We start from the raw sequence: 57671 nt of genomic DNA on the forward strand, positions 1-57671 counted from the left end.
TGAACCTACTTGAAGTTGTGTTCAGGTTCAAGTGTGGCGAAAGGGTGACAAATCCCCGGTCCGTGTCGCCGCCGGACTAGGCTGACCGAACAGGCACTTGCAGCAGCGTCGAGTGCGTGTTGGTCTATCGCAAGGAGACACACGTGATCATTCTCGGCATCGTCCTGCTGGTTCTGGGGTTCATCTTCAGTATCCCGATCCTCTGGACGATCGGCATCATCCTGATCGTGATCGGCGCGATTCTCGCCGTTCTCGGTGCGACCGGCCGCGCGGTCGGCGGGCGGGCGCACTACTACTGACGATCAGGTCGAGAACTCGACCCGGCAACACCACGCAAACGCCGCGGCCGGCGGACACAGCTGTCATGTGTCCGCCGGCCGCGGCGTTTGTCAGATGAGGTCAGGCACTCACGCGGCGAAGACCTCGAGACGGTTGGGCTGTTCGACCCCCGAGTAGTGCGAGGCATCGCCCTGCAACACCTGGCTGCGCTCGCCGCGCACGTCGACCGGGACATCGCCTGCGAGGGTGATGCGGTGCAGTTCGCGCTTCTGGTTCCCGTAGTCGGCGATGCCGTAATGCTGGGTGGCCCGGTTGTCCCAGATCGCCACGTCGCCCAAGCGCCAGTTCCAGCGGAAGGTGTTCTCGAGCTTGGTGATCCGCGCCTGCAGCAGTTGGTAGAGTTCGGCGAACTCGGCCGACTTGAGTCCCCGGAACTCCTTCGCGAAGTGGCCGAGCAACAGGCTCCGCTCACCGGTCTCCGGATGGACCCGGACCACTGGGTGCAGCGTCTGGTACTCGGTGCTGGTGAACTCCTGGTAGTGATCTGCCTTCTTGGAGATGTCCACACCACCCGACGGTTCCTTCAGCCCGACATAGTCGTAGAGGTTGCTGTGGGTTGCCCAGAGCTCTTCGGCCAACGCCCGCAACGGCTTCGGCAGCTGCTCATAGGCTGCCACCGTCGACGCCCAGGTGGTGGCACCGCCGTACTCGGGCAGAGTGACCGCGCGCAGGATCGATGCCTTGGGGATCCGATCGACGAAGGTGACGTCGGTGTGCCAGCTGTTGGCGGCACCCTCGATGGTCAGCAGTTGGGTTCCGCGCGAGGTGACCGTCGGATGCGGTGCGGTCGGGTCACCGAGCAATTCGGCGAACGCGTACTGCGATTCGTCGTCGAGGTGCTGCTGATCGGTGAAGACCACGACCTTGTTGCTGGCCAGCGCGAGCCGGATCGCCTCTACCTGTTCGGCAGGCAGATCGCCGCCGAGACGCACCTGTCCGATCTTGGCGCCGATGTGCTCGCCGAGCTTGTCGACCGTGATGCCTGCGTCACGGTAGATCTCTCGGGCACGCGCATCCCGGTCGGCCCGTTCGTCGATCTGTGCCAATGTCATTGGGCAATCCTTTCTGTTCTTTCCCTACATTTCCGCACAGTTCGGCGCGGCGATCGAGACCTGAAATCACGACGATTCGAAGTCCGGTGGCTCAGTCCGCGTGATGCTCCGCGCTCTCGTCGATAGCACGCCGAACTCCGGCCGGGACTCGTACCGGGCCGGGCCGATAGGTGACCGCGCGCAGTGCCGAACCGAACCGGAAGACCCCGTGTCGCGCACGGAGGTCGGGATCCACCGGACCGCGCGCGTCGAGGCCGACCGAGATGCCCGTCCACGGCGCCATGCCGACCAGCTGGAACTGATCGGGCAGCTTGGCGACCACCGACGTCTGGCCTGCGCCGGTGATCTCGATCGAGAAGTCCCAGCGCACCTCCGGGGTCGCGACGGCACGAACGGTCACAGCGGACACGTCGTCGGGTAGCGGAGCCGAGACATGGGCACGTCTGCCGTAGCTGTTGAAGACGAAGTGGACTGCCGCATTCTCGACGTACAGCAGATAGCCACCCTGCGGGTCACCGTGCGCGACCAGTACACCGTCATCGGAGCGGGTCCAGCCGGCGAGTTCCACCTCGATGTCGAAATCCCGGTAGGCGATCAATCGGCTCGACCGGAATCGCTCCAGGGTCGGCGTGCCGGCGAGGATGCGGACCGGTTCGCTGTACCGCTCCTCGGCGGGTCTGCGTCGGATCTGATCTGCGGGCGAGTCGAACAACGGGAACACCGTGTTGCGCCAGGCCGCGTCCTCCCACGCCTGTGCGAGTTCGGCGACCCGGTCGGGGTGACGCGCTGCCAGATCCGCGGTCTCCGCCGGGTCGGCGATCACGTCGTAGAGCTCCCACGCCGGGTCGTCGACGGTCGCCGGATCGGTGTGCAGCGACACCAGTTTCCACCCGTCCCGATAGAAGCCGCGATGGCCCCCGAATTCGGCGTACTGCTCGGTGTGCGCCGAGGCCGCCGATCGTTCCCTCAGGAAAGAAGCCGCACTCACCCCGTCGCGTTCCTGGGCCGGCTTACCGAATCGGGCTGCGGGCGTCGGGATGCCCGCGAGATCCAGCAGAGTGGGTGCCACGTCGGTGACGTACGAATACTGACGTCGGACGCCGTTGTCGTCCTGATCGCGCTGCAGGCCGGCGGGCCACGAGATCACGAACGGCACCCGGACCCCGCCGGCGAAGGTCTGCCCCTTGTAGAAGCGGAACGGTGTGTTGGACGCCTGGCCCCACCCGCGCGGGTAGTGCACGCCAAGGGCGGCAGAACCGATCAACTCCTCGTCGTGCGGCACGTCGTGCTCCCAGTCGGCCGGCACCGGGCCGTGGACGAACTGGCTGAAGTACGAGCGGGTGCCGACCGGGCCGCCTTCCGCGGTCCCGCCGTTGTCCGAGGTGAACACGATGATCGTGTTGTCCAGTTCGCCCAGTTCGGTGAGCGTGTCGACGACGCGTCCGACGCTCTGGTCCACGCTGTCGACCATGGCCGCATAGACCTCCTGGTAGCGCTGGAAGCGGCGCTGTTCGTGCGGGTCGAGGGCGTCCCACGGCGGCGCGTCGTAGCCGGGGGTGGTGTTGCGCTCGGCGATCGGGGTGTCCGGGTCGAACAGGCCGGCGTCGACCTGTCGCTGGAAACGCTTCTGCCGGACGACGTCCCAGCCCTCGGTGTATCGTCCGCGGTATTTCGCCAGATCGGACTCCTTCACCTGGTGCGGACCGTGCATCGCGATGTGGGCGAAGTACAGGAAGAACGGCTTGGTCGGGATCCTGCGCCCGCAACGCCTTGATCTGGCCGATGGCCCGATCGGTGAGATCGTCGGTGACGTAGTAGTCGTCCGGATACTCGTCGATGTCGACGACCGAATTGTCGGAGATCAACTGATTCGGGTGGAAGAACGAGTTGAGCCCCTCGAGCGACCCGTAGTAGCTGTCGAAGCCGCGTTGCACCGGCCACGAGTCCCGGTTACGGCCCGGACCCATGTTCGCGTCGCGGACCAGATGCCACTTGCCGACCGCGTAGGTGGCATAGCCGCTCTCCCGCAGGATTTCGGGCAAGGTGAGCACGTCGTCGGCGAGTTCGAGCCGGAGACCCGGGTACCCCGGATCGGAGTTGGCGACGCTCCCGAAGCCGGCACGGTGCGGGTTGAGCCCGGTGAGCAGCGCCGCGCGGGCCGGCGAACAGACCGGCGTCGTGTGATAGTTGCTCAGACATAGACCACGCCGCGCCAACGCGTCGATGTTCGGCGTGTCGATCTCGGCGCCGAACGGGCCGATGTCCGAAAAGCCCATGTCGTCGACGAGCACGACGACGATGTTCGGGGCTCCAGGCGGCGCGGTCCGTTCGGCCGGCCACCACGGTTCCGAGACCGAAGACGTCCGTCCGACGGTGCCGCGGAAGTCCGCGTAGCCGCGGGACTCCTCCGGTGGACTCTGGTGCTGCGCCATGGGATCCGTCTTTCTCGTGCCGTCGCGATCGCACGGTGACACCGTGCGTCACAGCACCTTTCAGACAGGCGTCGAAACTGTCAATACTTTCGCCGAGACGCTTCGTAACCCCCGTCCGGGCTTGGCGTTCGGCGACCCGTCTGCCCAGAGTGGTGACCTGGGCTGTTCGTGCGAGTAGCGCGATCGGCCATGTCAGCCCCTCGGACAGAGAGTTCACAACGATGCCCGGACGCCGTACCCGCGCGGTGCAAGTACTCGCGCTGACCCTTGCCACTTGCCTCCTGGCGGCGGGGTGTCAGTCCGCGGTCGCCCAGCAGGAGAACTCCGCCTCCCAATCCCTGGCGCCCGGGCAACCGGCGCCGCAAGGGGGCAACCTCCGTGTCGGGGTACTCGGCGACATGTCGCCCAAGACCTTCTTGCAGATCGGCACCGGGAATCTCGCCGGCCAGGTGGTGAGCAACACCTTCGACACGCTCATCCGCTACTCGCGTGACGACCTGACCGTCCGGCCATCACTGGCGACCGGGTGGCGGTTGTCACCGGACGGACTCTCGCTGGCACTGGATCTCCGTTCGGACGTGACGTTCCACAACGGCAGGCCGTTCGTGTCGTCGGATGTGCAGAAGTCCCTCGAGGCCTATCTCGCCGGGCCGTGGACCCCCCAGTTCAAACGCACGGCGGCCGCCATCACCTCCTACGACACCAGCGATCCGCATCGCGTGGTGCTGCGCTTCGCCCACCCGTTGAGCAACATCTTCGATCTGCTCGACTCCGCGCCCATCCTCGATGCGGCCTCCCTGCCGCAGCTGAAGGCCGGCAAATCCTACATCGGGACAGGACCTTTCAAATTCGCCTCCTGGCAACCGAACTCGTCCCTGCGGCTGGTCCGCAACGACGACTATTGGGGCGGTAAGCCCAACCTGGATTCGATCACGTTCGTCATCATCAGGGACCAGCAGTCGCTGTACACCCGGCTGCGCACCGGTCAGATCGACGTGGCGTACGGACTGAACCACCACGATCAGCAGCTCGCGACCACGCGCTACGGCTTCAAGGACGTCACCTTCACCGGCGCCGAATCGCAGGAGTATGTCGGCATCAACGTCACCAATCCGGCATTGTCCGACGTACGCCTTCGTCGGGCGATCGCCCTTGCCATCGATCGACCGCGCATCATCAACGACGTCTTCCGCAAGAGCGGTTACGTGGTGAACCTCCCGTGGCCGAAGTGGTCGCCAGCCTATGACGCCGCAGCCAATTCGACCTACGGTCGCGACGTCGCGCAGGCCAGGAAGCTGGTGGCGCAGCACGGGCCGGTACCGCCGATTCCGCTGGACTTCTCCACACAGGGGATCGACCGGGTGGTCGCTGAGATCGTGCAGTCGAATCTCAAGGACATCGGCATCCCGGTGACACTGGTCCCCAACGACCAGACCCAGCAGTCGTCCAAGCTGATCGGCGGGAAATTCACCGGGATCTGGTTGTTGCAGCATGCTTTTGCCCAGTTCACCCCGTCGACGCTTGCGGTCTCGGCCTACCCGTTCAACGCGGCCAAGAACTCGTCGAACTACCTCAATCCGGAGTACGCCGCCGCCGCCGACGCGGCGTGGACCGTGCCGGACGGCGCATCGCCTGCCGCGTTGCGTGCCTATCGCCAACTCGACGACATCTGGCTTCGGGACCTCTTCCTGGTCGAGATCGGCGTCGTCTTCCAGAAGGTCGCAACGTCGAACGCGGTCGGCAACATCGATTGGGATCGACGTAACCAGTTGCACCTCAAGGACACCTACCTCAACACCACTGGACGGAATTCGTAATGCTGGGTTATGTGATCCGACGGATCCCGACGGCCATCGTCGTGCTGGCGATCGCCTCGCTCCTGATCTTCTCGATCCTCCGACTGATCCCGGGAGGTCCCGAGGCGGCGCTCGCCGGCCCCGACGCGGGGCCCGAACAGCTCGCGGCCATCCGGCACGACCTCGGTCTCGACCGACCGTTCCTGGTGCAGTATTTCGCCTGGCTCGGTGGGATCTTCACGCTGAACCTCGGGGAGAGCTACCAGGTGGGCGGAGCGATCAGCGACCTGATCGGATTCGGACTCGTCAACACCGTGGTGCTGACCGTGACCGCACTCGTGATCGCCGTCGTGCTGGCCCTCGCGCTGAGCCTGTCCGCCACGATCTTCGAGAGCCGCGCGGTTCATGCCGTACTGATCGGGATCAACGCCGTCGCCATCGCCATCCCGACCTTCGTCGTCGGCACGGTGCTGATCCTCGTGTTCGGTGTCCAGCTCCGCTGGTTGCCGGCAGGCGGCACCCCGCCGGGTGGTTACACGCAGAGTTTTCAGATCAGCCTGCAGTACCTGATCCTCCCGGCTCTGACGCTGGGGCTGCCTGCCGGCGCGGTGCTCGCGCGGTTCCTCACCGAGGCACTGCGTACCGAACTCCGCCAGCCGTACGCGGTGACCGCCCGATCGCTCGGTGTCCCGTGGCACACCATCGTCCTTCGCAATGCACTTCGAAATGCGCTGCCGCCCACCCTCACCGCGCTCGGCCTCGTCGTCGGGGGGCTTCTCGGTGGAGCGATCCTCGTCGAGTCGATCTTCGGCTGGCCGGGGCTCGGACTCCTCACCGAAGAGGGCATCTTCGCGCGCGACTATCCCCTGGTCCAGGTGCTCGTCCTGCTGTCGGTCACGGTGTTCGTCGTTCTCCAGCTCGCCGCCGACATTCTGCACGCCTGGCTCGATCCCCGAATCCGATTGGCAGGTCAGTGATGTCCGGAAGAACCGCGACCAACAGCCCCACCGCGACCGACCCGTTCGCCTCGACCTTCGGGGCCGAGGCCGTCCTCGACATCGAGCCAGGCCTCCTCCCGGAGTCGGCCACCGACGTCAGGTCCCGGGCGCGACAGTCGACACTGCGCAGTCTGCTCAGCGGATCCGGTCTGGTCGGTACCGTTCTGGTGGCCGTCGTCGTGCTGCTCGCGGTGGTCGGCCCGTTGTTGACCTCGTTTGCCGCGGACCAGCAGATCGACGGCGCGTACCTCCTGCCGCCGAGCTCGCAGCACTGGCTGGGCACCGATGACCTGAACCGCGACCTGCTGACCCGGGTGCTCTACGGAATCCGCGTCGACCTGCTCATCATCTTCATCGCGGTTCCGATCGGTGCGGCGGTGGGCATCGCGGCCGGCCTGGTGACCGTCACCCATCCGTGGAGCGACGTGATCGCGCAACGGACCTTCGACGTGATCCTCGCCTTCCCCGCCCTCCTCCTCGGAATCGCGCTCACCGCGGTCCTGTCGCCCGGCGCCCAGACCATCGTGATCGTGATCGCCATCGCCGAGATCCCCATCTTCGGGCGGCTGACACGGACGTCGGTGCTCAAGGTGCGGGAGATGCCCTACGTCGAGGCCGCCCGCGTCAGCGGGGCGACCACCCGGCACATCCTCCTCCGTCACGTGTTGCCCAATTCGGTCGAGGCGATCGGCGTCCAGTTCGCACTGTCGCTGTCACTGGCGGTGTTCGTGGAGGGCGCGATGAGCTATCTCGGGATCGGTGTGGTCGCGCCCACCCCGTCCCTTGGCTCGATCCTCGCGGCCGGCAACGGTTATCTCGAGACCAATCCCTGGTTCTCACTCGGCCCGCTCGTGGTGATCTCGGCGCTGGTGCTGGGCTTCTACCTCATCGCACAATCCATCTCCCGAACCCGGAGGCAGTGATGTCCGACATCGCCAAGCCAGCGACCACCCACCCTGCGGCCGCACGAGAAGCCGCCACTCCTCACGCGACGGTGCCCGCGTTGGAGGTCAACGACCTGCGGGTCACCTTCGCGTATCCGCGGCCCGCGGTCGCGGGCATCAGCCTTCGGGTGGACCGCGGCCAGATCCTCGCACTCGTGGGCGAATCGGGCTCCGGTAAGACCATGACGGCCCGGGCCGGGATCGGGCTCCTCCCCGAAACCGCCACCGCGACCGGATCCGTCAAGGTGGACGGCGTCGAGATGCTCAACAGATCCGAGAAGGAACTCAATGCCGTCCGCGGGACCCGGGTCGCGATGATCTTCCAGGAACCGCAGACCGCTCTCAACCCGGTCCAGACCATCGGGTGGCAACTGCGCCAGGCATTGCGTACCCACCGGCGACTCTCCCGGCGAGATGCCCATCAGCAGGCCGTCGAACTGTTGCGGCTGGTCGAGATCCCCGATCCGGAACAGCGCGCCGGACAGTATCCCCACCAACTCTCCGGCGGGCAGAAGCAGCGTGTGGTGATCGCGCTGGCGCTGGCCAACGACCCGGTGCTCCTGCTCGCCGACGAGCCGACCACGGCACTCGACGTCTCCGTGCAACGTGAGATCCTCGATCTCCTGCTTCGCCTCCGCGACCGCACCGACGCCGGAATCCTGCTCATCACCCACAACCTCGGCGTCGTCGCCGACATCGCCGACCGCGTGGTGGTGGTCCAGCTCGGTGAGGTTGTCGAACGTGGCGACGTCTATGACATCTTCGCCGCGCCGACGCAGCCGTACACCAAGCAGCTGCTGGCCGCCGTCCCCACGTTGCCCTCCCCCACCGATGATCGCTCCGACGACGAGCGGGCCGACGACGAATCCGACGACGATGCGCTCACGTCGACGGCGGTGGTGCACGTCGACGACATCACGGTGCGTCATCCGGGCAGATTCGGCAGCCCACCGCACACCGCCCTCGCGGGTGTCTCGTTGACGGTCCATCCCGGCGAGGTGGTCGGCGTGGTCGGCGAGTCGGGATCGGGAAAGACCACGCTCGGCCGCACCATCGGCGGTCTCATCGCACCAGTCGCCGGCCGGATCGTGCTCGGCGGCAAGGACATCGCTCAGGTGTCACGCACGAAGTTGCGGAACGTACGTCGTACGATCGCGTTCGTCCCGCAGGATCCGACGGCATCGCTCGACCCTCGGTTCACCGTGGCCGAGTCGATCCGCGAACCGCTGGAGATCCACCGCCTCGGCACGCGCGACCAGCAGAACACACGGGTCGGCGCACTACTCGACGCCGTTCAGCTGCCGCGCACGTTTGCGGGCAGATTGCCGCACGAACTCTCCGGCGGCCAGCGCCAGCGGGTCGCCCTCGCCCGCGCTCTCTCGGTCGAGCCCGCCTTGCTGATCGCCGACGAACCGACGAGCGCACTCGACGTCTCGGTGCAGGCTCGTGTTCTCGAGCTCTTCGCACAACTGCAGCGGGACCTGGGATTCGCCGCGCTGTTCATCAGTCACGATCTGGCCGTCGTCGAGCAGGTCGCCGATCGGGTGGCCGTCCTGCGCGACGGAAGCCTGGTGGAGACCGGCGACGCCCGGACCGTGCTGTCGGCGCCGCGTGACGCCTACACGCGGGAGCTGCTCTCAGCCGTCCCCTACCCCGACCCGGTTCGGCAGCGCGCCGGCCGTCAGGTGCCCGCCGGCTCCCGCTGAGCTTCCGCCGAGGGGACGCGGTTGCGGCCAGAACTCGTTTGTCCCGCTAATCATTCCGTCGTCATCCAGTTGACCGAACAGCGTCGACGGCAGGTGTGATCTGGATTACACTTGGGTCTTCGGTGCGAAGAGCCGGAGGGAGGTGTCCCTTATGTTCGGTCTGATCTCAGAACTGGTGTTCAACATCCTCCGAGCTGTCGGCGGCTTCCTGTGGTGAGCAAGACACGTTGAGCAACAACGTGATTCGCTCTCATTTCCTGTATATCGTTGTGCACCAATATCTCTCACAAGCCCACTTCCGGAGTCAGGTGAGTGATGCGATCGCGCGGTCGGCCGTCGTCGGGGTGAAGTAGTCGATCGCGGGCAGGATTGCGCGCAGGGCTGCCGGCGCCACGTCGGTGGGCCGATGCGTGACCGCGCGCAGGATCCACCGGCCCGCCTCTTCCACACTGAGTGCGTGCACGTCGTCGTATTCGGCAGTGGGCGCGATCATCTCGGTACGCACCAATGGGTAGAGCACGTTGGTCGCGCGCACGCCCGGATGCGCGTTCTCGGCGTTGAGGCTGCGGCCGAAGATGGCGAGCGCGTTCTTGGACGCCGCGTAGGCCGAGAAGCGGGGAAACGTATTCGCCATGATCCCCCACGTACAGACGTTCACGAACTGTCCGCGGCCCCGTTCCACCATGCCGGGCAGCAGTCCCAGCGTCAGCTGCACCGGCGCGAAGTAGTTGAGCTGCATGGTGCGCTGGTAGTCGTGCAGACGATCGACCGAATCGAACACTGTCCGCCGGATCGAGTGGCCCGCGTTGTTGACGAGAACGTCGACCTCCTCGTCCGCGAGGTCGGCCACCAGCATTTCGATGGCCTTCTCGTCGGACAGATCGCACGTCCGGTAGGCACAGCCCGTTTCCCCTGCCAGAGAGCGCAGTTCGTCCTCTCGTCGCGCGACCGCGATGACGCGGGCGCCCCGCTGGGCGAGCAGCGTGGTGGCCTGTCGGCCGATCCCGGCCGACGCCCCGGTGACCACGATCGTGAGGCCGGTGATGTCGCGGCCGGGGCCCGCGAGAACGTCCTCGACAACGGCCGGGAGGAGACTACGGCGCTGGACCAGGTCCATCAGCGTGCTGGTCAGGGAAAGGGATGCCATGGGCTTCATTCTCCACGGGAGGTCGGGACGGGGATCAGCAGCCCGAACTTCAAGGTGCGCAGGCGGATGTCCTCGTTCACCGATACGGCAATAGGTCACCGCCCGACCTCGCCATGGTGCTCATGCCGGCGCCAGGTCACGTTCGGGACATTCCAGGTCATCGACGCGACTACCATGGGGACATCCACGTCAGCACCGAGCAGATCCACCGCCTGGAGCGGCCATGAGCGCCGAGAGCCGGGGAGATGGCGACCGCGCCCGCCGTCCGTGGGCCTATGTGCGCAGGCCGGAGCGCCCGATCTTCGGCGAACCCGCGCCGGAGTTGCGGTTCCTCGACGAGCTCGACGGGCCCGATACCCCCGCAGACGATGCCCCTCCTGATGCCGACGCGTCGGTCGAGACCAGCGATTGAGCCAGGCCGGTTCGGCGCGACGAGACCCCAGGTAACTTCTCCACGGGGTCTCAATAAGCGCAACTGATCGGGGGATGAGCAAGCGTGGGCGCGAACATCGGTCGTCGACAACTACTCGTGGGAGCGGCGGCAGCCGCCGCAGCGGCACGGCTCGGCAGGGGAACCGCGGCGGCCGAGCCCGCGCCGCCACCGCCATACCCGACGATCTTCCACTCGCCACCGATGGAGAAGTACGTCGACGAACTACCGGTGCCGAAGGTGATCACGTCGTCGCCGACAGAACCGATCGAGATGGTCGCCCGGTCCACCACGACGCGCTTCCACCGCGACCAGCCGCGGGTGCCGGCGATGGGGTACAACGACGAGTCGTATCACGGCCCCACGATCGAAGCCCACGTCGACGAGCAGACGACTCTCCATTACCGCAGCGAGCTCGGCAGGCACACCTTCGCCGCAGATCTCGACACCACGCTCCATGGTGTCTCCGAGAGTTATCGCAGCAGCCCGCCCACGTCGTTGCATCTGCATGGCGGCGCCACACCCCCGCAGTTCGACGGGCATCCACAACGCCTTCTGCTGCCCCACCACGGCACATCGCTGCTGGAGTACCCGAATCGTCAAGAGGCCGGGCATCTCTGGTATCACGACCATGCCATGGGCATCACCCGCGCCAACGTCTACGCAGGTCTCACCGGGATGTACTTTCTGCGCGACGGCTACGACACCGGCGGCGCCGACAACCCCCTCGGTTTGCCGTCCGGACCGCATGAGATCCCACTCATCCTGCAGGAAAAGGTCTTTCACGACGACGGCCGACAGAGTCTGCGATCCACACCCGTGGTACCGCAGGGCTTGTGGGAGGGCGGAGCCGTCGGTGATCGGGGTGTGGTGAACGGCCGGGTATGGCCGAAGATGACAGTTGCCCGCGGGATGTACCGGTTCCGCCTCATCAACGCCGCGTCGTTCTCGGTCTGGCGGCTGTTCTTCTCCAACCGCATGCGCTTCTGGGTGATCGGGAACGAGGGCGGTCTGCTCAACGAGCCAGTACGGAGCGCCTCCATCCTGGTGGCGCCCGCCGAGCGATTCGACATCCTGGTGGACTTCAGTTCGCTCGCGCCCGGTGAATCGGTCGAGCTCTGCAACGATCTGACGCCACCCTTCCAGGCGGCCGTGCTGGGCGAGGTCGCGTTGTCGAGGTTCTGCAGGTTCACCGCGGGTACGGAACGTGGCGACCGACGCCCGGTGCCGACCACTCTGCGCGGTGGGCGAAATCGGCCGGCCCGGATCCCTCCACCCGCACGGCCAGACGTGATCCGACGGGTGTCCGTGTCACAGCCGTACGAGGTCCGCCTGCCGCCGGCGATCATGTCGCTCAACAATCTGCGCTTCAGCGATCCACAGATCGAAAAGCCCCGGGAGGGCACCGTCGAGCGCTGGGACATCATCAACATCACGCCCGACCCGCATCCGATCCATCTGCACCTCATCATGTTCCGGGTCCTCGGGCGACGTCCTCTCCGCACCGTCGACTACCAGGCGGCGAATCCGCAGCCGCCCATCGGCACCCGGTGGGCGCCGGACCCGAGCAACTTCTACGCCGGGCCGATGCGCCCGGCCGCCGCGTGGGAGGCCGGGTGGAAGGACACCGTGCGGGCCGACGGCGGCCAGGTGACCTCGATCCTCGTCCGGTTCCCCCGGGCCGACGAACTCGGCTTCGATCCAGACGCGATCTTCTCGTCCGACCCGACCGACTCGCGCACGCGACCGGCCCACGGTCGATCGGTCGCGCCGCACATGTCCGGAAGCCACCACGCCGGTGCGATGCCGGCACACGGAATGGTCACCACCGACCTACAGGGCTACGTCTGGCACTGCCACATCCTCGATCACGAAGACCACGACATGATGTTGCGATATCGGCTGGTGCCGTGAGCGGACACCAAAAAGGTCAGGCCGCATTTCTGCAACCTGACCTCTGTCATCGAACTGAGCTGAACTGCTCGTGGTGGGCGAAGGGGGACTTGAACCCCCACGTCCCGAAGGACACTGGCACCTGAAGCCAGCGCGTCTGCCATTCCGCCACTCGCCCGTGGCCGTCTGCGTGAGACTGGAAGACGATAGCAAGGCCGGTGGGCGGAAGTAAAACCGGTTGGCGGCCCCACCGCACCCGTCCGGGTGGCCAGTCACGCGGGTCTGGCGACACAACGCGGGTAGTCGACGGCCCGCGCGGGCCGAATGCACCCGCGTTTGCCGAGCTGAATACCCCGATTCGTGATCAGAAATACGCGTATATGCGCTGGTCACATCCGGTTCGGAGAGTATGGTGATGAGCACGACGTCGGTGGTGCTGATGTTGCGCGCGGTGCTGCATTGACGGGAACCCCGTCATAATGGGCACAATCGGTATCATCTATCAAGGCCATACGCACGGCGACACGCCATGGCCGTCTGGAACCGAGCCGCGAAGGGAGGTCGCCGGTGGGCATTCTGCAGCGTATTGAGCGCAAGCTCGAGGGCGCCGTCGACGACGGCTTCGCACGGGTCTTCGGGGGCCAGGTCGCCCCACAGGAGATCGAGAACGGACTGCAGCGAGAGGCCGAGGAATCCCTCGAGGATCTCGGCGACGGTGCAGTCCTCGCTCCGAACAGCTATACGTTGTTGTTCAGTCCCACCGACTACGAGCAGATCGCGGCCGAGTACGAACTGAATCGCAAGACGTTCTCCAAGCATCTCGAGAACTTCATCTCCGACAATGGCTGGCAGACCTACGGCCGGGTGGTCGTAGAGTTCGACCAGTCGCCGTCGTTGCATACGGGTATATTCCGCGCCCGCGGTGCGGTGAACCCGGATGTGCGTCTGCGGCCTGTCGCGTCCGGTCCGCAACGACCACCAGCACAGCAGCACCCACAACGTGCACACCGAGAAGTAGGAGCCCCACAAATGACCAACAACCCCGGATACGACCAGCGCAGGGGCACCGACCCGGCGTACGACCAGGGTGGCCAGCAAGGTGGCTACGACTACCCGCAGGGTGGTTACGAGCAGGGTTACGCCCAGCAGCCCGGCTACGACCAGGCCTACGCGCAGCAGGGATATGGACAGCCCGGGTACGGCCAGCAGGGTTACGACCAGGGCTACCAGCAAGGTGGCTACGACCAGAACTATGCGCAACAGCCCGGCTACGACCAGGGCTACCAGCAGGGCGGCTACGACCAGAACTATGCACAGCAGCCCGGCTACGACCAGGGCTACCAGCAGGGCGGCTACGACCCCGCATACGCACAACAGCCCGGCTACGACTACCAGCAGGGCTATGCCCAGCAGCCGCAGTACGGCTACCAGCAGGGCGGCTACGACCAGGGTTATGCGCAGCCGGGTGGTTACGCGCCTGCGGCGATCACCCTGCTGCTCGAAGACGGCAGCAACCGCACCTTCCAGCTACGTGACGGATCGAACATCATCGGCCGCGGCCAGGACGCACAGTTCCGTCTCCCGGACACCGGCGTGTCGCGCCGGCACGTGGAGATCCGCTGGGACGGCTCCACCGCGATGCTGACCGATCTGAACTCGACCAACGGCACCACGGTCAACGACCTCCAGGTCAGCAGCTGGGAACTCGCCGACGGCGACCGTATCCGCGTCGGGCATTCCGACATCACCGTCCGGTTCCAGTAGTCCCCAGTCATCCACCCGGTCTCCTACGAGAGACCGGGCGTTGATACTGAACTGTCACATCTCAATGTCGGCGAAATCAGCGTCTGCCCATAAGATGCAGTCGGGTCCGTTTCAACGACAAGGCGCCCGGGGTGGAACGAGCGGGCCGCGAGAGGCGATGGCGCTGGAGGTGAACACGTAAATGCAGGGCTTGGTGCTGCAGCTGACCCGATTCGGGTTCTTGCTGCTGCTCTGGTTGTTCGTCTACGCCGTCATCCGCACGCTCCGGGCCGATATCGCGACCGCCGGTGGGAGCCGGCTGGCGCGCTACACGCGGGGCGACAAGCGCGACCGGTCGGCTCGGGCCGCCCGTGGCTCGGCGCGCTACCTCGTCGTCACGCATGGTGCGCTGGCCAACACCCGCATCACTCTCGGCACCCAGCCGGTGCTGCTCGGCCGCGCCGACGACTCGACGCTGGTGCTGACGGATGACTATGCGTCCGAGCGGCATGCTCGGCTGTCGCGGCGCGGTGACGACTGGTACGTCGAAGACCTGGGGTCCACCAACGGCACCTACCTCGACCGGTCCAAGGTGACGACGGCCGTCAAAGTCCCCATCAGCACCCCGATTCGCATCGGCAAGACCGTGATCGAGCTGCGCCCGTGACACTGGTGTTGCGCTATATCGCGCGAAGCGACCGTGGGCTGGTCCGCTCGAACAACGAGGATTCCGTGTACGCGGGCGCCCGATTGCTCGCACTCGCCGACGGTATGGGCGGTCACGCCGCAGGCGAGGTGGCCAGTCAGCTGGTCATCCAGGCGCTGCGCAACCTCGACGACGACGAGCCGGGCGGCGACCTGCTCGCCCAGCTCGACCGTGCCACCCACACCGGTAACGCGGCGATAGCCGACCAGGTGGACCACTCCCCCGAACTCGAGGGCATGGGCACCACCCTCACGGCGATCCTGTTCGCGGGCAACCGCATCGGCCTGTGCCACATCGGGGACTCCCGCGGCTACCTGTACCGGGACGGCCAGCTGACCCAGATCACCCGCGACGACACGTTCGTGCAGACCCTCGTCGAAGAGGGACGCATCACGCCCGAACAGGCCCACTCCCACCCGCAGCGCTCGCTGATCATGCGTGCGCTGACCGGCCAGGAGGTGGAGCCGACGCTGACGATCCGCGAAGCGCGCGCAGGCGACCGCTACCTGCTGTGCAGTGACGGATTGTCTGATGTGGTCAGCGAGGAGACCCTCGCCGACACGCTCGGCTCGATCGTCGACCACAAGGAATGTGCCGATCGGCTCATCGAACTCGCGCTGCGCGGTGGCGGTCCCGACAACGTGACGGTGATCGTCGCAGATGTCGTCGACACCGAGTACGGCGATTCGCGGCCCATCGTCGGCGGTGCCGCGGGCGTCGACGACGAGGGCTACACACCCGACCCGGCAACAGCCGCCGGTCGTGCCGCAGCATTGCGACCACCGCCTGCGGAACCGCAGCGGCCCACCATCATGGCCGACGACGAACCGCCCCCTCGCAATCGGCGTCGGCGGTGGCTCGTCGCGGGCACGGCGGTCGCGGTGATCGCGTTGATCGTCGCCGGGTTCTTCGTCACCCGGGCGATGGTGCGCAACAACTACTACGTCGGCGCGGTCGACGGTGACGTCGTGGTCTTCCAGGGCTCACCCGACAAGGTGCTGTTCCTCGACCTCAGTTCGGCATCCCAGAGCGCCTGCGTGACCGGGCTCGATCAGACCGACCCGGTGATCGAGTTCGTCGACCACGGCGCGTCGGACACCTGCACCCCGTTGCAGGTCGCCGATCTCGCCGAGCTCGACCGCAACGCGGTTGTCGGCAAGTCCATCCGGAACATGCCACTCGCCGAGGCCGAAGAACGGGTACGGCACCTGAACTTCCTGCCGCTGTGCCCCGCGCCGACGCCTGCTCCGGCTCCCGCCCCGACGCCGGGAGCGCCGCCTGCCCCATCTCCGGCGCCGTCGGCACCACGCACGACGACACCTGTCCCAGAGACCACCGAGACCTCGCCGCAGGCACCGCCGCAGTACGACAGCGACGGCAACAAGATCTGCCGAGGTCATTGATGAGCCAACCCGCAGCTCCCGTCCATGCACCGCCGCGCCAGCCGCCCGAACAAACCGGACGCACCGCGGAATTGGTGCTGCTCGGATTCGCCATCGGCCTGGTGACGGTGGCGCTGCTGATCGTTCAGGCGGCCCAAGGAGAAAGTCTCACTTGGGATCTGGCGAAGTACGTAATCGCCTACATCGTGCTGTTCGGTGCTGCGCACCTGGTGGTCCGACGCTACGCGCCACACGCCGACCCATTGCTGCTGCCGGTGGTCGCAGTGCTCAACGGCCTCGGACTGGTGCTCATCCACCGGCTTGACCTGGGTACCGGCCGCAACGGCGAGACGGTCAACCCCACCGACGTCACCCACAACGCCGATCAGCAACTCGTCTGGGCGGCGCTGGGCATCATCGCGTTCTCGGCGATCCTCATCCTGGTCCGCGATCACCGCACGCTGTCGCGGTATTCGTACACGCTGGGCCTCGGAGGCCTTGTCCTCCTGATCATCCCGGCCCTGCTGCCGTCGTCGATGTCGGAGATCAACGGTTCGAAGAACTGGATCATCCTGCCGTTCTTCTCGATCCAGCCCAGCGAGTTCGCCAAGATCCTCATCATCATCTTCACTGCGGCGTTCCTCGTCTCGAAGCGAGATCTGTTCACCACCGCGGGAAAACACTTCCTGGGCATGGACTTCCCCCGCGCACGTGACCTCGGTCCGCTGCTGGCGGCATGGTTCGTCTCGATCGCGGTGCTCGCCTACTCGTCCGATCTGGGCAGCTCCCTGCTGATCTTCTCGACGATGCTGACGATGGTGTACGTCGCGACCGAGCGTGCGAGTTGGCTGGTCCTCGGCGTGACCCTGTTCGTGGTCGGCGCGCTCCTCGCCTACCAGCTGTTCGCCCACCTGCAGGTGCGCGTGGAGATCTGGCGGGATCCGTTCAGCGACTTCAACGGTTCCGGCTATCAGATCGGCCAGAGTCTCTTCGGTCTGGCCACCGGAGGCCTCTTCGGCACCGGTCTGGGTTCTGGCAGGCCGAACATCGTCCCGTTCGCGAACACCGACTTCATCATCGCCACGATCGGCGAGGAACTCGGACTCGTCGGGCTCGGGGCGGTCCTGATGCTCTATCTGATCTTCGTCCTGCGCGGACTCCGCACCGGCATCGCGGTTCGTGACAGCTTCGGCAAACTGCTCGCCACCGGCCTTTCGTTCACCATCGCCGTGCAGGTGTTCGTCGTCGTCGGCGGCGTCACCAAACTGATCCCGCTGACAGGTCTGACCACACCGTTCCTGTCGTACGGAGGTTCGTCACTGCTCGCCAACTACATCCTGGTGGCCTTGCTCATCCGGATCTCGAACGCGGCACGCGAACCCGATCCCACGCGTAAACGGCCGCCGCCCAAGAGCATCGACTCACTGCCGACCCAGGCGGTGCGCCGATGAACAAGCCGATCCAGCGAGTGTCGATGGCGGTGATCGTGATGGTCATCGCGCTCCTCGCCAACGCCACCTACGTGCAAGTGTTCAAGGCCGACAAGCTGCGGTCCGACCCGCGCAACAACCGCGTGCTGCTCGACGAGTACGCCCGGCAGCGCGGCGCGATCACTGCCGACGGCGGTTCCGTGGTCGCGGTGTCGGTCCCCACCGACAGTCGGCTCAAGTTCTTGCGCACCTATCCGCCGAACACAGCGACCGCGTTCGCGCCGGTCACCGGCTATTACTCGTTCCAGTACGGCAGTACCGGACTGGAGCTGTACCAGAACTCGATCCTCAACGGCAACGACGACCGACTCTTCGGTCAGCGGTTCATGGACATGTTCTCGGGCCGGGATCCGCGCGGCGGAAACGTGGTGAGCACCATCGTCCCGCGGCTGCAGCGCGCGGCTTTCGACGGTTTGCGCAACGGATGTCAGGGCGGCTGCCGCGGCGCGGTGGTGGCACTGCAGCCGAACACCGGCAAGATCCTCGCGATGGCGTCGACGCCGAGCTACGACCCGAACAAGCTGGCCAGCCACGACCAGGACGTGCGGGAGAAGAGCTGGGCCGCATGGAACCAGCCCGGCGACATCGACAACCCGATGCTCAACCGTGCCGTCAACGAGCTGTATCCGCCCGGATCGACGTTCAAGGTGGTGACCACGGCGGCCGCGCTGCGCGACGGCGAGACCCCCGATGTCCGGCTCACCGCGGCACCGTCGATCGTGCTGCCCGACACCAACACGTCGCTGACCAATTACGGCGGCGAGACCTGCCCTGGCTCGTCCGGGGGCACTGTCTCGCTGCTCCAGGCGTTCAAGTACTCGTGCAATACGGCTTTCGTCGATCTGACGACGAACAAGATGAAGGATCCGATCACTGTGTTCCGTGAGACGGCGCAGCGCTTCGGCCTCGACGAGAAGCAGCCGGACACCCCTCTGCCGGTGTCCCGGTCGACCGTCGGCGCCATTCCCGACCTCGCCGCGCTGGGACAGGCGTCCATCGGGCAGCGCGACGTACGGGTGACCCCGATGCAGATGGCGATGGTGGCCTCAACCGTCGCCAACGGCGGCGTCCGGATGCAGCCCTATCTCGTGGACAAGTTGCAGGCCGCCGATCTGCGGACGCTGCAGACAACTCAACCGACCACCATCAACGAGCCGATCAGTTCGGACCAGGCCGCGACCCTGACCTCGCTGATGATCGAGTCGGAACGTAGTACACAGGGGGCCGGCGGCCCGGTCTCGATCGCATCGAAGACGGGTACCGCCGAGCACTCGGCGACCTCGGACGTCGAATCGGAGACTCCGTACTCGTGGTACATCGCCTTCGGGCCGTCCTCGAATGCGCAGATCGCGGTCGCGGTGGTGGTCGAGAACGGGGACCCGGGTCCCGCGTCAACAGGGGGTGCGGTGTCGGCGCCGATCGGACGAGCAGTGATCAATGCGTTGGTGGGAGGTGCAAGCTGATGACGCTACAAAGTGGCACCACGATCGCCGATCGTTACCGGCTGATGCGTCTCATCGCGACAGGTGGCATGGGCCAGGTGTGGGAGGCCGTCGACAGCCGTCTGAACCGGCGCGTCGCGGTGAAGGTCCTCAAGGCCGAGTACTCGAACGATCCCGAGTTCACGGCGCGATTCCGCACGGAGGCGCAGACCACCGCGAAGCTCAACGACCCGGGCATCGCCAACGTCTTCGACTACGGCGAGACACCCGACCGGGGCGGCGGCGATCCATTGGCCTACCTCGTGATGGAGCTCGTCGACGGTGAGCCGCTGAACTCCGTGATCTCCCGGATGGGCCGGCTCTCGCTGACCAACACCCTCGACATGCTCGAGCAGACCGGACGCGCCCTGCAGGCCGCGCACAGCCAGGGCCTGGTGCATCGCGACGTGAAGCCGGGCAACATCCTCATCACGCCGACCGGCCAGGTCAAGATCACCGACTTCGGCATCGCCAAGGCGGTCGACTCGGCACCGGTCACCCAGACCGGCATGGTGATGGGCACCGCCCAGTACATTTCGCCGGAGCAGGCCACCGGCGACGAGGCGACCGCCGCGTCGGACGTCTATTCACTCGGCGTCGTCGGCTACGAGGCGCTGACCGGTCGCCGGCCGTTCCTCGGCGACGGTGCGATCACCGTCGCGATGAAGCACATCCGTGAGACGCCGCCGCCGCTGCCGACGAGCGTGCCCGGCAACGTCCGCGACCTGATCGACACCACGCTGGCCAAGGATCCCCGCCAGCGATACGCCAACGGCGGTGAGTTCGCGGCCGCGGTCGCGGCGGTCCGGGCAGGTCACAGACCACCTCGTCCCGGCGCGATCGCCGGGGCCGCCGCCGCGGGAGCCCTGGGCGGGGCTGCCGCCGCCGCTGCGATGCGTCCGACGACGAGGTCGATGGCCGATACCGCTGCGGCCCAGCCCGCGACAGCGCGCACCACGAGCCGACCACCAAGCCGACCGGTGCCCCCGGCCGACGACAACAGCTGGACCACCGGCCAGAAGGTGCTCGCCGGTGCCGCCGGGGTGTTGTTGATCGCGGCGCTCGCACTGCTCGGCTACTGGCTGTTGAACATGGATTCGTCGTCACCGGAGGCGCCTGCGCCGTCGTCCACGACGACGATCACGGAGACCACCACCCAGGCCCCGGAGACCACGCAGGAAGAAGCCCCCGTCCAGACGACGACGCGCGAGCCGACGACGACCAGGACGACCACCGAGGAGACGACTCCCGAGGAGCCCACCACGACGACGGTTCCGGAGACCACCGACCCCGGCGCTCCCACCGCGACCCGTCCGACATTTCCGACGTTCACCATTCCTGGCTTCCCGGGTGGATGAGTTGACCGATAATGGATGAGGTGTCGTTTCCACGCGCGGTCCGGGCAATCATGCCCGGTCACCGTCCGGACGATCGCAAGCAGCGAAAGATGGTGAGCGCAAGGTGATGTCGACACCGCACCATCTGTCCGATCGTTACGAGCTCGGTGAGACGCTCGGATTCGGCGGGATGTCGGAAGTCCATTTTGCCCGGGATCTCCGACTTCACCGTGACGTCGCGGTCAAGGTGTTGCGCGCCGATCTGGCCCGCGACCCCACCTTCTATCTCCGATTCCGCCGCGAGGCACAGAACGCGGCGAAGCTGAATCACCCGACCATCGTGCAGGTGTTCGACACCGGGGAGGCCGAGACCGAGGACGGCCCGCTCCCGTTCATCGTGATGGAGTACGTCGACGGCGAGACGCTACGCGACGTGCTCCGGGCCAATGGACAGGTCTCGCCGCGACAGGCGATGACCTGGATGGCCGATGTGGCTGCCGCGATGGACTTCTCACACCGCAACGGCATCGTGCATCGCGACATGAAGCCCGCCAACGTGATGATCGACAAATCCGGCGCCGTGAAGGTGATGGACTTCGGCATCGCGCGCGCGATGAGTGACTCGACGTCGACGATGACGCAGACGTCGGCGGTGATGGGCACTGCGCAGTATCTGTCACCGGAACAGGCGCGGGGCATCAAGGTGGATCCGCGCAGTGACATCTACTCGATGGGCTGCGTGCTGTTCGAGTTGCTCACCGGCGAACCTCCCTTCACCGGCGACTCGCCGGTGGCGGTCGCGCATCAGCACGTGCACGAAGACCCGCCCTGGCCGTCGTCGATCCGGCCGGAGATCCCGCGCGAGCTGGACTCCGTGGTGCTCAAGGCGATGAGCAAGAACCCGGCCAACCGCTACCAGTCGGCGGCGGATCTGCGATCCGACCTCATCAAGGTGCTCGCCGGCGGAAAACCGTCGGCGCCGATGCTGCTGTCCGACGAGGACCGCACCGAGTTCATGGACAGCGGCCCGCGCCGCGCCCTTGCTGCCGACGCCGGTGTCCGACGTGGCAGCGGAAACCACCGACGTGACGACGCCGACGGTGACGGTGACGAGGCCGAACCGACGCGGCGACGTATCCGTGGTCCGGTGATCGGTGCCGTCGCGGCCGTCGTGGTCCTGCTAGCCGGACTGTTGCTGTGGTCTCCGTGGAGCTCGGACTCGGCCCGGCAGGTTCCGGTGCCCGCCGTCGCGGGGAAGTCGCTGACGGACGCGCGGGACAGCCTCGAAAAGGCCGGTTTCAAGGTGAAACAGCTCGAGGAACCGAGCCTGGACGTCGCCACCGGTTCGGCGACCCGATCCACCCCGGCCGAGAATGTGCTGGCCGCGCAGGGATCCGAGATCACGCTGTACATCTCGACCGGCCCTCAGCGACACCAGATGCCCGACTTACAGGGCCAGACTCCGGACGAGGCCACCGAAGCGTTACGCGTCCTCGGCTTCTCGAATGTGAAGACCGATCGGGTCGACTCCAGCGCCGACCTCAAGGACAAGGTCGTGAGCACCACGCCGCCGATCGGCGCCGAGGCACCGGTGAACGGTGCCGTGGTGGTCCATGTGGGCAACGGCCCGAGGGAGATCACCGTCCCCGACGTCACCGGTCAGACCGAGGATGCGGCGCGCACCGTGTTGGAGCAGGTCAACCTGAAGGTCGTCTCGATCGCCGGTGACTCCGAATTGCCTGCCGGTCAGGTCGTCAGCAGTTCACCGTCGGCCGGTACCACCGTGGAACAGGGTTCGACCGTGCAGATCGTCGTGTCGCGCGGCAACATGTTCGTGATGCCCAACCTGCGCGGGCAGACCCCCGCACAGGCCCGGCAGTCACTCGCCGCGGCGGGCTGGCAGGACACCACGCTGACGCGGTCGACGCGGAACGTCCCGATCACCAGCTCCGATGACGGCAAAGTGGTCGGCCAGGAGCCCGACGCCGGGGCACGCGTACGCAAGAACGGCTCGGTCTCGATCGTCGTCGGTCAGGGCAGTCTGCTGCCCGGCTGATCTGTCCCGCCCATCCGCCGATCGAGTAGGCGAGGAGCGCAGCGAGGAGCGCAGCGAGGAGCCGTATCGAGATCCCGCAGGTCAGCCGACGGCGTCGGCCATCTCCGCCTCGAGAACGGCCACCCGCGATTCGTCGATGGAGACACCGCAGACCGCCAGCCAGTTCGCCAGCATCCGGTGACCGCCCTGCGTGAGAACACTCTCGGGATGGAACTGCACGCCGTGAATGGGCAGTTCGCGGTGCGCCATCGCCATCACGATGCCGGACTCGGTACGACCGGTCACGACCAGCTCGTCCGGGATCGTCTCCGGGAGGACCGTCAGCGAGTGATAGCGCGTCGCGGTGAACGGATCCGGTAGTCCGACGAGCACACCCGCGTCGTCGTGGAACACCAGCGACGTCTTGCCGTGGAGGAGTTCGGGCGCGCGGTCGACGGTGCCGCCGAACGCCGCGCCGATCGCCTGGTGGCCGAGGCACACGCCGAGGAGCGGTATGCCGGTCTCCCGTGCCACACCGACCATCGGGATCGTCGCGCCCGCGCGCTGCGGGGTGCCTGGTCCGGGGCTCAGGAGCACACCGTCGAAGCCTTCGATCGCGGCGGTCGGGTCATCGAGCTGCGGATCGTCGTTGCGCCACACCACGGCCTCGACGCCCAGCTGGCCCAGATACTGGACCAGGTTGTAGACAAAGCTGTCGTAATTGTCGATGACCAGGATGCGGCCGGAGGTGGTTCCGGCTCCCACGTGCGCAGACGGCTGATTCACCCCGTCAGGCTACCGCGGGCGCCCAGACACGGGTCACCTGGTTTTCCGGGCCGCCCGACGTCGGAATCGCGACATTGTCGGGTCAGCTACCTGGTGAGATACCGTAGACACAGAGCTCTTGCGAGAGCGACGGACCGCCGGGCCCCCGATGCGGGACATCTCCGGCCATCGTCGCGCCGACCGACAGCCCGACGCGCTGTTCAGCACTACAAAGGAAGTCATGCCGAAGTCAAAAGTCCGGAAGAAGACCGACTACACCATCAACCCGGCCAGCCGTACGCCGGTCAAGGTGAAGGCCGGACCGTCGAGCAACATCTACGTGTGGATCATGCTCGGACTGATGCTGCTCGGGCTCGCCTGGCTCATCGTGTTCTACCTCGTCGCGACACCGTCGGCGCTCGGCGCCGAGGGCAAGGCCCTGCACTGGATGTACAACCTCGGCCCGTGGAACTTCTTGATCGGATTCGCCCTGATGGTGGTGGGTCTGCTGATGACGATGCGGTGGCGCTGACCAGCGGTGCCGCACCCGACTCACATGTGTGTAATTCATCCACACTGTGGAAATCACATGTGTGTAACTCATCCCCACTGTGAGTAAGTCCTGTGGATAACTCTGCCGAACTGTCCACACTCGAATGGTCGACACCGCGGCCTGCCGCATTCACACTGGCCGCTGGCGGGCTGATTCTGCTGGTCGCGGCGATATTGACCGCTTCTGACCCGGTTGGTCTGGTGTTGATGGGGTTCGCCGCGCTGCTCCTGTTGGGTTTCGCCGGATATGCCCTGTGGATACGTCCACGCCTCGCCGTGACGACTGGTGATGATCCACAACCGGCGATCACGGTGCGCACCCTCGGTGGCACCCACACGTATCCGCGAGATCGGATCGACAGAATCCGTCTGATCGACTTCCGGCGGATCGGCCGACGGACCGGTCAACTGGAGTTCGACGTACTGCGCGACGACGCGCCGTCGACGGCACCCACCGAAGGCCTGCGCGAGGACACGCGCCTGGTGGTGTTCAGCAGATGGGATCTCGGCGCAGACCTCGGGGACGTCGCCGACGACCTCCGGCTGGCCGGCTTCGTCGTCGACGACCAGCGCAAGTAGTCGCGCTCCCGGCGTCGTCAGCCGACGAGGACGTGCGAGTTCGCGTACGCGACCCCGGCCCCGATACCGACGGCCAGCGCGACGACGAGCAACACCGCAACACTGATCCAGCCGACCCGACCGACGGAGGCGGCGGTACGGTGCTGCGGCGAGAGCACCCATTGCGGCAGGAAGATGATGCCCGCGGCGGCCGCTGCGCCGAAGACCAGGCCGCCGACATGAGCCAGCAGTGAGATTCCTGGAATGGTCACCGACAGGACCAGGTTGAGCGCGATGATCGAGATCACCGGGACCGGCGAGACCCGCGCCTTCAGCACGATGACCAGCACCGCGCCCATCAGACCGTAGATGGCGCCCGATGCCCCGGCGTTGACGGCAACCGATCCGAACACCATCACGGCCGCGCTGCCACCGAGCAGAGACGTGACGTAGACGGCCAGGTACCGCGGGATGCCGATCGCCACCTCGAGGTCACGCCCGAGGATGTACAGCGAGATCATGTTGAGCGCGATGTGGGTGACCGAGAAGTGCAGGAATCCGGCCGTGAGCAATCGCCAATAGTCGCCGTCGGCGACCCAGGGCTTCACCAGCGCCCAATCGACGAACAGCGGCGATCGGACCATGTCGACGCCCTTCGCCTGCATCACGCAGATCGCGAAGACGACGAGATTGACCGCGATCAGGCCGTACGTCGCGTACGGGCGGGCCGCCACCATGGGTTTCGTCACCATCGGGCGGATGCCGCGGTCGGCGAATGTCGGTCGCGTCACGGACTTCTGGACGCCGTCATTGCGCAGGCAGTCGACGCAGTGCTGGCCGACCGCCGCCGGGCGCAGACATTCCGGGCATGCGGGTCGTCCGCACCGGCTGCACGCCAGGCCGGTCGGGCGGTCGGGATGCCGGAAGCACACCGCCGGCGGGCCGGCGGCGTACTGAGGTCCGGGATGTTGCGGGCCGGTCAGTTGATTTCGATCTTCTGGATGACCACTTCGTCGAGCGGACGATCCGAGCGGTCGGTCGACGTGGTCGCGATGGCGTCGACAACCTGCTGCGAGGCGGGATCGACGACCTCACCGAAAATCGTGTGGCGGCGATTCAGGTGCGGGGTCGGTCCGACCGTGATGAAGAACTGCGAACCGTTGGTGCCCGGCCCGGCGTTGGCCATGGCCAGCAGGTACGGGCGGTCGAACTGCAGTTCCGGGTGGAATTCATCGGCGAACTGGTAGCCGGGGCCACCGCGGCCGGTGCCGGTCGGGTCGCCGCCCTGGACCATGAAGCCCTCGATGACGCGATGGAAGACCGAGCCGTCATAGAACGGGCCGCTGTCGCCGCCCGAGGCGTTCGGCTGGCTGTACTCCTTGGAGCCGTCTGCGAGGCCGGTGAAGTTGGCCACCGTCTTGGGTGCGTGGTTCGGGAAGAGTTCGACAACGATGTCGCCGCGATTGGTGTGAAGGGTCGCGGTCTGCTTCTGAGTAGTCACGTCTCCATCCAACCACTTGACGCCAAGTCTGCACTCTGCCGTCCGCGAACATGCCCCGGCGTACAGGCCGATAGGCGTCGGGCCCGAAGATGACGGACACGTCCGAGGTGACAGGCGGTGAGTCGGGCTGGCACGCTGGTGGACATGCCGAACAAGTACGTGTGGGCCGCAGTGTCGGTCGTGGCCTCCCTGCTCGCGACCGCGGTAGCGGTGGTCATCGTCCGACGCTCACGTCGCGAACCGGCACCGGTGTCCGCGACCGTCCCACGGGTCGAGGAACTCAACGCCACACCGGGGGATTCGGCCACGGCCGCGTCATGAATACCACTCAGGCCAGCCCACTGCGACGAACGACCCAGCGGTAGCGGCGCGGTCGCCGCGCCCACACCGGTAATTTGTAATGGTGACCTCCGACGACAGTTCGCGTCCGCCCGCCGATCCGGATCCCACGGACAGCGGGAAGGACGACGACGGCAGCGCCGCGACGCCGAACCCACAGGTCCCTGCTCCGTGGGAACGCCGCCCGACCGCACCGGTCACCGCGCCCGGACCGGTGCCTCCGGCCTCCGGGCCGTCGCGGCCGGTCGCGACGCCACCAATTGCGGGCCGTGGCGCTCCCCGCCCGCCTCAATCCGGACCGCCACCTGCGAGCAGACCTGGCCCGCCACCGCAGGGACGACGAGGCCCGAGTGGTCGAGGACTGGTTCCGCCCCCGCCCAGCGGCAGTGGTGGCCCGGGCAGTACTGGACCTGGGAGCGGTACTCCGCCCTGGAACCCCGGCCCCGGTGGACCACCTCGCAACGCTCCGCCTCCGCGTCGCGGTGGTCCCCCGCCTCCCGGTTACCGACCTCCTCCCGGACAACGTCCGCCCCCGCCCGGCCGCGGTGGTCCTCCCCTTGGTGGTCCTCCGCCTGGTGGTCTTCCGCCTCGTGGGTCCGCGCCGGACGGTCCCCCGCCTGGTGGTCAGCCGCCCGGCGCCGCGCCGACCCGTGCTACGTCACCACCTGACGCAACGGCATCCTCCGACGCGACGATGCGGGCGCCGGCCACGCCAACCGGCGACGACAAGACGACCGTCAACCGACCCGCGCCGTTCCTCGGACCTGCCGCCGACTTCAGTCCCGTCGACTCGACGCCGGACGTGAAGACCGAACAGAGCGAGACACCCCGCCCGCTCGCCTACTCCGCTTCCATCAACAAGCCCGTCGACGACGTTCCGGAGGAGCCCGTGCCGCCACGGACCCAGACCGCGCCACCGCAGCCCTCCCGGTCGACGGCATCGAATCGTCCGACCAACCGGACGGCCATCTGGGCCTTGGTGCTCTCGATCCTCGGGATCACCGCGCCGATCGGTCTCTATCTGGGGTACCGCTCGCGCGCGAGCATCGCGCGTAGTCGCGAACTCGGCGAACCCTTTGCGCGCGTTGCCATCTGGATCGGTTGGCTCTATATCGCCGTGTTCGTTCTGGCGTTGCTCGTGTACTTCTGGATTGCGGGGCAGGGGTCGTAGGACTCGGCACTCAGGTTCCGTCGTCATTCAATCAGGTGGCGTGAGATGCCATTTCCTGATGCGGCTCTCAGTGGGATCGCCAACTGCGATAACGTGGTTCGCGATCAATGGCGAGATCGTCGCCAGTACCGAACGAAAGGCTTGCCGTGATTCGTCGATTCCTGGTGGTCGTTCTTTGTGGACTTTCAGCTCTGGTCGTAGCGATGGGTTCATCAGCGACCGCATCCGCGAGGCCATACGAAGCCCCCCGGATCAGCCAGTACTCTCAAGACATCTGGTCGATTGGTAGCAACAGCGGGTGCCGAGGTGCCATTCACGTCGGCATGAAAGTCGATCCACAACAGCCAGGAATGGTCTTTCTCACCTACACCCCTCGAACCTTTGTGGGAGACGGTTCAACCTGGAAACGTAACCCAGTATGCAAGATTCGCACCGCTGTGATCGTCGACGGGCTCCGTAGAGCTCCTCGATGGGAGCGAACGGTCGATGCAGGCCCTCGTGGCGGTAGACAGACTCACCTCACTGTCAATGCTGGCTCGGGATTGCACGTGATAGTTGTTGGCGGCACGGGGACGAGTATGGGTACCGCGAACTACCTCATCGTTCCCTGAAATCAACTCTGAATATCCACGGTGCTAGTTAAGCGAATTGGCCGTTGACGTAGCGAGACTGCGTAGGGCGCTCCACGTGCTCCGGGAGAAGCCTTGCTGCGCATCCCTGTCGAGAGCCGTCCCTTCACCAAGGACCGGCTCGTACTCCAATCCGACCACGCCGGCCACCTTTCCCGAGACCACGTCAACCAGCATCTGAGTCAACGCCTGGTGGTTCAAAGTCGGTACCTGACAACAGATCACCACGATAGTGCGTGCCAGCACCCCCGCCTGATCCCACTCGGTGAAGATCTCACGTGCGCGGTTGAGAAGATCAGGTCGCGGACCCACGACCAGAACGGGTGTGACGTCGCGCAATTCAGGAGTCTCGAGCTCACTCAGAACCGTCAAAGGACGCGATCCGGCGTCGACGACAGGCACGGCGCCGAAACGCCACGTATGCAGTACGACATCGGTGACCGCGGCGTCGGGGGCGGGGAGTAATCCTGTACCCGACGCTGTTCGGAGCAACGCCTCGTCACCTGTTGCACGGAGCCGCTGGTGCAGGTCTCCGTCGTTCCCGGCAGCGTCGACCCACCAGGACGCGCCACCCAGTGACGTCGCGGCACGATATTCGGCCAGCAGAGCCGAAACAACAGACGCGCCCACACCGCCGGCAGTGCCGCAAACGACCACACTGCGTTCTGCGGTGTCCGGTGGACGGATAGGGCCGGACTGTCCCTGTGCATCCTCGCTCATCGTCACTCTCGAACTAGGTTGTATCGGGCGCACCAAATCGGGTAGTCCCCCGTTCGGTGCGGCCCACCCGTTCGTGGGCCGCAGCCAGTCTATTCGGAGCGGGTCGACCCGATCAGTGTGCTGGGGCGATTTCCTGTGGCCAGTCCACGTGCCCGCCCGGAACTGTGGATTCGATCTGACCACTGCGCTGCTTGGTCATGTCGCGCGCAGACTTCTCGCCCTGCTTCGCTCCGCCACCCATCAGCCCGTACGGCGCGAGCGCTTGTTCGACGCTCCAGTTCGCCTTCCAATTCCCGACCTCGACGTTGACGTCACCGCGGTGATTGACGACGTAGTTGACGGCTGGCAATCCCGACTTCTTCGCATCTGAGGCGGCGAGCTTGTACTCGAACTGGTTCGCACCGGGGTTCGGAAGCGGCTTGGCCTTAGGCGCCTGGGGCTTGCCCTGCTTCCACGGTTCCTTCGGGTGCGCGCCGGGATCTCCGGCGCCGAGGGCGTAAGCGAGTGCGCCTCCGGCGGTTCCGCCGATTGCTGCACCTAGCGCCGCACCGGCGGCGCCAGCACCGACTGCGCCGATCGCACCGCCTGCTGCGAGTCCAATGCCAGCGCCTGCGGCGGCACCCATGCCCAACAGCACTGGATACGCGGGTGTAGCCATAAATGGCAGGAAGGTAACCCCGTTGTAGACGGTGCCCGCGACCGCGCCGACCCCGGTCCCGATCACCGCACCGCCTACCGCACCCAACGCCGCAGCCGGAATGCCCAACGTGACCGCACCCGCGGTACCGCCAGTCATCACACCGATGATCGTCGACGCCGCCTGACGCGACGCCTCATCCTCAGGCACACCCACCGAAATCAAACCCTGGGCGATCTTGGCCTCACCATAAGCCGACCACTCATTGACTGACGTCACATCCCGCTGCGACATCCCCTTCGGAATATCGGTGACAAAGTTGCCGACACGAATCTTCTTCGGCGGCGGCGCAATCGGCCGCACCGGCTTCACCGCACGCGGCACCCGCAACGGCTGCGACGGCAACGGCGTATACGCATTCTCATAACTCGTACCCGAATCCGGCGCCACATACGACTGATACGGCGCCTCCTGCGGCGGACCCGGAATCGACCCCGGCCCCGGGGTATAGGCAGGCTCCACCTGCGGAGTCGGCGTCGTCCCACCCTGCTCCGGCGCCGGCGCATCCGGAGTCGTACCGCCCTGCTGCGGCGCCGTGTCACTCGGACTCGTCCCACCCTGCTCCGGAGCCGCCTGCGCCAAACCCGCACCCATCCCCGCAGCAATCGACGCAGCCAACGCCGCCGAGGTCACCGACAACAACAACGGCGAACGACGACCCTCCAGATCATGACGATGCCGCGACCGCCGCTCAGATGCGTGAGCCATGGTGGTGAGATTCCTTTCAAAGGCGGCTTCCATCGGAAAGCCTGTGGTCTGTTGGCGATTCATCGGAGGTACGTCATCCGATGGATTTGATCGAGGAGATCCAGGTCTTACCGCCGGCATCGACAGTCTGGATCCTCTGCCGGTAGACGATGGGAACCGCTCCCGGGTCCGGCGGTATCTCGGTGAGGACAACCGAATAGGTGTGGCTTCCATTTGCGGTGATCGCCAGGCAGTGTCGAGTGCCAGGCGGCCGCTGATCGATGTACTTCTGCATCACGTCGCGGGTGGCCACCGCATTCGGCGTTGCGACGGCACGCGCTTTGGAAGCGGATCGCTGCACGTAATACGCATAATTGAATGCCTTGATCACACCTGGCCCAGAGGTCTGGCCGCCTGCATCGCGACCTGAGGTCACACCATCCTCGACCGTCGACGCGCAATCCTCGGGTGTCGAAGAGGATGGTGCGGCCGAGGGCGGCGGGGGCGCGGCTTGCTCGGTGTCAGACACTTCGCCACCGGTGAGGGACTGACTGACAGCCACTGCGGCGGCGACCCCGACCACGACGATGGCCGCTGCGAGACCGATGATCGGGCCGCGGTGATCTTTCCAGAAATGCTTCGGACCGCCACTCCCCTTCGGAGTGACCGTTCGGACGCGCATCTGCTCGAACAGATCGTCATCGGACAATGCGGACCGGACCGTCGGGGCATCGTCGATTCCGGGTTCCGGCTGCGACTCTCGCGCCTCGGGTGGCGGCGGCTCTTGCTCCGCGATCGCTGCAGAAGAAGACGACGTTGCCACCGCTCCGGCGGTGACCAACCTGGCGTCGGCAAGCGCGTGGGCAAGTTCGGATGCCGGGGTGCCCGAGGTGGCAGGCCATGCGGGAACGTCCGCAAACCATTCGGACCTATCTCCGCTCACCAAAGCGCCCTTCCCCCTGCCAGACCGAGCGCAAGGCAACGTGAAAGGCAGCACCGTGAGCGGCGTAACCACCAGTGGTGGACAACTCCCCCTGCGTCGTCAACAGAACCCCCGAAACAGCACAACAACCCCGACAAAGCTTGGCGGCAACCTGGCCGGTGAATCGCTTGCATTCTCACCGGTGGTATGGCGCCGTCCGGATTCTGCCATGGCTGCCGCGGGTTCCCGACACAGAGCCCAGCAAATGTGATCAAGACAAGGCGAATTCATTCGCTCGGAGTACTGGCACCGCCGCCTGCTCAGCAAAGGCGCTGGCCGGGTATGCCTGCCTTTAAGTCAAGGAACGAGCGTGTAGATCGATGAGGCGAACGATTGGGGCACACCCTTACCGTTGTTCAGGGGAGCCGTGCCAACGGCTTGGTGAAACAGAACCGGAACCGGTACGCACGTCACGGGTCACACTTTGTCCACGGAGAGGCCCAAACGAGACGGGAATAGAGAACCACCGATACTGCACGGCACCGCTGATCACGGCGTAGTTCAGACGGAACCGACATTTCGGATCACGTTTCCACCCCGGGCCGCTTCCCGTGAAACCAAAGGAGGTCACGGTCAGCCGCACTACACCGCGCGTCCCCTTTGGGGCAACAGTTCCCAGATTGAGTGCACCACGGCAGAAGTCATGATCGCCCCACGTTCCGATGTTTTCGCTGTATTGAACAATCCGCGGCAACTGCGGCTCAGCGGCCGCACCCCCAACAAACTCAAAGCCGCCACGACTGCAAGTCGGCAAGCGCCGCGATCAGTGCGGACTTGTTCTGGAGTAGTACGTGACAGGGCACGTGGTGCTCGCGGCGTCGGCAAGCCTCCTCAGGGAACACGCCCCGTAGCCGTCGGCGGGATAATCGAGGTCGCGGCGCGCAGTAACTCGCCGCGCCGTTCGGCGTTGTTCCGCGTGGGCACCCGCGCCGGGTTCCCGAAACCGCGATCGTGAGCCGTATTCGGGTCTTCGGCCGTCGCCCGAAAGGCTATTCGCCGGGGCGCCTGACCCCACAGATCGGTCCCTGTGGACGTTGCGTGTGGGAGCGGAACCGACCGGCCCGGCGCAGCGCTACAGTGCGACAGTGGGAACATCGTGGCCGCGCCCGAGCGTGCGCATCTCGGCGCTCATCCGGCTGGTGGCGGAGCACATGCTCGCCGCAGCCGACACCGCTGCGGAAGAGGTGACGGCGGCGGCACACGAGTCGGCGGATTACCGCGCCGTGCTCGACGATCCGCAGCTCGTCGACGCGGACCGCCGGATGAACAGGACCAACATGCTGCACTGGTTGTCCGCGAACATCCAGGATCCGGGCATGCGGGTTCCGCCGAGCATGGATCCGGAGATCCTGCAGTTCGCGCGGGATGTGGTGCGCCGTGGGCTGGATCTGCACGACCTAGGTTCCTGGCGCGGCGCTCAGCACGGCGCGTGGTCGATGTGGGTCGACGGCTGCTTCGCCGCCACCACCGACCTCGACGAACTCCGGGAACTGACAAAGGTGTCCGAGCGCTCGATGGCGACGTTCATCGACGATTCGATCGCCGCGCTCGACGAGTTCGTGGAGCGGGAGCGCGCCGATCTCGCCAAGGGGGCGAACGCCGAACGGCACGCCACGGTCCAGCTGCTGATCGAAGGCGCGCCGATCGGTCGCGCGCGGGCGGAATCGCGTCTCGGCTACGCCCTGACGGGGGGCCACGTGGCCGCGATCATCTGGAGCGATTCGGCGGACGGGGCAGCGGGCCTCGACACCGCCGCGGAGGCGGTGATGCGGATGTGCGGCGCCGGGCGCCGGCTCACGCTCAACGCGAGCACCACCGCCCTGTGGGTGTGGGTCCCGGCGCACGTGGTCCCACCGGCCGAGGTCGCCGAACAGATCGTCGCGGAAACTCCGGGAATCCACCTCGCCTTCGGGCGGCCGGGCCAGGACCTCGAGGGTTTCCGCCGTACCCACCTCGACGCGGCGGCGGCGCAGCGCATGCTGTCCCGACTGGGCTCGAACCGGACCGTCGTGCGCTATGAGGACGTCGCGCTGGTCTCGGTGCTCACTGCCGACATGGCCCAGGCCGATCAGTTCGTCGCCGACACCCTGGGCGACCTGGCCACCGCCGATCCCGCGCTGCGCGAGACGGTGCTCACGTACGTCCAGGAGCGGTTCAACGGCTCGGCCGCCGCGGAACGGATGTTCACCCACAGGAACACCGTCGAGCGGAGGCTGGCGCGCGCCGATCAGCTCCTGCCCGTGCCGCTTGCCGAGAACGCTGCGAGCGTCGTCGCCGCGCTCATGCTGGTGCAACTGCGCGACTGACGCCGCGGTGTCCCCGACCGGGGCCATCGTGGTTCCTGCTCACCCCACGCCGACGACCTTCGCCTGGGCCGCGAAGTTGAGGTCTCCGAGGCCGGCATCGACGGCGGCATTGAGGTTCTCGACGGCGGCGGTGAACACACGCGCGCCCTGAGGCCTGGCATCGGCCAGCGCGCGTGCGATGCGGCACCCATCAGTCCGCAGCCGAGGACCGTGACGTCATGAGCGGTGTTCTTCTCCGCGGGTGTGTCTCCCTCGTGTTCGGTTCGGGTCGTGGTAGCCGGCCTACATCGGCAGGTCGGGCGAGTCGACGCCGACCACCCGGTCGCCGCAGAACACCCGGATCGACTCGGCCGGACCGTGTCCGCCGATCCCGGCCGGCCCCCAGAAGCTCTGCGCGGAGGCGTCGCCGAGGTCGGCGACCTTCGCGCCGTTGACGCGGACCTCGCCGGACTTGACCCGGGCGCCGACCGCGATCGCGCGGTCGGTGTCGGTGCCGAAGACGTACGCGTCGAGGCCCGACGGGTGCGCGTTCGCGGCTCGCAGCGCCTCCTCCTCGGAGGCCACGCCGTGCAGCGAGACGACCGGCCCGAACAGCTCCGCCGTCGTGCGGTCGGGGTCGGAACCGGTGGCGACCGTGGGGGACAGGAAGAACCCTGCCAGGGCGGGCAGCTCGCCCGGCTGGTCGACCTCGGCTCCGAGCGCGCGAAGGCCGTCGATGCGCTGCTGCAGCATGCGGTAGTGCGGCTCGTTGGAGATCGGGCCAACGTCTGTGGCCTCGTCCAGCGAGTGCCCGATCCGCAGTTTCGCGATGCGCTCTCCCAGCGCCTCACGGAGCGGCTGCACCAGGTGCTGCGGCGCGAGTACCTTGCCCGGGCCCTCGCACCATTGTCCGTTGAGGTTCGTCATGCCCGTGAGGATCCCGTCGGCGGTCACGTCGAGGTCGGCGTCGTCGAGCACGATCACCGGGTTGTTCCCGCCCAGCTCCAGCTGCAGGACCTTGAAGTCCTCCGCTGCGGCGCGGGCGATCGCCCGTCCCGCGCCCGGGCCGCCCGTGAAGGACACGACCTGGATCCGATGGTCACCCGTCAGTGCGGCACCGATGTCACCGGTGCCGTGGACCAGTTGGAGGGCACCGTCGGGCAGGCCGGCATCGACGAGGCACTCGGCGATCACCTGCGCGCTCGCGGGCGCGTGCTCGGAAGGCTTGAGGAGAACGGGGCAGCCGGCGGCGACGGCGCTCGCGACCTTGGCCGCCGGGATGAAACTGGGGCCGTTCCACGGGGTGAGGATCGCCGCGGGGCCCCACGGGATCCGGTGCAGCCGTACGTCGCGGCCGCCCGCGGAGAGCGCACTGACGCGGGCGATGTTCCGCGCCTCGGCGGCCGCACCGCGTAGGCGGTGCGGAAGGAACGCCGCGATCTTGCGGGTGGCGCCGATCGCCGTGCCGCTTGTGAGCGCGTCGACCCGCGCGATCTCCTCAAGCCGCTGCTCGACGTTCGCCGCGGCCCGCTCCAGGGCCTCGACGCGTTCGATCCGGAAGTCGTCGGCGGTGAAGTCCGTCGCGTCGTAGACGCGCTGCGCGAGGTCCAGCGCGCGGTCCAGATCGGCCTGGGTGGTGGTCACCGTGCGGTGGACGGGGGCGCCGGTGTTCGGGTCGACGTTCCAGGTGTCGAGCGTCTCGCACTCTATCCACTCCCCGGCGATGTAGCTGCGGGGTTGGGCGAGGGTGGTTGTGGTTTCGGTGGTCATAGGGTCACCTCGGTCTCGGAGCGGGTGGGCATGGCGACGACGATCCGCGTGACATCGCCCGATTTCATGGCCTCGAAGCCCTCGTTGATCGCCTCGAATCCGATGACATCCGTGACCATCTCGTCGAGCAGCAGTCGGCCTTGCTGGTACAGGCGGGCGAACTGCCCGATGTCCTCGCGTGCCTGGCCGGAGCCCATGTACGAGCCGATCAGGCGCTTCTCGCTGAAGAAGAAGTCGGAGGCGGGGACGGGTACGTCGGTGCCGTCGGGCGCGATGCCGACCAGGCACGCGGTGCCGGTGGTACGCACGATCGCGAGTGCCGTCGCGGCGGTGCGCGCCGAGCCGACCGCCTCGAAGGCGTAGTCCACGCCGTCGCCGAGCAGTTCGGTGATCTCGGCTCGCACGTCGCCCGCACCGTTCACGGTGTGCGTGGCGCCGTATTGGTGCGCGGCCTTCAGCCGGGCGTCGTCGAGGTCGATTCCCACGATGGCGGACGCGCCGGCCAGCCGCGCGCCCTGGATGATGGCCGAACCGACTCCGCCGCAGCCGATCACCGCGACGGTGGAACCCGGGCGCACCTGCGCCCCGCGGAACACAGCGCCGACGCCGGTCACGATGCAGCAGGAGAGCAGGCAACCGACGCGGGTCGGTATGTCGTCGGGCAGCTTCACCGCGGCGTTCGCGCGGAGCAGGATGTGCTCGGAGAACGCGCCGACGCCGCCGAGGCGGGCGACGGGCGTCCCGTCGGGCAGCGAGTACGCGGGCCGAGGGCGGCTCCGGATCTCCGCCTGCCGCTGGCACTGGGTGGAGCGGCCGGCGTTGCAGTTCGCGCACTGCCCGCACGACGGGGTCAGCGCGCCGGTCATGCGGTCGCCGGGCTTGAGGTCGGTGACGGCGGAGCCGACCGACTCGACAACGCCCGCCACCTCGTGCCCGACGACGACCGGCATCTCGGATTCGACGGTGCCGGTCATGTAGTGCAGGTCGCTGTGGCACAGCCCCACGTGGGTGACGGCGACCCGCACCTCGTGCGGCTCGGGATCGTCCACGTGGATGTCGGTCAGGTGCAGGGGCCGGCCCACCTCAGTGAGCACGGCGGCGCGGGTGGTGATCATCGGTTCGCTCCGTTCGCGGTGGCGGGTGTGCGTGCATCCCAGAAGCTCTGGACGCCGGCGGTGAGCGCGCCGCTGTTCCAGGAGTCGTCGGCGGCCGCGTCCTCACGCTCGAAGGCGCGCTCGATCTCCTCGATCGACGGCCGCAGCAGCTCCAGGTGCAGAGCGGTGTTGTTGACGCCCTCGGGGGTCCACGCGTGCACGGTGTCGATGGCGCGGTCCAGCAGCGCCTCCGGCTCGACGATCTCGTCGAGCAGGCCGATCTTCAGCCCCTCGTCGGCGTCGACGCGCTCGGAGCCCAGGACCATGCGCATCGCGTGGCCGCGGACGATGCGCGGTAGCAGGATGCTGGACGCATTGGAGATGGTCAGGCCGCGTCCGTTCTCGGGCTGGTAGTACTCCGTCCGCAGCGTGCCCAGCCGGGCGTCGCAGCACAGCGTGATCTCCGACGCGCCGCCCACGGCGATGCCGTTGATCGCCGCGATCACGGGGACCCGGGTCTCGATCACGGCGCGGGTCACGTCGTGGAAGCTCTCGAAGCTCTCCCGCATCTCCTCGAAGGACGTGGGTGCGGCGGCGAGGTCCTCGCCGGCGCTGAACGCGCGTCCGGTCCCGGTGAGCACGACACCCCTGGCCTTGTCGCCGGTGCCGTACTCGCGGATCAGCGCGGACAGGCGCCTGCGCATCGGTGCGGTGAGAGCGTTGAGCTTCTCGGGCCGGCGCAGCGTGATGACGGCGACCTCCCGGGTCACCTCGACGAGCACGTGCTCGGTCGCCTGGTCGGTGTCGTTCACCTTGTTCTCCTTGGTCGACGGTGCCGGCGCGCGCAAGTCGTGGACGGTGCCGGGGGCCTGCGCGGCGCGGGCCTTGAGTGCGGGTTTGGACACCCGCTCGGACGGGGTGCGCGGGAAGTCCGCGACGAATTCGACGTAGCGCGGAACCTTGAAGCGGGCGAGGCCTTCGGCAACGCGGGCGACGATCGCCTCGGCCGTCGAACGGTCGGCGGCGACGCCCGCCGCGAGCTGCACGAAGGCCTTGACCTCCTCGCCGAGCACGTCGTCGGGTTCGGCGACCACGGCGGTCGCGACGACGGCGCCGTCGCGTTCGAGCGCGGCTTCCACCTCCGCGGCGGCGACGTTCTCCCCGCCGCGCCGCACCATGTCTTTGAGGCGGCCGACGAGGCGGATCCCTCCGTGCTCGTCCTTGACGCCGACGTCACCGGTGTGCAGGCGACCGTCGCGCAGGACCCTCTCGGTCTCCTCGGGGCGGTTCCAGTAGCCGAGCATCATCGGCGTTCCGGCCACGGTCAGCTCGCCCGGTGTCCCGGCCGGGACCTCGGCACCGTCGGCGTCGACGATCCGGGCCTGCTTGGTGGGTACGGGATGCCCGAGGGTTCCGCTGCCGACGGCGGCGACGTCGTCGAACGGGCTGAACAGGTCGATCCCGCTCTCCGTCATCCCGTAGACCTCGCGCCAGGGTGCGCCCCAGCGCTCCTCCAGCGCGGCATGCAGCGCCGTGGGGATGGCAGAGCAGAAGACGCCACGTAGGCGATTCGCGCGATCGTCGGGGCCGGGCGGCTGCTTGAACAGCAGCGTGGGCATCGAGCCGAGCACGTAGCAGAAGGTCGCGCCGTGGCGGCGCACGTCGCGCATGAAGCCGGACGCCGAGAACTTCGGCAGTACTACCAGCGGAGCGCCGGTCGTCAACGCCAGCACGGTGTTCCACTGCGGGTCCATGTACGAGAAGGGCTGGGCCGTCAGCAGCACGTCGTCGGGACCGAGGCCGGCCGCTCCGGCGCAGGTCCAGCCGATCCGGGTCCAGTAATCGTGCGTGAGCATGCACGCCTTCGGGAAACCGGTGGTCCCCGACGTGTACTGCAGGTTCGCGAGGGTGTCCAGGCGGATGTCCACGTCCGGGGCGGTGGACGAGTGCTCGGTGCCGCTGGTCTCCGCGATGTCGACGACACCGACGCCGGCCACCGCGTCATCGCTCGCGATCACCTCGCGTACCAGCGGCAGATGGTCCGCATCGGTCACGATCACGTGGGTGCCCGAGTCCTCCAGCACGAACTGTAGGTCGGCCGCGCGGTAGGCGGAGTTGACGGGCACGGCGACCGCGCCGGTCTTGAGCACAGCGAACCAGGTGAGCGGCCAGCCCGCTACGTTGGGCAGCATGATCGCGACCCGGTTGCCCGGCGCGATGCCGTGCTCCGCGATCAGCAGGTGCGCGAGCCGCGACGACGCCGCATCGGCCTGCTCGTACGTCCACGACTCGTCGCCGAACCGCAGCAGCTCCGCACCCGGCGTGCGGGCGACACCGTCGGCCAGCAGACCCGTGACGGTGCCGATCCACGGGGCGTCGCCGAGCTCGCCCGGGTCGACGGCGACCCGCCGCACAGTCTTTTCGGTCTGGGATGCAGTGGTCACTGCCAAGCCTCCTGTCGGCTCCTCGATTCGTCGACGATCCAGCTCATCGCCGGGTCGTCGCTGTCCATCCACTCGGGGTGCCACTGCACCCCGAGGATCGGCGCGCCGGGCGCCTCCACCGCTTCGACGACCCCGTCGGACGTGCGGCCCGTGACGATCAGGCCGGTGCCGCACCGGTCGACGGCCTGGTGGTGCCACGAGTTCGTCATCATGCTGGGGCCGAAGACCCGCGCCGCCGTCGACCCGGGTTCGAACCGCACCACGTGAACGGCGTCGCCGTCGGTGGGCGCGGACTGCGGCGACAGGTGCGGGATCGGCCCTGCGGGAAGGTCGGCGATCAGCGTGCCCCCGAGCGCGGTGTTGAGCACCTGCAGGCCGCGGCACACTCCCAGCACCGGGATCCCGCGGTCGACGACCGCATGGGTGAGTGCGAACTCGTAGTCGTCGCGTTCCGGATCGTGTGCGTTCGTGTCGGTCCTCGGGTCGATGTCACGCACCACCGCGGTGTCGCCTCCCCAGCGGGCGGGGTGGACGTCCTGTCCTCCGGTGATGACCACGCCGGACAGCCATTCGCAGGCGTCGTCCGGGGCGGCGTCGTAGGGCAGGTGCACCGGCAGACCGCCGGCCTGCGCGATGCGGTTCGCGAACGCGGACATGAACGAGTCCATGCACGCCTTGCCGTAGCGCGGGTCGGAGCCGGCGATCAGGCTCAGTTCGAAACGGCGGCCGGTGATCCCGATGAGCGGCGGGCGGTTCATGAGAACTCGAAGTAGCGTCGGGACTCCCACTCGGAGAGCTCGGCGTACGGATCACCCCCGGTGGTGTGGAACTGCATCCACTCCCACCGGCGCGAGGCGGTCCAGAAGTCAACGAACTCGTCGCCCAGGTATTCGCGGAGGATGGGATCGCCGTCGAGCGCGTCGATCGCCTTGGTCATCGAGTCGGGGATCCGCGCGACGCCGCAGTCATCGGGCAGGCACCACGCCATGTCGTCGACCTGCGGCGGGGGCGCCATCCCCTTCTCGATCCCCGCGACGATCCCGGCGAGCAGGCCCGCGAGCGCATAGTAGGGGTTGACGTCCGAGCCGGGAACGCGGTACTCGAGACGGGAGTACTTCGGATGGCCGGTGATCGCCCGCAGCGCCGCGGTCTTGTTGTTCACACCCCAACTGATCGTCGTGGGCGGCCCCGATACGTCGACGAGACGGCGGTACGAGGTGATCTGCGGCAGCGCCAGCAGCGTGTTCCCGGCCATGGTCGCCATCAGGCCGCCGACGGCCTGCAACATCGTCTCCGACGGCCCGTCGGGCGCATAGAACTGGTTGACGCCGTCCCGCTGCAGCGAGACGTTCAGGTGCGCTCCCTGCCCGAAGCCCCCCGTCGGCTTGGCCATGAACGTCACCGACCGGCCGTGCTCGCAGGCGATCTCGCGCATGACCTGCTTCGTGCGCACCCAGGAATCGGCGAGCGTGAGCGGCTCGGAGGGAGCGATGTTCAGCTCGGTCTGGCCCGGCGCGGCCTCGTCGGTCCACGCCTCCCAGACGATGCCGAGCTCGCCGAGCCGGTCTGTGACCGCCTCCATGTACTCGATCCAGTCCGCGGACCGGGCCAGGTTGTAGGTGGCACCCGTCTCGCCGCCGAGGGCGGTGAGGTCGCGATAGCCGCGGGCTCTGGCCTCCTGGATGGACTCCTCGAACAGGGTGGTCTCGATCTCCACCGCGACGGTCGCCCTGTAGCCCAGCGATTCGAGCCGGTCTATGAGGCGGCGCACCATGTTCCGGGGACAGATCGGCACGGGGTTCCCGTCCTTCATCCAGAAGTCGCCGATCACCGACTGCACGCCGGGCTTCCACTCGACGAGCGTGTTCATGTCCGGGAGGAGGGAGATGTCGTAGAGGTTGCCGCGCCACTCGGGATAGGCGTCGCCGAACACGATGTCGGTGCCCATGTCGATGGCGAACAGCACGTCGGCGAACGCGAAGCCGGATTCCCTGCCGGCGGCGAACTTCGCGGCGGTGACGTTCTTCCCCATGAAGCTGCCGTCGTGGTTCGTTGCCTCCACGCGGTAGGCCTTGGCCGGGCCGGGTGCACCGGCTCCGGATCGGCTGGGATCAGACATCGTAACGGGCCTTCCAGGAGGCAGCGGTCATGACCGACAGCTGCGCGAGAGAGCCCTGGACCCGCAGGCCGCGCTCCAGGGCGGTGAACAGGAAATCGGTGCCGGTGAAGAATCCGGCCAATGCGTCTGCGCTGCCGACGATGCGGTAGGCGATGTCCCCGACGCCGAATCTCGCCTCCTGCGAGCCCTCGATTCCGCGGGCGACCACGGTCAACACGTCGGGCATGCCGGGGATGGTGCGGGTCTGTTCCCAGAAGCGGGCACCCGCCTCCCGCCAATCGGGCAGGGGGACCTGTAGGGCGCCGAGCACCGCGTCGGCGAGGTCCGCGTCGCCCTCTGTATCGACCCGCGCGCACCGGCTGTCGAGGTCGACGACCACGGCGGCGTCGACCGGGGCGAAAACGCCTCCGGTCACGGCGACCATTCCGTCGGCGAAGGTGACAGTGGCGGCCTGCGGGGTCGAGTGGGAGCGGATCGCGACGGATCCGGAACCGCGCCCGAGCACGTCGGCCACGTGGCCGGTCCGGCTCGCGTCCCGCAGGATCCGGCCGAGGAGGCGGACGATCGGCGTCGCGTCATCGTCGATCTCGATCCGGATGGCGTTCGCAACTCCGGCTGGGGGGATGGTGGTGGTTTCCATGGCGTGTCCTACTTTCTGGAAGGTGGTGGTCCGCTCTGCGCGGCCGGAGTCATTCGAGGGTCGCGTACACGTCCGGCCGGTTCCGGCGCAGCGCGGCGGCCCACACGAGGCCCGAGAGGAAGGCCGCGGCCAGGACAGCGAGGAAGACGTCGGCCAGTCCGCGCGAGCCGATGAGCAGGTCGAAGTTGCCGACGACGAGAACGAGGATCGTGCCGAGCGCTACGAGCGCGAGGACGGGCGCGACGGTGCCACGCCACACGCCGGCCGTGCGGACCCGGAGGAAGTGCACGACGATCGCGGCGGAGGTGAGCACCAGGAGGGCGATCAGACCGAGCGTTCCGGCGCCGCCGAACCAGGCGTAGACCTCGGTGACGGGATCCAACCCGCCGATCGCCGTCACCGCTACCAGCACGCTGATGACCGCCGAGGTGAGCAGCGAGCCGACGTGCGGCGACCGGTGCGCGGGGTGCACCTCGCCGAGGCGCCGGGGCAGGGCGTCCTGCCTGCCGAGGGCGAACAGGTACCGCGAGACCACGTTGTGCGCGGTCAGGATGCACGCGAAGAAGCTGGTCACCAGAAGCACCTGCACACCGTCGTGCGCGACCTGCGAGACGTACCGCGTCGCGAGCCCGGGCGCGAGCCCCTCGGGGTCCTGCGCGGCGAGCTCGGCGGCGCGGGAGACACCGAGTCCGTTGATCATCGCCCAGGAGGAGAAGGCGTAGATCACGGCGATGAGGATCACCGCGATGTAGGTGGCGCGCGGGACGGTGCGGTCGGGGTCCTTCGCCTCGGACCGGAACACTGCGGTCGCCTCGAAGCCGACGAATCCGAAGACCGCGAACATGATCCCGGTTCCGGTGGCGGCGCTGGAGAACGCGCCCCAGGACAGCGGCTCGGCCGAGAGACCGTCGGCGCCACCGCCCAGCACGATCGCGAGGTCGACCAGCGCGACGATGCCGATCTCCGCGATCAGCAGCACACCGAGCACGCGGGCGCTCACCTCGACGTTGCGGTACCCGAGGTAGCCGATCGCCGCGAGCCCGGCCGCGGAGAGGATCCACCACGGCACCGAAACGCCGGTGAACGTGGTGATCACGTTGCGGGCGGCGGCACCGAGGTAACCCGTCACGGAGACGATCAGGACGGCATAGGTGACCAGGGCAAGCGCCGCCGCACCGAGGCCGACGGTGGTGCCCAGGCCTCGCTGCACGTACGAGTAGAAGGCGCCGGCGTTGCGGACCTCGGGCGTCATCGCGGAGTAACCGACGGTGAACAGCACCAGCACGATCCCGACGATCATGAAATCGACGGGGGTGCCGATGCCGTTCCCGGTACCGAGCATGAGAGGGATCAGCCCGGCGAAGACCGTGAGCGGTGCGGCGAACGCCACCACCATGAAGACGATCTGCGGGACGCCGAGGGTGCGGTTGAGGCCGGTGCCGGTCTCCGGTGCCTGAACTTCGCGCTGCTGCGTCATTAGAGCACGCCCCCGCCGACCCGGGCGCCCGCGACGGTGAGAACCTCCGAGGCGGCGCGCTCCGCGGCGCTGACGGCACCGTCGATGTAGCCCTGGTTCAGGATCGCCGTCTCCGTGCCGGCCCAATGAATCCGGCCCACCGGCCGGCGGTCGGCATCGGTGTACTGGGTCAGCGAACCGGGCGCGCGGGAACCGACGCAGCCGCTGATCCACTGCTCGTGCGTCCAGTCCTTCTCCAGGTACGCCGCCGGATTCGCGGCCTCAGGCCCGAACAGGGTGGTCAGATCGGCGAGGAAGGCGTCGTGGCGCGCCGCGGGATCGTCGAGGATCGCGTCGGACCAGTGCTGGCCGCAGCCCGCGCCGGCGGTGCCGTGGAAGGTCAGCAGGATGCCGACGCTCGCGTCGGGCGGTGAGTTGTCGACGACGTAGTTCGCGACCGGGAGGTCGGTGATGGCCTGACCGTTCAGCCCCTGCTCGCGCCAGAACGGGCGGTCGTAGACCGCGAACAGCTTGTTCTCGGAGCCAGTGCTCCACCGTCGCTGCAGCATGCTGCGCCGGGTCGGGAGGTCGGGCGTGAACCGGATGCGGGTCGCGTCAGCCGGCGACATCGCGACGATGACGCGGTCGGCCCGGACGTCGGCGCGGGCGGATCGGACGAGCACGTCGTCGGCGTCCTGGTGGACATCGGACACCGGGGAGTCGAGCACCACTGCCGGCCCGAGGTCGGCCGCCATGCGGTCGGTGATCGCCGCCGTGCCGCCCACCACCCGCGACTCCTGCGCACCGTCGGTGATGTTGACGGCGTGATCTATACCGCCGCCACCCTTGATCCGCGCGAGCTGGACCAGCAGCGAGGTGCTGTGCAGGTCCTCCGCGTTGGTCACGGTGAAGGCCATCGTGAACATCTCCCTGGCCTCCGCGGTGAACGAGCGCGCGTCCAGCCACCGGCCGAACGTCGTCGCGTCCCATTCCTGCGCCCGGCGCGCTGTCCACGGGGCCTCGAGGGGAACCGATTTCGCCATCCGCTCGAGCCGGAGCTGCAGCTGGGCGAAGTCGGCGATGGCCAGGGGGCTCATCGGCGGGATCGTTCCGTCGTAATGCCTGGACCTGCCGCGCCGGTGGTAGATCGACTTGCCGTCGATGAACGTCTTGAACGTCGTGAGGCCCAACTCGTCGATCAGTGCGAGGACGCGGTCCTGGCCGGGGCCGACCCACTGGCCGCCGCCCTCGGTGATGACGTCGCCGGTCACCTGCAGGTTCATCGTGCGGCCGCCGACGCGGTCGCCGGCCTCGATCACGGCCACGGAACGTCCGGCCTGGGTGAGCCGCCGCGCCGCCGTCAACCCGGAGATCCCGGCGCCGATCACCACGACGTCCACGGTGCGCTGCTCGGTCATGCCGCCACCTTCTCGATGTGGGAGACGACGTGGTCCGCGATGCGCAGGGCGAGCGCGTCGGGAAGGTGATGCCCCATACCCGGGATCACGATGTGGCGGGCGTGGGGGATCGCGGCGACGGTCGCATCGCCGCCCGACGGTGCGACGATGAGATCGCGGTCGCCGTTGATCACCAGGGTGGGCGCGGTGATCCGTGCCAGCTCGGCGGTGCGGTCGCCCGACGCCGCGATCGCCTGGATCTGCCGGGCGGTGCCGGCGACACCGTCGCCCGCGGTGCGGTTCCAGGTGGTGACGGCATGCGCCGCCTCCTCGACCTCGTCGATCGGGTACGCCGTGCCGGCGAGATGGGCCGTCATCCGCAGGTGCGCCCGGACGGCGCGCACCCGGTCCCGCGGGGGGGGGCTCGCGATGAGCGCCATGGTCGACGCCGCGGGCTGGCCCACCTTCGGATTCCCGGTGGTGGAGTACAGCGACGTCAGCGACGCGGTCAGTTCGGGGTACCGCGCGGCGACGGTCTGCGCGATCATGCCGCCCATCGACCGCCCCACGACGTGCGTGGGGCCGAGCCCAAGATGCTCGATCAGCTGGGCCGCGTCGTCGGCCATGTCCCCTAGCGTGTAGGCGTCGCGTCGGGCCTTGCCGAGTAACTGCTGCAGCGTGTTCGGCGGCGGCGTCGTCGCGTACGTCGACCGCCCGCAGTCCCGGTTGTCCATGCGGATCACCAGGAATCCTGTGGCGGTCAACGCCGACACGAATCGGGCCGACCAGGTCGTGAGGTCCTCGGCGAGCCCGGCGACAATCAGTACGGGCGGTGCGCCGTAGTGGCCGTCCATCCGGTAGCAGATGCGGGTGCCACCCGGGAGTGGGGCGAACCTGTCCTCGGTGTGGTCAGGCACGGACGGCCTCCTTCTCCGTCGACGGTGCTGCGTCGTCCGCCGTGGAGCCGAACACCAGGGCGTCGTCGAGCAGCGGGCCGCGGAGGATCTTGGCGTCCTGCTGGTACGACATGGACATCTGGAACAGGCCCGTGCCCTGCTTGGGGATGATGTCGCGAGCGCGCTGGGCGTAGCCGGAGCTCAAGTCCACGATCGGCCGGCGTTCCATGCCGGGGTCGGCTTCGACACGGACGCTGTCGTACCCGAAAACGTCCATGTACTTGACCAAGTCACAGAAGTAGCGGGCGAGGATCCCGACCTTGAGCGTCCATGCGGACGTGGTGTAACCGATCGAGATGGCCAGGTTGGGGATGCCCGAGAGCAGTGCGCCGCGGTACGCGACCGTGTCCGGAAGGTGGATCGGGGTGCCGTCGACCTCGAGGTCGATACCGCCGAGCATGCGCATGTTCAGGCCGGTCGCGGTGACGATGAGGTCGGCGTCGAGGTGTTCGCCCGATTCGAGCGCGATCCCGGACGCGGTGAACCGGTCGATCTTGTCGGTGATGATGGAGGCGGCGCCGTTGCGCAAGGCCTCGAAGAAGTCGCCGTCGGGGCATAGGCACAGGCGCTGATCCCACGGGTTGTATGGCGGGTTGAAGTGGGTGTCCACGTCGTAGCCCTGCGGCAGGGACTTGGCGTTGACGCGCCGGATGATCTTGCGCGTGAGCTTCGGGAACGCGCGCATGAACTTGACCTGGCCGAGGTCGGTCCAGATGTTGGTGAACCGGGTCATCGCGTAGCCGCGCTTCTCGCCGAACACTCGGCTGAGCAGCTGGGCGAAGCTGTCGACCTTGGGCCACGGCACGACGTAGGTCGGCGTGCGCTGCAGCATGGTGACGTGACCGGCGGCGCGCGCGTGGTTCAGCATCGACGGGATCAGCGTGACCGCAGTGGCACCGCTGCCGACGACCACGACCTTCTTGCCGGCGTAGTCATAGTCCTCGGGCCAGTGCTGGGGGTGGACGATATCGCCCCGGAAGTCCTCACGGCCCTCGAAGTGCGGGGTGTATCCCTCGTCGTAGCGGTAGTAGCCGGTGCCGGCGAAAATCCAGTTCGTCGTGATGCGCCGGTCGCCGTCGGGGGTGTGGACGTCGAGGGACCAGCGGGCGTTCTCGCTCGACCACGAGGCGTGCTGCACGCTGTGCTCGAACCGGACGAGCCGGTTGAGATCGAACTCGTCGAGCGTCTCCTGCAAGTAGTTGACGATCTTCGGGGCCTCCGCGATGGCGTCCGGGTCGGTCCACGGCTTGAACTCGTAGCCGAAGGTGTGCAGGCCGTTGTCCGAGCGGATGCCGGGGTACTTGAACAGGTCCCACGTGCCGCCGATCTTCGCGCGCCCCTCGAGGATCACCACCCGCTTGCCGGGGAACGCCTCGGTGATGTACTTCGCGGCGCCGATGCCGGAGATGCCGGCACCGATGATGGCGATGTCGAATTCTTCGGCCTGCGGGAGTGTCTTCATCGTGGGCCCTTTCGGTGGTGACGTTGTGTCGGTGGTCACGTGATGTGCCTACGACGGTGCCGGTTCAGCCGTCGTGTGAGCCACAACACATTGCTCCCAGTTCTCCGAAGGGGCAGTGCAGTGTGCACACGGCGGTCGGTTCCGGCCACCGGTGATCACATCATCTGGTGCAAGGTGTTGCGCCGGTCGGCTCAGGATGTTGCACCTCGCTGTAGCGCGCGGAGGGCTCGCCGCGACAACGTGAGAAGCGTCACGAGACACGGATCACATCTCACGGAGGAACGAACCATGCGCGACTTGCTCTTCGCCGCAGCGGACATCTGGATGATCGCCATCGGATTCATCTGCGGCGTGAAGCTCATCAGGAATTACTCGAACTGGCTGATCGGCCTTGAGTGGATCATCATGGCCACGTCGGGCACGAACTTCCTGATCTACGGCGTGACGAAGGCCGGCACCGATTCGCCGATGTACCACTTCGCGTACTTCCTCGACGCCTTCTCCCGGTCGATCGGTTTCACCGTGATCCTGGTGCTCGGCCTGCTCATGGTGACGCACCGGTACAAGCCGACGAAGGCCGTCGAGGTGGGCGCCTTCGCCCTCGCCGCGGTGCTCGGCTACTTCCTCTCCGAGTTCGCCACCGAGATCGGCACCCCCGGCAAGGTCTTCTTCCTCGTGATGGCGCTCGGCGTCAGTGCCTTCCTCGTCTACTACGGGCAGCGTCTGTGGGCGCTAGGCGAGCACGCCCACGCGGTCTGGGTGTGGATCGCGACGGCGCTCAACGTTGTAGTCGCTTCTATCTACGACTTCTGGCACATCCCGGGTGACGACGCCAACCACACGTTGTTCTACATCCTCGCGCTGTTCACCTGGGGCTTGGCCATGCTCGTGATCTTTCGCTCGTACGTGGCCTTCGACGCGCACAACCGCGCCGCGGACCGTGCGGGCAGCGCCGGCACGGCCGTCGTCCAAGGGGCTGAGCGGGCATGAGCGCCACGACGAACACGGTCTACACCGACTTCTCGGGCTGGATCGATCCGCCCGCCGACGTACGTCCTCCGCTGAGGGAGAACCTGACCTGCTCCGTCGCGGTGATCGGCGGTGGGCTCGCCGGGATGGCGACGGCGCTGCGGCTCGCGGAGCACGGCGTGGACACGATCTTGCTCGAAGCAGCGTTCTGTGGGCACGGTGCCGGCTCACGCAACGCTGGGCAGCTGGCCAGCGCGCCGGGCGGCGACATTCAACTCCTGGATATGCTGTACCGCAAGCAGATGCCGGCGATCGTCCGCCTCACCGAGAACGCGGCGGCGCACGTGGAGGGCCTCATCGCAACACGGGGGATCGACTGCGACTACGAGGCCACCGGCAACGTCTTCGCAGCGGTGTCCCGCGGCCAGCTGGGCCGGACGCGGCGGATCGCGAAGATCCTCCGCACGGCCGGCGCCGAGGTCGAGGAAGGGAACGCCCGCGAACTGGGAATCCCCCACGGATTCCTCGGCGGAATGCGGGAGGTCCACGGCGGCATCATGAACCCGGGGAAATTCCTCCGCGGGTTGCGCACGGCGGTGCTCGGCTCGTCGGCCCGGGTCTTCGAGCAGTCCAAGGTGACCGACATCGTCCGGGACGGGTGCGACGTGGTCGTCGAGACCCCCGGTGGAGTCGTCTGGGCGGGCACCGTCGTCCTCGCCACGAACGCCTACGCGGGCGAGTGGGACATCACCCCGAAAAGGCTGTCCTCGCCGATGTGGGTGACCGAGGCCGAGACCGAGCCGATCGACCCGGAGCGGCTCGCCGCGCTCGGCTGGACGAGCCGAGCCGGGCTCGTCACGCAGCACAACATCATGGAGAACTACCGCCTCACCGCGCGCAACACCATCGTGTTCGGCGTGCGCAAGATCGAGCGCGCCGTCGAATATCCTCTCCCGGAACGCACCCCGGATCCGTCCGTCGTCGCCGAACTGACGGAGGCCTTCGCGCGGCGGTTCCCGACACTCGCGGACGTCGCCGTCGCCCGGGCATGGGGCGGCTGGATCGGCATCACGTCGAGCTGGTTGCCCGTGGCTGGAACGACCGGAGGCAACGTCTACTACTCACTCGCCTGCAATGGCCACGGCCTGGCGCAAGCGCCGTACATCGGCGCTCTCATCGCCGATCGGATCGCGACGGGAACGATGCCGGAGGACCTGCGCACTGTGTGGACCGAGCAGCCGCGATTCGGCCGCGCGGTCGGCCTGATCATGGGGCGCCTCGGCGTCCGAGCGGCCTGGGCCCTCGACCGGTTCAACGACGCGCTGAACGGGAGCAAGCGGATCGCACGGCGGCGCTACGCGCACGCGACGGCGGCCGACACCGAATCCCCTCGGGAGCTGGACGTACGGAGCGGAGAACACCGGTGAGCACGGACACTCCAGGCCTGTCGCCTTCCGCGCGGAAGGGCCTGTGGTGGCCGTGCTGTGCGACTGAGCGCCGACTCCACGGCCGGACTGGACATTCCGAAGTTCTTCGGCCCGACGCGGACCCCGATATCGATCCCGCGCTCGTTGACCCGCACGACCACACTTGGCTCTCCCACCCAGTGTCGGCTGGGTGGCCGATGGTGTGACGGCGTAGGGCTCTACACGTCAGGGATCTCGCGTGGACCTATGAGCGTCGTCGCGGCAGATAGTCTCTCCGGACCAATGCCCAACACGCCGAGGTCCGCATCGCTCGCCCACACCGTCGTCCGGTATTTGGCGAACCGGCGCCCGAACCCTCGGAGCGGTGATTCAGTGTTCAGCAGAGCCCGGTTCGTCGGCAAACGAGCCGGGCTCAGCTGTCTCCATCCCAGAGCCTGAACGTAATTTTTGTGGAGCCTAGGAGATTCGAACTCCTGACATCTGCCTTGCAAAGGCAGCGCTCTACCAACTGAGCTAAGGCCCCGGACCGGTCGGATCACGACCGAATTGGGTGCGAATCGGGTGTGCGGAACACCTCTCGCAGTGGGCCTAGGAGGACTTGAACCTCCGACCTCTTCGTTATCAGCGAAGCGCTCTAACCGCCTGAGCTATAGGCCCTTGAACCGAGGTGTGAGATTACCCGAACGAAGCCCGAACATACAAAACGGGTGGTCGGGGGGACGCTCCTATGGTGTGTCAAGCGTGTTGGTGCTCGAGTTGTCGGAAGATTTGTCGGGCTATGAAGCGTTTGAGGCAGCGGCGGATTTCGCGGGGCGTTTTGCCTTCAGTGGTGCGTCGTTCGGTGTAGGTCTTCGTCTGGTCGTCGTAGCGTTGTCGGGTCAATACGACGGTGTGGAGGGCTCGGTTGAGTTGGCGGTCGCCGTAGCGGTTGAGTCGATAGCGGGTGGTGACTTGACCGCTGGTGGCGGGGATTGGGGCCGCGCCGGCGAGCATGGCAAAGGCTGCCTCGGAATGAATGCGTCCGGGATGGGACCAGGCACATAGCACGACTGCGGCGACGATGGGGCCGACGCCGTGGATGTCGAGCACGTCGGGCCGCCAGCTGTTGACGATGGTTTTGATCGCCTTCTCATGCACGGCCGCTTCGGCTTTGAGATCACGGACCCGTCGCGCTAGGGTCTTCAATATTGTTGCGGTTGTGCGTGTTTCAGTGTCCCAGACGGTGTTGATGCGCCAGCCGGCAGCAATCGTGACCATCTGTGCGGTGTTGTGGCCGCGCAGTTTGTCGCGTAGCACCGTGGGTGCAGCGATGATCAGGCCGTGGATTTGGCGTTGGGCGGTGGTGTAGGCGTCGACCGCGGAGCGGCGTGCCGCGAGCAACACCGACAGTGCCTGTCGGTCGCCGTTGCCACGTGGGGTGCCGTTGAGAGTGCGTGACAACGCTTCTCGGCCGGCGCGGACCGCGTCGAGAGGATCGGATTTGGCGCCGTTACGGCGCTTCATTCGGGCGGGTCGGTCCAGCTCGATGACCAGTTCATCATCAAGCAGACGCGTCAGGCCGGCACCGTGGCTGCCGGTGCCCTCGATGGCCCACGCCCGCAAAGCGGGATGGGGCTCAGTGAAATCCAGAAGCTCCTGGTAGCCCTCCTCGGTAGTAGACACGGTGATCTCATCGATCACCGCACCGGTACCTGCGTGGATGATCGCCGCGCTGTGGGTACCAACGTGAGTATCAACACCGATGACAATCTCGACGACATCAGCCAAACTGGTCATGCGTTCTCCCTTGGACAGGACGGACGTGATGTTTCCGGTCCGGGAGGAATCACGGCAGGACTGTGATGAGACACGACGCGTTAGCGGCGTCGGTCAAGCTCCTGATCAGGCCAGTCATATTCCGACCGGGCCGGGATCGCGACAGACCATGCGGACAAGTCCCGTTAAAGGCACTCGGCCAGTCTCGATATGAGTCACGCACGATCTGTCGCTGACGTTCCCCACTGACGTGGAAACCGCCTGGAACCATTCTCACAGTCTCGATACGCGGCTCCTTCGTCACCGCTACTCGACCGACGAGGGGGACCGCGGCTCCTTCGTCGGTCGCTACTCGACCGACGAACGAGGCGTCACGGTCAATCCAGGTCGGCGAGTGTCACCTCTGCGCCGCCGATCATGTCGGCGCACAGGTTGTAGATGTAGGCACCGATGGTCGCCAGCGCGGTCAGCAGGATCGCGTTGATGGCGCCGAGCAGGACAGCCCAGCCGAACACCGAGCCCGCCCCGATGATGTCGCCTTCGCTGCTGGATCCGTCCGCGGTCACCAAGGTGCCGAACGAACTGTTGACCTGATCCCACACGCCCATGCCGTCGAGGATCAGATACAGCACCGCCACCGAGATCATCCAGATCAGGAAGCCGGCCACCGACAGCACTGCGGCGATCTTGAAGGTCGCCCAGGGGTCGATACGGCGGATTTGGACCGCCGCCCGCAGAGGCCTGCCACCGATCGACGTGGGAGCCGACCGCGCCGCGGTCTGCTGCGCTGCCGGCTGTGCGTTCACATGGTGAATGGCATCCAGATTCGGCAACTTCTCGCCGGGCAGATCGTTGCGCTCGATGTTCCTGGTCGGCGACTCGACGAACTTCTCCGTCGATTCGTCGGTGGCCGTGGCGGTGCTTCCCCGCGGACCGCTCGATTCGCCCCGGAAGTTCGAGGCGGCGGAATCGCCACGAGGATCATCCAGTTTGGTGATCGGCGCCTGCTGGCCGGCCATACTGGCGGCAGCAGTGGCACTGACGATGCCTCGCGGCGGCGGGCCAGGCTGATGTGCGGTGCCGTTCGGACCCTCGCCGTGCTGCGGCGAACCGTTGGGTCCGGTGGGCGCCTGAGCTGTACCGCTGCCGTTGGGACCACGCTGCCACGGCGGGACGAGACCTCCCGGACCACTCCCCTGCGGTCCAGTACCGGGCCCGTGCGAATTGGGCTCGCCTCCGGATCCGGGCGCCTGTGCACCCGGACCGGAAGCCGCGTGAGGACCGACATCCCCGTTTGTCGGCTTCTTGTCGTCCGGTGTGTTCGGTGAGCTCACTGGCAATTCCCTCATTCGGTGGTCGTATGACCCACACTAACTGCTACCGGTCTCCGAGCCCGGACGCTACTTGCCGGGACCCGCCGATGCTTCTGGATCCTCGTCCGGTTCGTCGGCATTGCGGGCGATCGCGAGCAAGGTTGTGCCCTCGCCGAGGTTCATCAGACGCACGCCCTTGGTCTGCCGACCAGCACGTCGGACCTGCTTGGCGCCGGTCCGGATGACGCCGCCACCCGAGGTGATCGCGTACAGCTCCGAATCGTCGTCGACGATCAGCGCACCGACGATCTCGCCGCGCCTGCGGTCGTGCTGGATGGTCAGCACACCCTTGCCGCCGCGTCCCTGGACGGGATAGTCGTCCATCGCGGTCCTCTTGGCGTAGCCGCCCGAGGTCGCGACGAGGAGGTAAGTGCCCTCTCGGACCACATTGAGCGACAGGAGCTCGTCGTCGCCGTTGAATCGCATGCCTTGCACACCGGAGGTCTGCCGACCCATCGGCCGCAGCGCCTCGTCATCGGCGTGGAAACGGATCGACTGCCCCTTCTGCGACACGAGCAGCAGATCGTCATCGGCACTGCACAACTGTGCGCCGACCAGTTCGTCCTCACCCCGTAGATTGATCGCGGCAATACCACCGGAACGGTTCGAGTCGAAGTCCTCGAGCTTCGACTTCTTCACCAGCCCGTTGCGCGTCGCGAGCACCAGATACGGCGCGTCCTGATAGGTCTTGAGCTGGATGACCTGCGCGATCCGCTCCTCCGGCTGGAAAGCCAGGAGGTTGGCGACGTGCTGACCACGAGCGGTGCGGTTGGCCTCGGGCAACTCGTACGCCTTGGCGCGGTACACACGGCCCTTGGTGGTGAAGAACAGGATCCAGTCGTGGGTCGAGCTGACGAAGAAGTGCTTGACGATGTCGTCCTGCTTGAGCCCGGCTCCCTGCACACCCTTGCCGCCGCGGCGCTGGCTGCGGTAGAGGTCGGTTCGCGTACGTTTCGCGTAGCCGGTCTCGGTGATCGTGACGACGACGTCTTCGCGGGCGATCAGATCCTCATCGGAGACGTCACCGTCGGCCGCGATGATCTTGGTCCGGCGGTCGTCCCCGTACTTCTCGACGACCTCGGTCAGCTCATCGCGGACGATGGCCCGCTGCCGCTCCGGCTTGGCCAAGATGTCCTGGTAATCGGCGATCTCTCGCTCGATCTCCGCGAGTTCGTCGACGATCTTCTGGCGCTCCAACGCCGACAGCCGACGCAGCTGCATCGCGAGGATCGCGTCTGCCTGGATCTCATCGATCTCCAGCAGATCCATCAACCCGGTGCGCGCAGACTCGGTGTTGGCCGACGCACGGATCAGCGCGATGACCTCGTCGAGCGCGTCGAGCGCCTTGACCAGACCACGCAAGATGTGGGCGCGTTCCTCGGCCTTGCGCAACAGGTACCGCGTCCGGCGCACGATCACGTCGATCTGATGTTCCACGTAGTACCGGATCATCTGATCGAGGCGCAGGGTGCGCGGCACACCGTCGACGATCGACAGCATGTTCACGCCGAAGCTGGTCTGCAGCTGACTGTGCTTGTACAGGTTGTTCAGGACCACCTTGGCGACGGCATCGCGGCGCAGGGTGACCACGATGCGCATACCCACGCGGTCCGAGGACTGATCCTCGATCCGGCTGATGCCCTTGAGTTTTCCTTCGTTGACCTGTTCGGCGATCGACTGGATCAGGTTGTCCGGGTTGACCTGATACGGCAGTTCGGTGACGACGAGGGTCGTGGTGCCCTTGTTCTCCTCGATGTCGACGACGCTGCGCATCCGGACGCTGCCACGGCCGGTGGTGTAGGCATCCTTGATTCCCTGTCCGCCGACGATGAGTGCCGCCGTGGGGAAATCCGGTCCCTTGACGCAATCCATGCAGGCCGCCAGCAGCGCCTCGTCATCCGCCTCCGGGTTGTCGAGGGCCCAGAAAACCGCGGCGGCAACCTCATTGAGGTTGTGCGGCGGGATGTTGGTGGCCATACCCACCGCGATGCCACCCGAACCGTTGATCAGCAGGTTCGGTATCCGCGACGGCAGGACGGTCGGCTCGTTGGTCTTACCGTCGTAGTTGGGCGTGAAATCGACTGTCTCCTTGTCGATGTCGCGCAGCATCTCCATCGCCAACGGGGTGAGGCGAGCCTCGGTGTAACGCATCGCGGCCGCGCCGTCGTTACCACGCGAACCGAAATTGCCCTGCCCGTCGATGAGGGGATAGCGCATCGACCACGGCTGGGCGAGACGCACCAGCGCGTCATAGATCGCGGTGTCACCGTGGGGGTGATAGTTACCCATCGTCTCGGCAACGGGTTTCGCCGATTTCACGTAACTGCGATCGGGCCGGAACCCGGCATCGAAGGATGCGTAGAGCAGTCTGCGGTGCACCGGCTTGAGGCCGTCGCGAACCTCCGGGAGCGCGCGGCCGACGATCACGCTCATCGCGTAGTCGATGTAGCTGTTCTGCATCTCCTGGCCGAGGTCGACCGGTTCGATCCGGTCCCCGGCCCCGTCGGCAGGTGGCAGCGTGGTGTCAGTCATGAAGTTTCCTTCTCACAAAGGGTTTCGAGGCTCACCGCGGGCGCGCCTCGCACCTCGACCGGCACAGCAGCCGGCGAAGCGTGGTCAGACATCCAGGAAGCGAACATCTTTGGCGTTACGGGCGATGAAGCTGCGGCGAGCGGCCACATCCTCTCCCATCAGGATCGAGAACAATTCGTCGGCGGCGGCCGCATCGTCGAGCGTCACCTGACGAAGCACCCGGACCGAGGGATCCATCGTGGTCTCCCACAACTCCTTGGCATTCATCTCGCCAAGGCCCTTGTAACGCTGGATGCCGTCGTCGACGTTGATCTTCCGGCCCGCAGCACGCCCGGCCTCGAGAAGTCCGTCGCGCTCGCGGTCGGAGTAGGCGAACTCCGGATCGCTCTTCTGCCACTTCAGTTTGTACAGCGGGGGCTGCGCGAGAAAGACGTGTCCGTGTTCGACGAGGGGCCGCATGAACCGGAACAGCAGAGTGAGCAGCAACGTCGAGATGTGCTGGCCGTCGACGTCGGCGTCGGCCATCAGCACGATCTTGTGATACCGCAGCTTGGCGAGATCGAACTCGTCATGGATGCCGGTACCGAACGCCGTGATGATCGACTGGACCTCGGTGTTCTTCAGCACCCGATCGATGCGTGCCTTCTCGACGTTGATGATCTTGCCGCGCAACGGCAGGATCGCCTGGTACATCGAGTCTCGGCCGGACTTGGCACTGCCACCGGCCGAGTCGCCCTCGACGATGTAGACCTCACACTTGCTGGGATCGTTGCTGCGGCAGTCGGCGAGCTTGCCGGGCAGCCCGCCGATATCGGTTGCGGTCTTGCGCCGCACCAACTCTCGTGCCTTTCGGGCCGCGAGACGTGCTTGCGCCGAGTCGACCGCCTTCTTGACGATGGTCTTCGCCTCGGCGGGATTGGCCTCGAACCAGTGGCCGAGATGCTCGTTGCAGGTCTTCTGCACAAAGCTCTTGACCTCGGTGTTGCCGAGCTTGGTCTTGGTCTGGCCCTCGAACTGCGGGTCGCCGACCTTCACCGAGATGACCGCCGCAAGACCTTCGCGGATGTCGTCGCCGGTCAGCTTGCCGTCCTTCTCCTTGAGGAGCTTCTTGTCGTAGGCGTACTTGTTGACCGTGCTGGTGAGCGCCGCGCGGAAACCTTCTTCGTGGGTGCCACCCTCATGGGTGTTGATCGTGTTCGCGAACGTGTGCACCGACTCCGAATAGCCGGCATTCCACTGCATCGCGATCTCGAGCTCGTGCCCGGTGCCCTTGGCGGTGAACCCGATCACCGAGGCGTGGATCGCGTTCTTGGTGCGATTCAGGTGCTTGATGTAGTCGATCAGGCCGTCGGCATAGTGATAGGTGCGGGTGCGGACCTTGGCCGCCTTCTGCGCCTTCTCTGCCTCCGACTTGATGCTCTCGGCCGAATCGTCGCCCTCGTCCATCTCGGCCTCGGCGACCGCAGCTTCGTCACTGAGACGATTGTCGGTGAGGGTGATGGTCAGGCCCTTGTTGAGGAAGGCCATCTCCTGGAGACGACGCGCGATCGTCTCCGCACTGAACGTGGTGGACTCGAAGATCTTGGCATCCGGCCAGAACCGGACGGTGGTACCGGTCTTGCGGGTGGCCTCGCCCTGGTTGAGGGGACCCGGCTTTGCATAGTCGTACGTCTGGTCCCAGTGGTATCCGCCGTAGTTGATCTCGAGTTCGACTTTTGTCGACAGCGCATTGACCACCGAGATGCCCACGCCGTGGAGACCACCGGAGACGGCGTACGCCTCGGAATCGAACTTGCCGCCTGCGTGGAGTTGGGTCATGACCACCTCGACGGTGGGTACGCCCGTCTTGTGCATGTCCACCGGAATGCCACGACCGTCGTCGACGACCTGGACGCCGCCGTCCTCGAGGAGGGTGACGTCCACGCGGCTCGCATGCCCGGCCATCGCCTCGTCGACCGAGTTGTCGACGACCTCCCAGATCAGGTGGTGCAGCCCTCGCTCGCCGGTCGACCCGATGTACATACCGGGTCGCTTCCGGACGGCTTCGAGACCTTCGAGGATGCTGATCGAATCGGCGCCGTACTCGCCCGACTTCTTCGGCTTGCGGCTCTTCTTCGCCGCAGCGCTGTCGGACTGATTGGTGTCGTTGGTGTCGGCCACGAGTTGCGTCCGCTCCTTCTGTCTCGGTGATACCCGCAGCAGTGGACACACGACAACCTGATCCGCGCCGGTGCGCGGACGAGATCGGTATACAGCCCGGGCCCGGAGACCGGCTGACGTCCACCCCTGTCGGGACAACTACTACATAGTACTGCCTGACCCGAACAGAAACGGGTATCCGGGGCCGCTACCGTCCGCGTAGATCGATTTTTTTCGGCCGATGCCGGTCCGATTGTGCCTCGGTGGCAAATCTACGGTCTGGGGGAAAGCTGACCTCGCTTTGCGGTTCGGAATCTGCTAGGCGTGGCGTGGCTGCCGGG

At 66.9% G+C, this 57671-nt stretch carries 43 protein-coding genes, 3 tRNA genes and 1 pseudogene; 21 read left to right on the forward strand and 26 right to left on the reverse strand.

Annotation, left to right across the window (positions count from 1 at the left end; translation table 11 throughout):
- The first annotated feature begins 143 nt into the window (after nt 1-143).
- Nucleotides 144-299 carry a DUF6131 family protein gene (locus tag OVA31_RS10535; protein WP_190267130.1) on the forward strand — a complete coding sequence of 52 codons (156 nt, stop codon included), beginning with the start codon at nt 144-146 and terminating at the stop codon, nt 297-299.
- 108 nt (nt 300-407) lie between these two features.
- Here the strand turns inward: OVA31_RS10535 and OVA31_RS10540 are convergent, their stop codons facing one another.
- Complete coding sequence (locus OVA31_RS10540) at nt 408-1391, reverse strand: TauD/TfdA dioxygenase family protein (RefSeq protein WP_267631045.1); 984 nt, start codon at nt 1389-1391, stop codon at nt 408-410.
- A gap of 91 nt (nt 1392-1482) precedes the next feature.
- A pseudogene (locus tag OVA31_RS10545) lies at nt 1483-3823 on the reverse strand (sulfatase-like hydrolase/transferase).
- A 221-nt stretch (nt 3824-4044) separates the two neighbouring features.
- On the opposite strand from OVA31_RS10545, the gene OVA31_RS10550 reads away from it, so the two are divergent.
- Genes OVA31_RS10550 through OVA31_RS10565 form a run of 4 tightly spaced genes read left to right on the forward strand, consistent with a single transcriptional unit; the run spans nt 4045 to nt 9267 of the window.
- Nucleotides 4045-5640 carry an ABC transporter substrate-binding protein gene (locus OVA31_RS10550; protein ID WP_267631046.1) on the forward strand — a complete coding sequence of 532 codons (1596 nt, stop codon included), beginning with the start codon at nt 4045-4047 and terminating at the stop codon, nt 5638-5640.
- Nucleotides 5640-6596: an ABC transporter permease gene (locus tag OVA31_RS10555; RefSeq protein ID WP_267631047.1), complete on the forward strand. Its 957-nt coding sequence runs from the start codon at nt 5640-5642 to the stop codon at nt 6594-6596. The genes OVA31_RS10550 and OVA31_RS10555 overlap by 1 nt, the downstream gene beginning before the upstream one ends.
- On the forward strand, nt 6596-7540 hold the full coding sequence (locus OVA31_RS10560) for an ABC transporter permease (protein WP_267631048.1): 945 nt from the start codon (nt 6596-6598) through the stop codon (nt 7538-7540). Before OVA31_RS10555 ends, OVA31_RS10560 begins: the two co-directional genes overlap by 1 nt.
- Nucleotides 7540-9267: a dipeptide ABC transporter ATP-binding protein gene (locus OVA31_RS10565; protein ID WP_267631049.1), complete on the forward strand. Its 1728-nt coding sequence runs from the start codon at nt 7540-7542 to the stop codon at nt 9265-9267. The genes OVA31_RS10560 and OVA31_RS10565 overlap by 1 nt, the downstream gene beginning before the upstream one ends.
- A gap of 304 nt (nt 9268-9571) precedes the next feature.
- On the opposite strand, the gene OVA31_RS10570 is transcribed toward OVA31_RS10565, so the two are convergent.
- Nucleotides 9572-10414 (reverse strand): SDR family NAD(P)-dependent oxidoreductase, encoded by an 843-nt coding sequence (locus OVA31_RS10570; RefSeq protein WP_267631050.1) that lies wholly within the window; start codon nt 10412-10414, stop codon nt 9572-9574.
- A gap of 223 nt (nt 10415-10637) precedes the next feature.
- Between OVA31_RS10570 and OVA31_RS10575 the strand changes: the two genes are divergently transcribed.
- Nucleotides 10638-10826 (forward strand): hypothetical protein, encoded by a 189-nt coding sequence (locus OVA31_RS10575; RefSeq protein WP_267631051.1) that lies wholly within the window; start codon nt 10638-10640, stop codon nt 10824-10826.
- Nucleotides 10827-10910: 84 nt separating this feature from the next.
- Nucleotides 10911-12758: a multicopper oxidase family protein gene (locus tag OVA31_RS10580; protein ID WP_267631052.1), complete on the forward strand. Its 1848-nt coding sequence runs from the start codon at nt 10911-10913 to the stop codon at nt 12756-12758.
- A gap of 71 nt (nt 12759-12829) precedes the next feature.
- Here the strand turns inward: OVA31_RS10580 and OVA31_RS10585 are convergent.
- A tRNA-Leu gene (locus tag OVA31_RS10585) sits at nt 12830-12915 on the reverse strand.
- 389 nt (nt 12916-13304) lie between these two features.
- Here OVA31_RS10585 and OVA31_RS10590 point away from each other — a divergent pair.
- The 7 genes from OVA31_RS10590 to pknB all read left to right on the forward strand — a co-directional run bounded on the left by OVA31_RS10590 (nt 13305) and on the right by pknB (nt 22932).
- Nucleotides 13305-14501, forward strand: a complete 1197-nt coding sequence (locus tag OVA31_RS10590; RefSeq protein WP_267631053.1) for a DUF3662 and FHA domain-containing protein — start codon at nt 13305-13307, stop codon at nt 14499-14501.
- A 181-nt stretch (nt 14502-14682) separates the two neighbouring features.
- The gene (locus OVA31_RS10595; protein ID WP_164310115.1) at nt 14683-15147 is read left to right on the forward strand and encodes an FHA domain-containing protein FhaB/FipA; all 465 of its coding nucleotides are present in this window, start codon (nt 14683-14685) and stop codon (nt 15145-15147) included.
- On the forward strand, nt 15144-16589 hold the full coding sequence (locus tag OVA31_RS10600; protein WP_267631054.1) for a PP2C family protein-serine/threonine phosphatase: 1446 nt from the start codon (nt 15144-15146) through the stop codon (nt 16587-16589). Before OVA31_RS10595 ends, OVA31_RS10600 begins: the two co-directional genes overlap by 4 nt.
- Nucleotides 16589-18019, forward strand: a complete 1431-nt coding sequence (locus OVA31_RS10605) for an FtsW/RodA/SpoVE family cell cycle protein (protein WP_267631055.1) — start codon at nt 16589-16591, stop codon at nt 18017-18019. Before OVA31_RS10600 ends, OVA31_RS10605 begins: the two co-directional genes overlap by 1 nt.
- Nucleotides 18016-19521: a peptidoglycan D,D-transpeptidase FtsI family protein gene (locus OVA31_RS10610; RefSeq protein ID WP_267631056.1), complete on the forward strand. Its 1506-nt coding sequence runs from the start codon at nt 18016-18018 to the stop codon at nt 19519-19521. Before OVA31_RS10605 ends, OVA31_RS10610 begins: the two co-directional genes overlap by 4 nt.
- On the forward strand, nt 19521-20897 hold the full coding sequence (locus OVA31_RS10615; protein ID WP_267631057.1) for a serine/threonine-protein kinase: 1377 nt from the start codon (nt 19521-19523) through the stop codon (nt 20895-20897). The genes OVA31_RS10610 and OVA31_RS10615 overlap by 1 nt, the downstream gene beginning before the upstream one ends.
- 106 nt (nt 20898-21003) lie before the next feature.
- Nucleotides 21004-22932: a Stk1 family PASTA domain-containing Ser/Thr kinase gene (gene pknB, locus OVA31_RS10620; protein ID WP_267631058.1), complete on the forward strand. Its 1929-nt coding sequence runs from the start codon at nt 21004-21006 to the stop codon at nt 22930-22932.
- A gap of 81 nt (nt 22933-23013) precedes the next feature.
- On the opposite strand, the gene OVA31_RS10625 is transcribed toward pknB, so the two are convergent.
- Complete coding sequence (locus OVA31_RS10625) at nt 23014-23697, reverse strand: aminodeoxychorismate/anthranilate synthase component II (RefSeq protein WP_267631059.1); 684 nt, start codon at nt 23695-23697, stop codon at nt 23014-23016.
- Nucleotides 23698-23917: 220 nt separating this feature from the next.
- Here OVA31_RS10625 and crgA point away from each other — a divergent pair, with 220 nt between their 5' ends.
- Both crgA and OVA31_RS10635 read left to right on the forward strand, forming a co-directional pair.
- On the forward strand, nt 23918-24208 hold the full coding sequence (gene crgA, locus OVA31_RS10630) for a cell division protein CrgA (protein WP_124709472.1): 291 nt from the start codon (nt 23918-23920) through the stop codon (nt 24206-24208).
- 92 nt (nt 24209-24300) lie between these two features.
- Entirely contained in the window at nt 24301-24807 is a 507-nt protein-coding gene (locus OVA31_RS10635) for a PH domain-containing protein (RefSeq protein ID WP_267631060.1), read from the forward strand.
- A gap of 17 nt (nt 24808-24824) precedes the next feature.
- Here OVA31_RS10635 and OVA31_RS10640 read toward each other — a convergent pair whose 3' ends face one another.
- Both OVA31_RS10640 and OVA31_RS10645 read right to left on the reverse strand, forming a co-directional pair.
- Entirely contained in the window at nt 24825-25769 is a 945-nt protein-coding gene (locus OVA31_RS10640) for a rhomboid family intramembrane serine protease (RefSeq protein ID WP_420714207.1), read from the reverse strand.
- Entirely contained in the window at nt 25766-26287 is a 522-nt protein-coding gene (locus OVA31_RS10645) for a peptidylprolyl isomerase (protein ID WP_267631062.1), read from the reverse strand. The genes OVA31_RS10640 and OVA31_RS10645 overlap by 4 nt, the downstream gene beginning before the upstream one ends.
- Nucleotides 26288-26404: 117 nt before the next feature.
- Between OVA31_RS10645 and OVA31_RS10650 the strand changes: the two genes are divergently transcribed.
- Both OVA31_RS10650 and OVA31_RS10660 read left to right on the forward strand, forming a co-directional pair.
- Nucleotides 26405-26608, forward strand: coding sequence for a hypothetical protein (locus OVA31_RS10650; protein WP_267631063.1), 204 nt, complete (start codon nt 26405-26407; stop codon nt 26606-26608).
- A 712-nt stretch (nt 26609-27320) separates the two neighbouring features.
- Nucleotides 27321-27797, forward strand: coding sequence for a DUF4190 domain-containing protein (locus OVA31_RS10660; protein ID WP_267631475.1), 477 nt, complete (start codon nt 27321-27323; stop codon nt 27795-27797).
- A 635-nt stretch (nt 27798-28432) separates the two neighbouring features.
- On the opposite strand, the gene OVA31_RS10665 is transcribed toward OVA31_RS10660, so the two are convergent.
- The 3 genes from OVA31_RS10665 to OVA31_RS10675 all read right to left on the reverse strand — a co-directional run bounded on the left by OVA31_RS10665 (nt 28433) and on the right by OVA31_RS10675 (nt 31473).
- Complete coding sequence (locus OVA31_RS10665; protein WP_267631064.1) at nt 28433-29146, reverse strand: hypothetical protein; 714 nt, start codon at nt 29144-29146, stop codon at nt 28433-28435.
- A gap of 112 nt (nt 29147-29258) precedes the next feature.
- Nucleotides 29259-30233 carry a hypothetical protein gene (locus tag OVA31_RS10670; protein WP_324290213.1) on the reverse strand — a complete coding sequence of 325 codons (975 nt, stop codon included), beginning with the start codon at nt 30231-30233 and terminating at the stop codon, nt 29259-29261.
- A gap of 391 nt (nt 30234-30624) precedes the next feature.
- Nucleotides 30625-31473, reverse strand: coding sequence for a hypothetical protein (locus OVA31_RS10675; protein WP_267631065.1), 849 nt, complete (start codon nt 31471-31473; stop codon nt 30625-30627).
- Between the two features lie 1124 nt (nt 31474-32597).
- Here OVA31_RS10675 and OVA31_RS10680 point away from each other — a divergent pair.
- Nucleotides 32598-33818, forward strand: a complete 1221-nt coding sequence (locus tag OVA31_RS10680; RefSeq protein WP_267631066.1) for a helix-turn-helix domain-containing protein — start codon at nt 32598-32600, stop codon at nt 33816-33818.
- 282 nt (nt 33819-34100) lie between these two features.
- On the opposite strand, the gene OVA31_RS10685 is transcribed toward OVA31_RS10680, so the two are convergent.
- From OVA31_RS10685 to OVA31_RS10730, 10 genes are read right to left on the reverse strand one after another with little or no spacing between them, the layout of a single operon-like run.
- The gene (locus tag OVA31_RS10685; RefSeq protein WP_267631067.1) at nt 34101-35567 is read right to left on the reverse strand and encodes an aldehyde dehydrogenase family protein; all 1467 of its coding nucleotides are present in this window, start codon (nt 35565-35567) and stop codon (nt 34101-34103) included.
- Complete coding sequence (locus OVA31_RS10690; protein WP_267631068.1) at nt 35564-36682, reverse strand: Zn-dependent alcohol dehydrogenase; 1119 nt, start codon at nt 36680-36682, stop codon at nt 35564-35566. The genes OVA31_RS10685 and OVA31_RS10690 overlap by 4 nt, the downstream gene beginning before the upstream one ends.
- Complete coding sequence (locus OVA31_RS10695) at nt 36679-39105, reverse strand: AMP-binding protein (RefSeq protein ID WP_267631069.1); 2427 nt, start codon at nt 39103-39105, stop codon at nt 36679-36681. Before OVA31_RS10695 ends, OVA31_RS10690 begins: the two co-directional genes overlap by 4 nt.
- Nucleotides 39102-39863 carry a gamma-glutamyl-gamma-aminobutyrate hydrolase family protein gene (locus OVA31_RS10700; RefSeq protein WP_267631070.1) on the reverse strand — a complete coding sequence of 254 codons (762 nt, stop codon included), beginning with the start codon at nt 39861-39863 and terminating at the stop codon, nt 39102-39104. Before OVA31_RS10700 ends, OVA31_RS10695 begins: the two co-directional genes overlap by 4 nt.
- A complete protein-coding gene (locus OVA31_RS10705) occupies nt 39860-41224 on the reverse strand; it encodes a glutamine synthetase family protein (RefSeq protein WP_267631071.1) in 1365 nt (454 codons plus the stop codon). The genes OVA31_RS10700 and OVA31_RS10705 overlap by 4 nt, the downstream gene beginning before the upstream one ends.
- The gene (locus OVA31_RS10710) at nt 41217-41864 is read right to left on the reverse strand and encodes a hypothetical protein (RefSeq protein WP_267631072.1); all 648 of its coding nucleotides are present in this window, start codon (nt 41862-41864) and stop codon (nt 41217-41219) included. The genes OVA31_RS10705 and OVA31_RS10710 overlap by 8 nt, the downstream gene beginning before the upstream one ends.
- Nucleotides 41865-41913: 49 nt before the next feature.
- On the reverse strand, nt 41914-43341 hold the full coding sequence (locus OVA31_RS10715; RefSeq protein WP_267631073.1) for an APC family permease: 1428 nt from the start codon (nt 43339-43341) through the stop codon (nt 41914-41916).
- Nucleotides 43341-44738 (reverse strand): flavin monoamine oxidase family protein, encoded by a 1398-nt coding sequence (locus OVA31_RS10720; protein WP_267631074.1) that lies wholly within the window; start codon nt 44736-44738, stop codon nt 43341-43343. The genes OVA31_RS10715 and OVA31_RS10720 overlap by 1 nt, the downstream gene beginning before the upstream one ends.
- On the reverse strand, nt 44735-45634 hold the full coding sequence (locus tag OVA31_RS10725) for an alpha/beta fold hydrolase (protein WP_267631075.1): 900 nt from the start codon (nt 45632-45634) through the stop codon (nt 44735-44737). The genes OVA31_RS10720 and OVA31_RS10725 overlap by 4 nt, the downstream gene beginning before the upstream one ends.
- On the reverse strand, nt 45627-47135 hold the full coding sequence (locus OVA31_RS10730; RefSeq protein WP_267631477.1) for a flavin-containing monooxygenase: 1509 nt from the start codon (nt 47133-47135) through the stop codon (nt 45627-45629). The genes OVA31_RS10725 and OVA31_RS10730 overlap by 8 nt, the downstream gene beginning before the upstream one ends.
- Before the next feature lie 288 nt (nt 47136-47423).
- Here OVA31_RS10730 and OVA31_RS10735 point away from each other — a divergent pair, with 288 nt between their 5' ends.
- Nucleotides 47424-48125 (forward strand): transporter, encoded by a 702-nt coding sequence (locus OVA31_RS10735; RefSeq protein WP_267631076.1) that lies wholly within the window; start codon nt 47424-47426, stop codon nt 48123-48125.
- On the forward strand, nt 48122-49531 hold the full coding sequence (locus OVA31_RS10740; protein WP_267631077.1) for an NAD(P)/FAD-dependent oxidoreductase: 1410 nt from the start codon (nt 48122-48124) through the stop codon (nt 49529-49531). Before OVA31_RS10735 ends, OVA31_RS10740 begins: the two co-directional genes overlap by 4 nt.
- A 450-nt stretch (nt 49532-49981) precedes the next feature.
- Here OVA31_RS10740 and OVA31_RS10745 read toward each other — a convergent pair.
- The 6 genes from OVA31_RS10745 to gyrB form a co-directional block, all read right to left on the reverse strand.
- A tRNA-Ala gene (locus OVA31_RS10745) sits at nt 49982-50054 on the reverse strand.
- 60 nt (nt 50055-50114) lie between these two features.
- Nucleotides 50115-50188, reverse strand: a tRNA-Ile gene (locus tag OVA31_RS10750).
- A 78-nt stretch (nt 50189-50266) separates the two neighbouring features.
- A complete protein-coding gene (locus OVA31_RS10755) occupies nt 50267-51307 on the reverse strand; it encodes an IS110 family transposase (protein WP_267631078.1) in 1041 nt (346 codons plus the stop codon).
- 356 nt (nt 51308-51663) lie between these two features.
- The gene (locus OVA31_RS10760; RefSeq protein ID WP_267631079.1) at nt 51664-52620 is read right to left on the reverse strand and encodes a DUF3566 domain-containing protein; all 957 of its coding nucleotides are present in this window, start codon (nt 52618-52620) and stop codon (nt 51664-51666) included.
- Nucleotides 52621-52686: 66 nt separating this feature from the next.
- Nucleotides 52687-55191 (reverse strand): DNA gyrase subunit A, encoded by a 2505-nt coding sequence (gene gyrA / locus OVA31_RS10765; protein ID WP_267631080.1) that lies wholly within the window; start codon nt 55189-55191, stop codon nt 52687-52689.
- A gap of 84 nt (nt 55192-55275) precedes the next feature.
- On the reverse strand, nt 55276-57351 hold the full coding sequence (gyrB, locus tag OVA31_RS10770; RefSeq protein WP_267631081.1) for a DNA topoisomerase (ATP-hydrolyzing) subunit B: 2076 nt from the start codon (nt 57349-57351) through the stop codon (nt 55276-55278).
- Nucleotides 57352-57671: the final 320 nt, after the last annotated feature.

The sequence above is a fragment of the Gordonia sp. SL306 genome, from assembly GCF_026625785.1.
GTDB lineage: Bacteria > Actinomycetota > Actinomycetes > Mycobacteriales > Mycobacteriaceae > Gordonia.

Bases quoted from the DNA above. Each gene is read 5' to 3' on its own strand.
- OVA31_RS10540 (WP_267631045.1), bottom strand. From the start codon at position 1,391: ATGACATTGGCACAGATCGACGAACGGGCCGACCGGGATGCGCGTGCC.
- OVA31_RS10550 (WP_267631046.1), top strand. From the start codon at position 4,045: ATGCCCGGACGCCGTACCCGCGCGGTGCAAGTACTCGCGCTGACCCTT.
- OVA31_RS10555 (WP_267631047.1), top strand. From the start codon at position 5,640: ATGCTGGGTTATGTGATCCGACGGATCCCGACGGCCATCGTCGTGCTG.
- OVA31_RS10560 (WP_267631048.1), top strand. From the start codon at position 6,596: ATGTCCGGAAGAACCGCGACCAACAGCCCCACCGCGACCGACCCGTTC.
- OVA31_RS10565 (WP_267631049.1), top strand. From the start codon at position 7,540: ATGTCCGACATCGCCAAGCCAGCGACCACCCACCCTGCGGCCGCACGA.
- OVA31_RS10570 (WP_267631050.1), bottom strand. From the start codon at position 10,414: ATGGCATCCCTTTCCCTGACCAGCACGCTGATGGACCTGGTCCAGCGC.
- OVA31_RS10575 (WP_267631051.1), top strand. From the start codon at position 10,638: ATGAGCGCCGAGAGCCGGGGAGATGGCGACCGCGCCCGCCGTCCGTGG.
- OVA31_RS10595 (WP_164310115.1), top strand. From the start codon at position 14,683: ATGCAGGGCTTGGTGCTGCAGCTGACCCGATTCGGGTTCTTGCTGCTG.
- OVA31_RS10605 (WP_267631055.1), top strand. From the start codon at position 16,589: ATGAGCCAACCCGCAGCTCCCGTCCATGCACCGCCGCGCCAGCCGCCC.
- OVA31_RS10610 (WP_267631056.1), top strand. From the start codon at position 18,016: ATGAACAAGCCGATCCAGCGAGTGTCGATGGCGGTGATCGTGATGGTC.
- OVA31_RS10615 (WP_267631057.1), top strand. From the start codon at position 19,521: ATGACGCTACAAAGTGGCACCACGATCGCCGATCGTTACCGGCTGATG.
- pknB (WP_267631058.1), top strand. From the start codon at position 21,004: ATGTCGACACCGCACCATCTGTCCGATCGTTACGAGCTCGGTGAGACG.
- crgA (WP_124709472.1), top strand. From the start codon at position 23,918: ATGCCGAAGTCAAAAGTCCGGAAGAAGACCGACTACACCATCAACCCG.
- OVA31_RS10660 (WP_267631475.1), top strand. From the start codon at position 27,321: ATGCGGGCGCCGGCCACGCCAACCGGCGACGACAAGACGACCGTCAAC.
- OVA31_RS10665 (WP_267631064.1), bottom strand. From the start codon at position 29,146: ATGAGCGAGGATGCACAGGGACAGTCCGGCCCTATCCGTCCACCGGAC.
- OVA31_RS10685 (WP_267631067.1), bottom strand. From the start codon at position 35,567: ATGACCACCGAAACCACAACCACCCTCGCCCAACCCCGCAGCTACATC.
- OVA31_RS10690 (WP_267631068.1), bottom strand. From the start codon at position 36,682: ATGATCACCACCCGCGCCGCCGTGCTCACTGAGGTGGGCCGGCCCCTG.
- OVA31_RS10700 (WP_267631070.1), bottom strand. From the start codon at position 39,863: ATGAACCGCCCGCCGCTCATCGGGATCACCGGCCGCCGTTTCGAACTG.
- OVA31_RS10705 (WP_267631071.1), bottom strand. From the start codon at position 41,224: ATGTCTGATCCCAGCCGATCCGGAGCCGGTGCACCCGGCCCGGCCAAG.
- OVA31_RS10710 (WP_267631072.1), bottom strand. From the start codon at position 41,864: ATGGAAACCACCACCATCCCCCCAGCCGGAGTTGCGAACGCCATCCGG.
- OVA31_RS10715 (WP_267631073.1), bottom strand. From the start codon at position 43,341: ATGACGCAGCAGCGCGAAGTTCAGGCACCGGAGACCGGCACCGGCCTC.
- OVA31_RS10720 (WP_267631074.1), bottom strand. From the start codon at position 44,738: ATGACCGAGCAGCGCACCGTGGACGTCGTGGTGATCGGCGCCGGGATC.
- OVA31_RS10730 (WP_267631477.1), bottom strand. From the start codon at position 47,135: ATGAAGACACTCCCGCAGGCCGAAGAATTCGACATCGCCATCATCGGT.
- OVA31_RS10735 (WP_267631076.1), top strand. From the start codon at position 47,424: ATGCGCGACTTGCTCTTCGCCGCAGCGGACATCTGGATGATCGCCATC.
- OVA31_RS10740 (WP_267631077.1), top strand. From the start codon at position 48,122: ATGAGCGCCACGACGAACACGGTCTACACCGACTTCTCGGGCTGGATC.
- OVA31_RS10755 (WP_267631078.1), bottom strand. From the start codon at position 51,307: ATGACCAGTTTGGCTGATGTCGTCGAGATTGTCATCGGTGTTGATACT.
- gyrA (WP_267631080.1), bottom strand. From the start codon at position 55,191: ATGACTGACACCACGCTGCCACCTGCCGACGGGGCCGGGGACCGGATC.